Source organism: Moraxella sp. K127, assembly GCF_015223095.1.
Lineage (GTDB): Bacteria > Pseudomonadota > Gammaproteobacteria > Pseudomonadales > Moraxellaceae > Moraxella.
The window spans coordinates 1-54665 of record NZ_JADFBZ010000013.1; the positions used below are offsets into that span (position 1 = coordinate 1).

Annotated in this window: 51 protein-coding genes and 1 tRNA gene; 29 read left to right on the plus strand and 23 right to left on the minus strand. The window is 44.6% G+C overall.

Annotated features, from left to right (window positions below; genetic code table 11):
* Positions 1-7: 7 nt before the first annotated feature.
* A tRNA-Ile gene (locus IM753_RS04170) sits at positions 8-84 on the minus strand.
* A gap of 151 nt (positions 85-235) precedes the next feature.
* On the opposite strand from IM753_RS04170, the gene purM reads away from it, so the two are divergent.
* The 4 genes from purM (at position 236) to purN (ending at position 2665) form a co-directional block, all read left to right on the plus strand.
* Positions 236-1279 (plus strand): phosphoribosylformylglycinamidine cyclo-ligase, encoded by a 1044-nt coding sequence (gene purM / locus IM753_RS04175; RefSeq protein ID WP_194108742.1) that lies wholly within the window; start codon positions 236-238, stop codon positions 1277-1279.
* 77 nt (positions 1280-1356) lie between these two features.
* Positions 1357-1626 carry a hypothetical protein gene (locus tag IM753_RS04180; protein ID WP_194108743.1) on the plus strand — a complete coding sequence of 90 codons (270 nt, stop codon included), beginning with the start codon at positions 1357-1359 and terminating at the stop codon, positions 1624-1626.
* A 6-nt stretch (positions 1627-1632) separates the two neighbouring features.
* Positions 1633-2022 (plus strand): type II toxin-antitoxin system VapC family toxin, encoded by a 390-nt coding sequence (locus tag IM753_RS04185; RefSeq protein WP_194108744.1) that lies wholly within the window; start codon positions 1633-1635, stop codon positions 2020-2022.
* Position 2023: 1 nt separating this feature from the next.
* Positions 2024-2665: a phosphoribosylglycinamide formyltransferase gene (purN, locus tag IM753_RS04190; protein ID WP_194108745.1), complete on the plus strand. Its 642-nt coding sequence runs from the start codon at positions 2024-2026 to the stop codon at positions 2663-2665.
* Between the two features lie 136 nt (positions 2666-2801).
* Here the strand turns inward: purN and purB are convergent, their stop codons facing one another.
* From purB to IM753_RS04235, 9 genes are all read right to left on the minus strand, one after another.
* Positions 2802-4199, minus strand: a complete 1398-nt coding sequence (gene purB, locus IM753_RS04195; protein WP_194108746.1) for an adenylosuccinate lyase — start codon at positions 4197-4199, stop codon at positions 2802-2804.
* Positions 4200-4285: 86 nt separating this feature from the next.
* A complete protein-coding gene (locus tag IM753_RS04200) occupies positions 4286-5416 on the minus strand; it encodes a L,D-transpeptidase (RefSeq protein WP_194108747.1) in 1131 nt (376 codons plus the stop codon).
* 109 nt (positions 5417-5525) lie between these two features.
* The gene (locus IM753_RS04205) at positions 5526-6530 is read right to left on the minus strand and encodes a hypothetical protein (protein WP_194108748.1); all 1005 of its coding nucleotides are present in this window, start codon (positions 6528-6530) and stop codon (positions 5526-5528) included.
* Positions 6531-6861: 331 nt separating this feature from the next.
* A complete protein-coding gene (locus tag IM753_RS04210; protein WP_065255503.1) occupies positions 6862-7569 on the minus strand; it encodes a Smr/MutS family protein in 708 nt (235 codons plus the stop codon).
* Between the two features lie 16 nt (positions 7570-7585).
* Positions 7586-8224 carry a DedA family protein gene (locus tag IM753_RS04215; RefSeq protein WP_065255547.1) on the minus strand — a complete coding sequence of 213 codons (639 nt, stop codon included), beginning with the start codon at positions 8222-8224 and terminating at the stop codon, positions 7586-7588.
* A gap of 96 nt (positions 8225-8320) precedes the next feature.
* The gene (locus IM753_RS04220; RefSeq protein WP_194108749.1) at positions 8321-9193 is read right to left on the minus strand and encodes a DMT family transporter; all 873 of its coding nucleotides are present in this window, start codon (positions 9191-9193) and stop codon (positions 8321-8323) included.
* A 49-nt stretch (positions 9194-9242) separates the two neighbouring features.
* Positions 9243-9758 carry an adenine phosphoribosyltransferase gene (locus IM753_RS04225; protein WP_065255502.1) on the minus strand — a complete coding sequence of 172 codons (516 nt, stop codon included), beginning with the start codon at positions 9756-9758 and terminating at the stop codon, positions 9243-9245.
* Positions 9759-9869: 111 nt separating this feature from the next.
* Positions 9870-10217 carry a PilZ domain-containing protein gene (locus IM753_RS04230; RefSeq protein WP_065255501.1) on the minus strand — a complete coding sequence of 116 codons (348 nt, stop codon included), beginning with the start codon at positions 10215-10217 and terminating at the stop codon, positions 9870-9872.
* Between the two features lie 107 nt (positions 10218-10324).
* Positions 10325-11386, minus strand: coding sequence for an outer membrane protein assembly factor BamD (locus IM753_RS04235; RefSeq protein WP_062500242.1), 1062 nt, complete (start codon positions 11384-11386; stop codon positions 10325-10327).
* A 150-nt stretch (positions 11387-11536) separates the two neighbouring features.
* Between IM753_RS04235 and IM753_RS04240 the strand changes: the two genes are divergently transcribed.
* Genes IM753_RS04240 through IM753_RS04250 form a run of 3 tightly spaced genes read left to right on the plus strand, consistent with a single transcriptional unit; the run spans position 11537 to position 14361 of the window.
* Positions 11537-12607 carry an RluA family pseudouridine synthase gene (locus IM753_RS04240; protein ID WP_194108750.1) on the plus strand — a complete coding sequence of 357 codons (1071 nt, stop codon included), beginning with the start codon at positions 11537-11539 and terminating at the stop codon, positions 12605-12607.
* 24 nt (positions 12608-12631) lie between these two features.
* The gene (locus tag IM753_RS04245; protein ID WP_065255499.1) at positions 12632-13429 is read left to right on the plus strand and encodes a polyphenol oxidase family protein; all 798 of its coding nucleotides are present in this window, start codon (positions 12632-12634) and stop codon (positions 13427-13429) included.
* Positions 13426-14361 carry a bestrophin family protein gene (locus IM753_RS04250; protein ID WP_065255498.1) on the plus strand — a complete coding sequence of 312 codons (936 nt, stop codon included), beginning with the start codon at positions 13426-13428 and terminating at the stop codon, positions 14359-14361. The genes IM753_RS04245 and IM753_RS04250 overlap by 4 nt, the downstream gene beginning before the upstream one ends.
* Before the next feature lie 40 nt (positions 14362-14401).
* Here the strand turns inward: IM753_RS04250 and IM753_RS04255 are convergent, their stop codons facing one another.
* Together IM753_RS04255 and IM753_RS04260 are read right to left on the minus strand one after the other, a co-directional pair.
* Positions 14402-15721, minus strand: coding sequence for a hypothetical protein (locus IM753_RS04255; protein WP_194108751.1), 1320 nt, complete (start codon positions 15719-15721; stop codon positions 14402-14404).
* Positions 15722-15855: 134 nt separating this feature from the next.
* On the minus strand, positions 15856-16164 hold the full coding sequence (locus tag IM753_RS04260) for a hypothetical protein (RefSeq protein ID WP_194108752.1): 309 nt from the start codon (positions 16162-16164) through the stop codon (positions 15856-15858).
* Between the two features lie 427 nt (positions 16165-16591).
* On the opposite strand from IM753_RS04260, the gene IM753_RS04265 reads away from it, so the two are divergent.
* Positions 16592-16879, plus strand: a complete 288-nt coding sequence (locus tag IM753_RS04265; RefSeq protein WP_065255495.1) for a YeaC family protein — start codon at positions 16592-16594, stop codon at positions 16877-16879.
* A 70-nt stretch (positions 16880-16949) separates the two neighbouring features.
* Here the strand turns inward: IM753_RS04265 and IM753_RS04270 are convergent, their stop codons facing one another.
* The 4 genes from IM753_RS04270 to lysA all read right to left on the minus strand — a co-directional run bounded on the left by IM753_RS04270 (position 16950) and on the right by lysA (position 22333).
* Positions 16950-18581: an AarF/ABC1/UbiB kinase family protein gene (locus IM753_RS04270; protein ID WP_065255494.1), complete on the minus strand. Its 1632-nt coding sequence runs from the start codon at positions 18579-18581 to the stop codon at positions 16950-16952.
* A gap of 204 nt (positions 18582-18785) precedes the next feature.
* Positions 18786-19679 carry a bifunctional demethylmenaquinone methyltransferase/2-methoxy-6-polyprenyl-1,4-benzoquinol methylase UbiE gene (gene ubiE / locus IM753_RS04275; RefSeq protein ID WP_065255493.1) on the minus strand — a complete coding sequence of 298 codons (894 nt, stop codon included), beginning with the start codon at positions 19677-19679 and terminating at the stop codon, positions 18786-18788.
* 439 nt (positions 19680-20118) lie between these two features.
* Positions 20119-20823: a hypothetical protein gene (locus tag IM753_RS04280; RefSeq protein WP_065256320.1), complete on the minus strand. Its 705-nt coding sequence runs from the start codon at positions 20821-20823 to the stop codon at positions 20119-20121.
* A 193-nt stretch (positions 20824-21016) separates the two neighbouring features.
* A complete protein-coding gene (gene lysA / locus IM753_RS04285; RefSeq protein WP_065256319.1) occupies positions 21017-22333 on the minus strand; it encodes a diaminopimelate decarboxylase in 1317 nt (438 codons plus the stop codon).
* Between the two features lie 394 nt (positions 22334-22727).
* Here lysA and ubiA point away from each other — a divergent pair, with 394 nt between their 5' ends.
* Complete coding sequence (gene ubiA, locus IM753_RS04290; protein ID WP_194108753.1) at positions 22728-23648, plus strand: 4-hydroxybenzoate octaprenyltransferase; 921 nt, start codon at positions 22728-22730, stop codon at positions 23646-23648.
* A gap of 47 nt (positions 23649-23695) precedes the next feature.
* On the opposite strand, the gene mnmA is transcribed toward ubiA, so the two are convergent.
* The gene (gene mnmA / locus IM753_RS04295; RefSeq protein WP_194108754.1) at positions 23696-24874 is read right to left on the minus strand and encodes a tRNA 2-thiouridine(34) synthase MnmA; all 1179 of its coding nucleotides are present in this window, start codon (positions 24872-24874) and stop codon (positions 23696-23698) included.
* A gap of 98 nt (positions 24875-24972) precedes the next feature.
* Between mnmA and ispF the strand changes: the two genes are divergently transcribed.
* The 8 genes from ispF to IM753_RS04335 all read left to right on the plus strand — a co-directional run bounded on the left by ispF (position 24973) and on the right by IM753_RS04335 (position 30334).
* Positions 24973-25461: a 2-C-methyl-D-erythritol 2,4-cyclodiphosphate synthase gene (gene ispF, locus IM753_RS04300; protein ID WP_064622513.1), complete on the plus strand. Its 489-nt coding sequence runs from the start codon at positions 24973-24975 to the stop codon at positions 25459-25461.
* 58 nt (positions 25462-25519) lie between these two features.
* On the plus strand, positions 25520-26086 hold the full coding sequence (locus IM753_RS04305; RefSeq protein ID WP_194108755.1) for a cysteine hydrolase family protein: 567 nt from the start codon (positions 25520-25522) through the stop codon (positions 26084-26086).
* 52 nt (positions 26087-26138) lie between these two features.
* Entirely contained in the window at positions 26139-26474 is a 336-nt protein-coding gene (grxD, locus tag IM753_RS04310) for a Grx4 family monothiol glutaredoxin (protein WP_065248917.1), read from the plus strand.
* Positions 26475-26556: 82 nt separating this feature from the next.
* The gene (locus IM753_RS04315) at positions 26557-26904 is read left to right on the plus strand and encodes a hypothetical protein (protein ID WP_065256311.1); all 348 of its coding nucleotides are present in this window, start codon (positions 26557-26559) and stop codon (positions 26902-26904) included.
* Positions 26901-27221, plus strand: a complete 321-nt coding sequence (locus IM753_RS04320) for a hypothetical protein (RefSeq protein WP_066887327.1) — start codon at positions 26901-26903, stop codon at positions 27219-27221. Before IM753_RS04315 ends, IM753_RS04320 begins: the two co-directional genes overlap by 4 nt.
* Positions 27222-27330: 109 nt before the next feature.
* Entirely contained in the window at positions 27331-29217 is a 1887-nt protein-coding gene (mnmG, locus tag IM753_RS04325; protein WP_194108756.1) for a tRNA uridine-5-carboxymethylaminomethyl(34) synthesis enzyme MnmG, read from the plus strand.
* Entirely contained in the window at positions 29214-29372 is a 159-nt protein-coding gene (locus IM753_RS04330; protein ID WP_172823643.1) for a DNA cytosine methyltransferase, read from the plus strand. The genes mnmG and IM753_RS04330 overlap by 4 nt, the downstream gene beginning before the upstream one ends.
* Before the next feature lie 8 nt (positions 29373-29380).
* Entirely contained in the window at positions 29381-30334 is a 954-nt protein-coding gene (locus tag IM753_RS04335) for an AEC family transporter (protein ID WP_065256308.1), read from the plus strand.
* Here IM753_RS04335 and IM753_RS04340 read toward each other — a convergent pair.
* Together IM753_RS04340 and corA are read right to left on the minus strand one after the other, a co-directional pair.
* The gene (locus tag IM753_RS04340; RefSeq protein ID WP_194108757.1) at positions 30331-32514 is read right to left on the minus strand and encodes a DNA primase; all 2184 of its coding nucleotides are present in this window, start codon (positions 32512-32514) and stop codon (positions 30331-30333) included. The genes IM753_RS04335 and IM753_RS04340 overlap by 4 nt on opposite strands.
* Positions 32515-32529: 15 nt before the next feature.
* Positions 32530-33750, minus strand: coding sequence for a magnesium/cobalt transporter CorA (gene corA, locus IM753_RS04345; RefSeq protein ID WP_194108758.1), 1221 nt, complete (start codon positions 33748-33750; stop codon positions 32530-32532).
* 182 nt (positions 33751-33932) lie between these two features.
* Here corA and IM753_RS04350 point away from each other — a divergent pair, with 182 nt between their 5' ends.
* From IM753_RS04350 to pyrF, 9 genes are all read left to right on the plus strand, one after another.
* Entirely contained in the window at positions 33933-34889 is a 957-nt protein-coding gene (locus IM753_RS04350) for an RDD family protein (RefSeq protein WP_194108759.1), read from the plus strand.
* 178 nt (positions 34890-35067) lie between these two features.
* Positions 35068-35787: a uracil-DNA glycosylase gene (gene ung / locus IM753_RS04355; RefSeq protein ID WP_156623404.1), complete on the plus strand. Its 720-nt coding sequence runs from the start codon at positions 35068-35070 to the stop codon at positions 35785-35787.
* 17 nt (positions 35788-35804) lie between these two features.
* The gene (gene tadA / locus IM753_RS04360) at positions 35805-36341 is read left to right on the plus strand and encodes a tRNA adenosine(34) deaminase TadA (RefSeq protein ID WP_066888153.1); all 537 of its coding nucleotides are present in this window, start codon (positions 35805-35807) and stop codon (positions 36339-36341) included.
* 97 nt (positions 36342-36438) lie between these two features.
* Positions 36439-37158 carry a (d)CMP kinase gene (cmk, locus tag IM753_RS04365; protein ID WP_067009193.1) on the plus strand — a complete coding sequence of 240 codons (720 nt, stop codon included), beginning with the start codon at positions 36439-36441 and terminating at the stop codon, positions 37156-37158.
* Positions 37155-37628, plus strand: a complete 474-nt coding sequence (locus tag IM753_RS04370) for a GNAT family N-acetyltransferase (protein WP_194108760.1) — start codon at positions 37155-37157, stop codon at positions 37626-37628. The genes cmk and IM753_RS04370 overlap by 4 nt, the downstream gene beginning before the upstream one ends.
* A 144-nt stretch (positions 37629-37772) precedes the next feature.
* Entirely contained in the window at positions 37773-39446 is a 1674-nt protein-coding gene (rpsA, locus tag IM753_RS04375; protein WP_156065151.1) for a 30S ribosomal protein S1, read from the plus strand.
* Positions 39447-39629: 183 nt separating this feature from the next.
* A complete protein-coding gene (locus IM753_RS04380; RefSeq protein WP_167346510.1) occupies positions 39630-39968 on the plus strand; it encodes an integration host factor subunit beta in 339 nt (112 codons plus the stop codon).
* A gap of 8 nt (positions 39969-39976) precedes the next feature.
* A complete protein-coding gene (locus IM753_RS04385) occupies positions 39977-40375 on the plus strand; it encodes a LapA family protein (protein ID WP_065256302.1) in 399 nt (132 codons plus the stop codon).
* A 24-nt stretch (positions 40376-40399) separates the two neighbouring features.
* Positions 40400-41110 (plus strand): orotidine-5'-phosphate decarboxylase, encoded by a 711-nt coding sequence (pyrF, locus tag IM753_RS04390; protein WP_065256301.1) that lies wholly within the window; start codon positions 40400-40402, stop codon positions 41108-41110.
* A 297-nt stretch (positions 41111-41407) separates the two neighbouring features.
* Here the strand turns inward: pyrF and ffh are convergent, their stop codons facing one another.
* A complete protein-coding gene (ffh, locus tag IM753_RS04395; RefSeq protein WP_065256300.1) occupies positions 41408-42961 on the minus strand; it encodes a signal recognition particle protein in 1554 nt (517 codons plus the stop codon).
* 111 nt (positions 42962-43072) lie between these two features.
* Between ffh and IM753_RS04400 the strand changes: the two genes are divergently transcribed.
* On the plus strand, positions 43073-43867 hold the full coding sequence (locus IM753_RS04400) for an inner membrane protein YpjD (protein WP_194092707.1): 795 nt from the start codon (positions 43073-43075) through the stop codon (positions 43865-43867).
* A 359-nt stretch (positions 43868-44226) separates the two neighbouring features.
* Complete coding sequence (locus tag IM753_RS04405) at positions 44227-46083, plus strand: WG repeat-containing protein (protein ID WP_065256298.1); 1857 nt, start codon at positions 44227-44229, stop codon at positions 46081-46083.
* A gap of 50 nt (positions 46084-46133) precedes the next feature.
* On the opposite strand, the gene dusA is transcribed toward IM753_RS04405, so the two are convergent.
* The 3 genes from dusA to IM753_RS04420 form a co-directional block, all read right to left on the minus strand.
* Positions 46134-47105, minus strand: a complete 972-nt coding sequence (gene dusA / locus IM753_RS04410; RefSeq protein WP_194108761.1) for a tRNA dihydrouridine(20/20a) synthase DusA — start codon at positions 47103-47105, stop codon at positions 46134-46136.
* 62 nt (positions 47106-47167) lie between these two features.
* Positions 47168-47743 (minus strand): GNAT family N-acetyltransferase, encoded by a 576-nt coding sequence (locus IM753_RS04415; RefSeq protein ID WP_065256296.1) that lies wholly within the window; start codon positions 47741-47743, stop codon positions 47168-47170.
* A gap of 49 nt (positions 47744-47792) precedes the next feature.
* Positions 47793-49187: a DUF3482 domain-containing protein gene (locus IM753_RS04420; RefSeq protein WP_065256295.1), complete on the minus strand. Its 1395-nt coding sequence runs from the start codon at positions 49185-49187 to the stop codon at positions 47793-47795.
* Positions 49188-49755: 568 nt separating this feature from the next.
* Between IM753_RS04420 and IM753_RS04425 the strand changes: the two genes are divergently transcribed.
* On the plus strand, positions 49756-54570 hold the full coding sequence (locus tag IM753_RS04425; protein WP_194108762.1) for an Ig-like domain-containing protein: 4815 nt from the start codon (positions 49756-49758) through the stop codon (positions 54568-54570).
* Positions 54571-54665 lie beyond the last annotated feature (95 nt).

Here is a 54665-nt window from a genome sequence, read left to right on the forward strand (position 1 = left end):
TTTAATATGGTAGGCCCAGCAGGACTTGAACCTGCGACCAAAGGATTATGAGTCCTCTGCTCTAACCAACTGAGCTATAGGCCCGAAAAACAGCGATGATTATACTTGATAAAGTACGTTTAGTAAAGTGCTTTTTTACATTTTTATAAAAATCACAAATATCGCCCGAAAGGCTATCATCTGCCCCAATTTTTGCTATAATAAGACAATTTATTTTGACTCAATAGGAACCCTCATGACTTCTCGTTCTCTAAGCTACAAAGACGCAGGCGTGGATATTGACGCAGGTGAAGCCCTTGTCCAACGCATCAAATCTGTCGCCAAAGCCACGACACGCCCCGAAGTGGTGGGCGGTCTTGGTGGGTTTGGGGCGTTGTGCCGTATCCCACAAGGTTACAAATCACCCTTACTTGTCTCTGGCACGGACGGTGTTGGCACCAAATTAAAGCTCGCCTTAGACCTAAATCGCCATGAAACCATCGGTCAAGACCTTGTGGCAATGTGTGTCAATGATTTACTTGTGTGCGGTGCTGAGCCATTATTTTTCTTGGATTATTATGCCACAGGTAAACTTGATGTGGATGTTGCCGAGATGGTCATTAAGGGTATTGGCGATGGTTGTAAACTGTCAAATTGTGCTTTAATCGGTGGTGAGACCGCCGAAATGCCTGGTATGTATCAAGACGAAGATTATGACCTGGCAGGCTTTTGTGTGGGTGTGGTTGAAGAAGATGAAGTCATCACAGGGGCAAACGTCCAAAAAGGTGATGTGCTGATTGCTCTGGCAAGCTCTGGCGTGCATTCTAACGGTTATTCACTGGTGCGAAAAGTGATTGATGTGTCGGGTGTGGACATTAGTACTCACACGCTGGGCGATGGCGAGACTTTGGCGGATGCTCTGATGAAACCCACTTGCATTTATGTCAAGTCGGTACATGCCCTGCAAAAACAGCTTGGCAATGCAAACATTCACGCCATGGCACACATCACAGGTGGCGGTCTGACTGAAAACTTACCCCGTGTGTTGCCCGATGATTTATCTGCCGAGATTAATCTCGCCACTTGGGAGTTTCCTGCCGTTTTTAACTGGCTACAACAAGCAGGCAACATCACCCAAAGTGAGATGGTGCGTACCTTTAATTGTGGCGTAGGTTTTGTGATTGTTGTCTCTGATGACAAAAAAGATGAAACTTTGGCATTCTTGAATGCACAAGGTGAGCGTGCTTGGCAAATTGGGCAAATTGTAGAGCGTACTGATAAAGCGGTGGTTTATATTTAAAGGTTAAATTTATTTTTAAATGATTGGTAAATTGGGTTTATTGCTTAAAGATAAACCCAATTTAAAAAGGATACTTTATGCAAACTTCTAACACAGCATTATCGCCAAAAGTGCAAGCGATATTACCTGCTTTGGAAAATCTAAAAGCAGATGACTATTCTTTTTTGTTGGAATTTTTACAAAATAAAATCGTTAAAATAGATAAGCAAGAAATGCTATTGAGCCGTCAAGAAATTGCTAAAAAGCGTTTGGGGTTTTTTAAGGACGGTATGGTAATGAGTGATGATTTTGATGATTATTTGGGCGATGACTTTTGGTTTCCAGATGACGATATTTTATATAAGTGAATGGTGATGAATAAATATCTGTTGGATACGCATATTTTTATTTGGGCAGGTTGTTATCCTGAGAAATTGCCCAAGCATATTGCCAGTTTACTTCAAAATCCCAGTGATGTATTTTATATCAGCATGGCAACATTTTGGGAGATGCAAATAAAATATCAATTGGGTAAATTGTTTTTACCAAGAACGCTTGATGAGTTAATTAAAGAAATCAAAAAATATCATTATTATGAAATCCTGCCAATTACCCAAACGCATATTCTAAACCTACAAACCCTTGAATTTCATCATAAAGACCCCTTTGACCGTATGATTATCAGCCAAGCCATGTGCGAGCATTTAACGGTATTGACGGTGGATAGTGAAATTATGAAATATCCCATTGAATGTATTAGCTAATATGAGAACATTAAAAATCGCCGTCCTAGTCTCTGGCAATGGCTCAAACTTACAAGTTTTAATTGAGCATATGCAATCGGGTAAGTTGCCCATCAAGATAGTCGCTGTCATCAGCAACAAGGCGGATGCTTATGCCTTAGTCCGTGCCAAAAATGCCAATATTGCTACCTTTGTCATTGATAAAAACGAACAGGGTAAAACCTACAAACGAGCCCAATTTGAACAGCTTGCCCTTCATGTATTAAAGCCGTTGGGTGTGGATTTGGTGGTACTGGCAGGGTTTATGAAAATCTTAACGCCACTATTTATTAATGGTGTAAAAGATGGATTAAATGCCTCCATGATAAATTTGCATCCGTCTTTACTTCCCAGTTATAAAGGGTTGGACACGCACGCACGAGTGTTACAATCAGGCGAGCGGTATCATGGCTGTTCGGTACATTTGGTAACAGCAGAGCTTGATGCAGGACAACTGCTTAGCCAAGCGGTGCTAGATGTCCACGCCAATGACACGCCTGCTACGCTACAAAACAGAGTTCATGCCCTAGAACATATGCTCCTACCACGCACGATAGATTTTATCGCCCATGGCGTGATAGATGTGGAGAATGTGGGCGATGCTTATCGCTTTTGGGGGCAGTAAACCGAGACCAATAATTAGGCTGGCATTTATGACGATGACCTTGATTGTTATGATAAACAATATAAATGGACGTGTTCTGATAAAAATGGGCATGATAAAATCATATCATGCCTATCTGTTTTGTCAAAACAAAAGATTATTTTAAATAATCCTTCAACACTTTCGCCTGCTTATCAGCATTACCAATATAGGTGGCAGGGGTTAGTTCGGTCAGGCGTTCACGTGTATTGGCAGGAACAGCAGACAGTTCATCGCTGTTTACAAAGTCTGTCATCATCTCACGAGTCATCATCTGACCACGAGTGAGGGCTTTTAATTTTTCGTATGGTTTTTCAATATTGTAGCGTCTCATCACAGTCTGAATGGGTTCAGCCAGCACTTCTTGGGCGTGATCTAGGTCATCGCTTAGGCGTTGTTCGTTGATTTGTAGTTTGCCAATGCCTTTTAAACATGCTTCAAAAGCAATAAGGCTTTGGGCAAAGCCTACGCCCATGTTGCGAAGAACGGTTGAATCGGTCAAATCTCGTTGCCAGCGTGAGATGGGCAGTTTTTCACCAAGATGAGACAATACCGCATTTGCCAGACCAAGGTTGCCTTCTGAATTTTCAAAATCAATGGGATTTACCTTGTGAGGCATGGTTGATGAGCCTACTTCGCCATCTTTGAGCTTTTGCTTAAAATAACCCAGCGAGATATAGCCCCACACATCACGGTTAAAGTCAATCAAAATCGTGTTAAAACGGCGTAATGCGTCAAAAAGCTCCGCCATATAGTCATGTGGTTCAATCTGCGTGGTATAAGGGTTGAAGGTCAAATCCAAACTCTCTACAAAATTTTGTGAATGCTTTATCCAGTCAAGGGTTGGATAAGCAGACAAATGGGCGTTGTAGTTACCAACAGCACCGTTGATTTTGCCAAGAAGTTCTACATTTTTAAACTGCTTTAATTGGCGATGCAAGCGATAAGCGACATTTGCCATCTCTTTGCCAAGCGTGGTAGGACTTGCGGTTTGTCCATGTGTGCGAGAGAGCATGGGCGTGCTGGCATGGTTATCGGCAAGTTTGGCAATCTCATCGATGATGGTTTGCATGGATATTATTAGAACATCACGACCTGATTTTAGCATGAGAGCGTGTGATAAATTGTTAATGTCCTCGGAGGTGCAAGCAAAGTGGATGAACTCACCTGCATTTTTTAGCTCATCAATGTCGCAAATTTTCTCTTTTAAAAAGTACTCTACTGCCTTGACATCATGGTTGGTGGTGCGTTCTATCTCTTTGATTCGTAAGGCATCCTTTTCGCTAAAATTGCTAATTATGGCATCTAGTTTGTCATCGGTCTCTTTGCTAAATGGCATGATTTCACCAATATCAGGGTGCTTTGCCAAAGCTTGCAACCAGCGAATCTCAACGGTAACACGGGCGTGAATGAGCCCAAATTCGGACAGATATGGACGCAGAGCATCGCATTTGGACGCATAACGACCGTCAAGGGGAGATAGGGCGGTCAAGGCAGAAAAAGACGGCTTGGACATGGAGTTTTCCTTTAATGGTGAAAATGAATGGGTTTGGTGGGGTTTGGATTTGGTGGTAAAAGCCTATAAATCACACATGAATGATGTCATTTAATCTCAACCGTTACGCCCTCTTGGACGTTGGCATACAGCTCTAACACGTCCCAGTTGGACAAACCGATAGAGCCAATCGGGGTAGGCTGTCCGAGTATCTCAGGATTACTCACGCCATGAATGCCATAACCTGCTTTATCCAGACTCATCCACACCACACCAACAGGGCTGTTGGCACCGGGAGGCAGGATGAAGGTCTGTTTGGTGTCATCTTTGGTAACGGTGGCACGATAATGGGGCATTTTCACCTTGCTGTTTAGGGTGTATGTGCCTTGTTCGGCAGATTTTTTGCTGCTGCCAATTGTGGCAGGGTAACTTGCCATGAGCATACCACCTTGATAGGCGGTAACGGTGTTTGTGGTGGTATTGGCGATAATTTTGTCAAAACCATCTTCAAAAGCATCTTTGGTATTGACCACGGTAATGCTCTCACCTGCCATGAATTTTTTGTTGGGGTTGATTTTGGTCAGGTAGTCAATACGCATGTGAAAGCGTTCGGCAAGTTTTTCTTGAATGCTCTCATAGCCTAGGTCGCTAAGTTTGGAGCGGGCTTCGACACTGCTTGGTAATTTGCCAAATTTGGTGATGTCGTCTTTGGTGATGGTGTAGCTGACCAGTACGTCATCCGCCCCCACGCTTAGAGCGTCCCATGTTTCTTGGTTCATCTTGCCAGTGGCGGGTAGGTTTTTCATGCGTTGGAAGTTGGCAAGGGCGTTTTTGCTGTTATTGCCCCAACCGCCATCAATCGCCCCAACGGACGCATGGTGTTGGTCTAGCAGTGCCTGAATCTTGACCGTCATGGCACTATTGACTTTCATGTTGGGCGACCATGTGGATTCGTTTACGGTCTTGGCATATTCGGATAAATCCACTTTGGTGTAGCGTTTGCCTGACTTTTCAAGGCTTTTGATGGTGGCGGTGTCGCTACTGGTTTTTTTGGTGTCAATCTGACTGGCAGTGTCGCTGTCGTCAGTGGTCAGTAACGTGGGGTCAAAGGTGTTTTTTGCCCCCGATTGACTGACTTGAACATCAAGCTGGGCAAAGGCAGTCGTGCCACAGATGGCAAGCATGGACAGTGCTAATGTGGTGAGTTTTTTAGAACAGGACTTTTTAAAATAAAACATGGCAAATCTCATTTTATAAACAAAAAACACCGCTTATTATGCGTGAAAATGGCACAAATGACAAGGGTGGACAAGTAGGGTTGTTGTAAATTTTGTGTCGCCAATCCGCCTAAAACACCATTTCTAGGCGGTTAAACACCCCCAAATGATGATCACGGTCTTGGTTTTTGTCATTATAATAACTGATGTCCGTCTGCACAAACAGCCATTTTCGCCATACAGGTTGGCGATAGCTGACATAAGGACCATAAATGTCAAGTTCAAACTTCTTGTCCACGACATCGCCCCCTGTATAAATGCCATAGCTAAACGCCCGTGTGCCGTGCTTGCCGTCTAGGTAGTGCTGTTGGTACAGGCTGTTGCTCCATGCGGTCTCTTCGGTGTCTTTGTGGGCGTAGGATAGGTGCGTGCGATTGACGAGCGTGCGGTGCTTGGACTGGGGTTGGCTAAATTCAAGCGTGGATAGGGCATAATGCTCGCTCTTGGTGCCGTAGCGATACATCTGTTCAAAGCGGGCGTTAATGCGGTGGTCAAGCTCCCATTTTTTCTCGGCTCGCAGTTTTAGATATAAATCACTAGACCGCAGGCCGATGTCAGCATCCGTCTCTATGCCGATGTCGTCTTGGAACTTTGACCAACGCAGAGCGAGCGATGTGTTGTCTTCACGACTTTGACGGCGGTCAAAGGTGCTGTCGCCATAAGTCACGGCACGTCCATCATTATAGATACCGCCCCCTTGTTCTAAGTCCAAATCATCATCACCAATCATCACGCTTAGGCGATTTTCAAGTGTTGGTAGTTTGATGCGTCCACGAATACGGGGTTTGACGGTCGTGCCATCATATTCATTATAATGCGTGTCAAGCATTACACGGATGGACGCACGAGCGGGTTCGTCAGGGTTGGTCTCACCAAACCAGCTGTCCATGTGTCGTGCGGTGCGATTGAGCCAACCTTTGGTGTCGTCTCGGGTGTCATCAAGCCATGTGTTGTTTTCAGGTTCTAGGTTGGGGCTGTCCGTGTCTGATGTCATGGTGTCATTGACATGAGCAAAGGCAGGCAGGGCAAGACAGGTCAGCAAGCACAAAGTGGGGCGAGAGATGATGGGTAACATAAAGACACCAAGCTGTCAAAATTTATCCAAATCATATCATATTATTACTAGGGCGTGTTAAACATTGATAACATTTATTAAAATTTTATAAAAACTTTATAATTTTAAATCTATTTTTATGTGAAAAAATGGCTATCCGACTACTTAATTTAAAAAGTTAAGTAAAATTCTTAAATTTACCCAGTTAAGTGTTCGGATTGTTTTTCATAATAAAAACTTGCTTGATAGAAAACTCACAACCTTTGTTTTTTCTTGAAAAACGTGCGTTCCCCCTGCTTTTTTAAACAGGTATTTTTCATTGCAAATACCAACGGCAGGCACACCCTAGAATTTAGCCTATTTTCTTTTTCTTAATCAGCACCAACACCGCTCCATTACCGCCATCATTGGCAGGGGCGGAAACAAACGCTAAGACATCAGGGATTTGGCGTAACCAGCCATTCACACAGGTTTTGATGATGGCATCTGTGCCTTTGCCGTGGACGATTTTGACCACGGTTTCGCCATGTTTGACCGCATTGGCGATGATGGTTTGGACGGCATCTCTGGCTTCATCAATGCTTGATCCGTGCAAATCCACCGCATCATACCAACGCAGTTTGCCTTGTCTTAGCTGTTCAAAGACTTTGTTTTGCAGGGTGGGGTGTTTGTAACTCAAAAATGCTTCGCCCGCCACAGGGTTTAGCAGGGCTTGCATGTCGGATAAACTGGCTTGGGTGAGCTCATCAGTCCCTTCGGCATTGGCACGGCGAAATAGGGCAGTGGGGTCTTTGGGGTTGGTTTTTTGGGTGTGATTGACCGACTTTTCGTGTTTTAGGGGGCGGACACCGCTCATCGCTTGCATGAACAGGACTTTGTCGTCATCGATGAGTTCACTGCCAAAGCGTTTGACGTGCTGGGCGACTTCTTTTTTGCCCATGACATTGGCACTGGTGGGTTTGCCGTTGCTGTCGGTCTCGGGTTTGGTGGATGATTTACCGCCCATTTCTTTGAGCTGGGTTTGGGCGTCTTTGGAGAGTAAGTCTTTAAATGTAGTCATGATGATACCTTGTTAGTTAATTGGTGGCTTTTTGGTTTAATTTTTGCTTAATAAACGTAATAACAATCGGCAACACGCTAAACCCGATAATCCCAAAAATCACATAAGTAAAATTATCCTTGATGACGGGTTGATTGCCAAAAAAATAGCCGAGTAGAATAAAAGATGCAATCCACAAAAATCCGCCAATGACATTATAACTGATAAACCGCTTATAATTCATGCTCCCTGCCCCTGCCACAAATGGGGCAAAAGTGCGAGCAAAGGGCAAAAAGCGGGCAAAAATCACGGTTTTTCCGCCGTGCTTTTCAAAAAAGGCTTGGGTTTTGAACAGATATTCTTTGTTGATAAAGCGGTAATTTTTCTCAAAAACCTTTGGGCCGATGTATTTACCGATATGATAGTTGAGCGTATCGCCAAGCACTGCCGCCACAAACAACAGAGCGATAAGCAGGGCGGGGTTTAGCTCGCCTGTAAATGCCGCCAACGCCCCCACCGCAAACAACAAACTATCCCCTGGTAAAAATGGCATGACCACCAAGCCTGTCTCGACAAAGATAATCAAAAACAAAATGCCATAAATCCACAAGCCATAATCCGCCAAAAATACGGCTAAATGCTCATCAATATGTAAAATAAAATCAAAAAGTTGCAGAATAATGTCCATGGCGGTCAAGTTGTGATAAATGGGTGCAAATTATAACAAACTTTGGTGGGTAGTTGGCAGGTTTTGTGTGAATTTTGTGTGAAATTACTTCTTCGCCCCCAAAATCCCACTTGCCACAATCACGCCAATGCCAACAAGGCTTAATGCGTCCAACCGTTCGCCAAACAGCACCGCCCCAAAGACAATGGCAAATACCACGCCAAGATAGGACAAGGTTGCCACGACAAATTTTTGTCCGACTTGATATGCATAAGTCATAAGTAATTGCCCCAAAAGAGCGGTAACGCCAATGCCAACAATATAAGGCAAACTTGCCAAACTCACAGGCGTAAAGCCAAAATACCACGCCAAAACGCCCGATGTCAGCGTGGATAATAACGAAAAATAAAACACAATCCGCCACGCAGGTTCGCCAAGCAAGGACAGCTCACGCACTTGCAAATACGCATAACCGCTAATTGCCCCACTGCCCAGTCCCACGAGCATGGCAAAGGTGTCGCCCCCACCACTCGGTCTTAGCAAAATAAGCACGCCAACAAAGCCCAAAGCAAGCGATAGCCAGTTAATGAGCGTGGGTTTTTGTTTTAAAATAACAATGGATAACAAACCCAAAAATAGAGCAGATGTATTTTGTAGGGTGCTGGCGGTGGCAAGGGGCAGATGTAGCACCACATAAAAATTCATGAGCAGGGCAACCGAACCTGCCAGCGACCGCCAAAAATGCTCCTTGGGATAAGCCGTGCGAAAATCTCTCCCCTTAATCCACGAGAACCCACCAAGCACAATCAGTGAAAACAGCACTCGCCAAAAGGTCAGCTCATAGGTGTGCATGGCAAACTTTTGCCCTGCAAATTTGATACAAATCAGCATAATGGCAAATGACAGGCACGCCAGTACCATATAAAAAGAGCCAAAGAACGAGCCTTGATTGGGGTTGGTGGGGGTGGGGTTTGACATGATGGCTGTGTTTAAAATGATTGGGGTGTGCCCTTCTTTTTTGTCGCCATCAGTCTGTGTCAGCCATGACCGCATAAGTATCCATGCCGATATCGCCATGTAAATTTGGCAAATCAAGCAGTACCAATGCCCCAAGCACGTCATGCCCTGCTTGCTCGCACAGAAGTTTGCTCGCCTTTAACGTTCCGCCGGTAGCAAGCACGTCATCAACCAGTAGTACCTTGGATTTGGGGGCATCCGCTTTGATTTCTAGGGTGTCGGTGCCGTATTCTAGGTCATAGCTTTGGCGATGGACTGGGGGTGGTAGTTTGCCAGCTTTACGAATGAGTAAGAGTGGTTTGCCAGTACGTCCTGATAGCAGACTGCCGATGACAAAACCCCGTGCTTCGGTGGTGGCAAAGCATTCCACTTCATCAATCATGCCATCGGGCAGGGCGTTTAAAAGCTCGTTAATGAGTTCATCAACATGCCACAGCAGGGGCGTGATGTCATAAAAATCAATGTCCGCTTTGGGGAAATTGGGAACGGTGCGAATGATTTGCCAAAAAGGGTGTGAGTGCTTCATAAGTTTTCTTTAAAAATTATCTTAAAATTTGCCATAAAAAAGCACGAATAAAAATCCGTGCCCTATAATTATAACAAATAATCGTGTAATTAACAATCTTGCCTACAACACTTACATGGTATAAGTGGGTCTAGTCGCCTCAACCTCACCGGCAAGCAGTCGCTCGATTTCGTTTTTGAGTTTTAGGCTGTTGGGGTCGGTGCCAAACTGCATGCCAAAACCAGCAGGCTTACTGGGTGTGCCTTTTTCATTAATCCACACGATTTTGCCGTTGAGTGGGTAACGCTCGGTAGAGCCGGGTAGGGTAAATGCCACAAACACGTCTTCGCCAAGGTTGTGCTTTCTGGCACTCGGCACAAAAATACCGCCATGAGTGACAAAAGAGAGATAACTGCTGTATAGGGTTTGGGTGTCGGCGATATTACAAGTTAAGATACCGCCACGAATAGGCATTGCCATAGCTTTTCCTAAAAATCAAAAAAATAAAACCAATTTTATCATCAACACCATGATTTGGCAAAACTGACCGCCAAAAGGTAGGTTTTTGGCTGTCAAATGCGATGATATTAGGGGGTTTGGTTGATGTTGCCCGCTTCGGCTTCGTCAGCGGGCAGACCCAAGCCGATGTGACGGGCGTTGCGTGTGTCGGCTGTTGGTGGAGCGGTTACTTCGGTTGTGGTCTCAGGCAGAGCAAGAGCTTGGGCGGAAGTGATGATTTGTGTGCGTGTCGCACCATCATACTGACCGCCTTGATAGGTGGGGGTATCTTTGGCACGCCCAAATCTACCAAAACTCACCGATGATAAGGCTTTTTTGGTAAAAGATTGGCTTTTGCCGATATTGACCTGTCCATTTGCCCCAAGGTATTGGGGGTAGTTGATTTGGAGTAGGGTCTTGTATTGGTTGGCGGTGTCAGTCAGTCCCAACTGCTCATTGCTGTGTGCTAAGATGGCGATGGCTTCTGGCACGCCTGTTGATTGGGGGAAGTACTGAAACACCCATTTGGCACGGTTGGCGGCGGCAACATGGGCATCACGCTTGACATACCAACGAGCGGCGACCAGTTCATGCTCGGCAAAGTCATTATAAATCGCTCTCATACGCTGGGCGGCGTCAGGAGCGTAGGCACTGTTTGGGAAGTGCTTGATGAGATTGGAGAAATCTTGAAATGCCAAACGTAGGTAGGATACATCACGTTGGGATTGGTCAAGATTAAATAGGCGAGACGACTTAGGAGCACCGCCCATGTTGGTTACGCCTTGGACATATAGGGCATAATCGACATGGCGACTGGTTGGGTAGGAGCGGATAAATTCGGCAGTGCTTTTGGTTACCGCTTCAAAGTCGTTGGCACGATATTGAGCATAAATCAAATCCAGCAACGCCTGCTCGGCATACTGTCCTGTCGGATAAAACGTGCGTAAGCTATTTAACGCACTCATCGCTTCGTTATAGCGGTTTCTATCTAGGGCGTTTTGGGCGGTTTGATAATAACCAATCTCGGACTGCTCGGCACTTTGTACAACTTCACTGTCTTTTTTGCCAATGCCTTTTAGGGTGGAGCAACCAGAAAGTAGCACGGCGGATGTCATGATGGCGGTCAGGGTAAGTTTGGCGGTTTTGTTCATTTTTTGTCCAAATCACAATAAAAATTTGAAATAGTTTACCACAAAATTTTAAGAATGAACAACACCAAAATAAAATCGGCTATTTTTAACAAAAAATGCTAAAATGGCTTATTTTCAAAGTAATTTTAAAAAAGCAATTTAAATATCGCCATGACAGAACATTCTTTACATTCTTTACATTCTTTTAGTCAGACCGCCAGTAATGATGACTTAGCTGATTTGCCCAATTTATCCAGTTTAAATGATAATGATGATGAATTTGCCGAGACAGACTCGCCAAATCCGCTCACCCAAAGCTACATCGTGGGCGAATCCGACATCGGCACACGCCTAGACAAAATCGCCACAGACGTGTTTGACGGCTTTTCCCGAGTGCAGATACAGGGCTTTATTGATGATGAGAGCTTGCTTGTCAATGACACGCCCCAAAAAAGCAAATACCGTGTCAAACTGGGCGATGTTTTGACCCTATCCGCCACGCTTGACAATCACAGCGAAGATTTGCCCGAAAATATCCCCCTTGACGTGGTCTATGCCGATGATGACGTGATTGTGATAAATAAGCCTGTCGGTCTGGTCGTCCACCCTGGGGCGGGCAATCGCACAGGCACGCTCGTCAATGCCTTGCTATATCATTATCCTGATAACGCCCACCTGCCACGGGCAGGGCTGGTTCATCGCATTGATAAGGACACATCGGGGCTACTCATTGTCGCTCGCACCAAATCCGCCCAGCTTGATTTGACCGAACAACTAAAAGACAAATCGGTCTATCGGGAATACCAATGTATCGCCACAGGTGTGCCAAGCGACATCTTACGCCATGCCACGATAGACGCACCGATAGGGCGACACCGCATTCATCGCACCAAGATGACGGTAACGGACGGCGGTAAACCTGCCACCACGCACATCATATCCGCCACGCCACTGGGTACGCATTATAGCTTGCTCCATGTTCGCTTGGAGACGGGGCGTACCCACCAAATCCGTGTACACCTGTCCCATATCGGTCATGCCTTGCTTGGCGATAAGGTTTATGGCGGACTGCCAAAATCGGGTCTTGCTCCTGCCACTCGCCAAGCGGTGATAGATTTTCCCCGTCAAGCCTTGCACGCCCATAAGCTCGGCTTTATCCACCCGACCACGGGCAAGGCGTTGGTATTTAGCCGTGATATGCCGTCTGATATGGCGGTGATGATTGGGATTTTGCAAGAATAATTTTATAAAATTAACAGGATTATCATGTTTGATATATTATACCAAAATGACCATGTGCTTATCGTCCAGACCCACGCAGGCGAGTTTGACAAATGGGGCAATGATTTATATGGCTCGTTTAACATGGGGTTACACGTTGGCGATGACAGCGAGCAAGTTCTTACCAACCGCATGGCGTTGTTAGATAGGTTAAACGGACTTACAAATGATAACGTGAGCCAAATCCACTGGTTAAACCAAATCCACAGCGACATCGTGGCACACGCCAAATCCGCCATAGTCCCCCAAGACGCAGACGCACTCATCACTGATAAGGCAGGCGTGGCACTGTCTATCATGACCGCCGACTGCGTGCCGATTGCTCTTTTTAATGATGATTGTGCAGATAATGAGAATGGCCAAATCGCCTGTATTCATGCAGGTTGGCAAGGGCTCACCAAAGGTATCATTAAAAATACTTATGAGAATTTTCATGATAAAAACAACATCAAAGCCGTCATCGGGGCGTGTATCAGCCATGATAATTATGAGATTAACAAAACCTTAGCTCATGACATCATCAGCCAAGTGAGTGATAAAAACCTAGTGGCATTGACATTTGATGAGTTATATCAACAGATTATCACGGATAAAGACGATGATAAGTGCTTGATTGATATTGTAAAATTAACCAAATTACAACTGTCCCATTTAGACATCACGGTCATAAACGATACTGTTCCGTGCAGTTATGCTAACCCAAAATACTACTCATACCGCCAGCAAACCCATGCCAAAAAGTCCGCCACAGGACGTATGGCGACTGTGATTGTTAAGTTATGATAGTCCGTGATAAACACAACAGCCTAAAACTGCTGTTCATGTGGCATGGCACGATACTGCCCAAAGTGCTACCGATGATAATCCTGCTCATGGCGGTGTCTATGATAGCGTGGGGCTTGTCGCATTATCAGCTCTACACCGTCAAAAACGTCCCTGCGGTCGGTTTTACGGTGTTTGGCGTGGTGCTATCTATCTTTTTGGGATTTAGGAATAATGCTTGCTATGACAGGTGGTGGGAAGGGCGTAAACTGTGGGGTTCGCTCATTGCTAATACTCGTCATTTTAGTAGGGATACGCATTTTTTGAATGCGGACGACAGACGGGCGGTGCTGGTGGATATGCTGATTTTTGTCAATTTATTTAGAGACCGCCTACGTCATCAAAAACTGCCCGTAGAGAGATTTGCCGATTATCTGGGCATTGATGATAAAGACAAAGATGAGCTAAATACGCTCATTCGTCAGCACATCAACGCTCCGCAGGTGGTGTTAGAGCGAATGCAACACCGCCTTATCCATGCCGTCAAATCAGGACAAATCAGTGACATCATCTACACCAGTATCCAACGCCACATCATCGAAATGGGTAACATTCAGGCAGGGTGCGACCGTATCAGTAGCACGCCCTTGCCACTGGTGTATTCGGTGCTGCTGCATCGGGCGGTGTTTTGTTTTTGTTGGATGTTGCCGTTTGGCATTGAGTCGGTACTGGGGATTTGGACGCCGTTTTTGGTGGGACTGCTTGCCTACATGTTTTTGGGGCTGGACGAGCTAAGCAGTCAGTTGGAAGAGCCGTTTGGCGTGGCACAAAATGATTTGCCCCTAGATACGATTACACGGCTGATAGAGCGTGAGACCTTGGCACTCATGGGCGTGGCAACGGATGATTTGCCACAGGCGATGGGTGATGATGGGCGGTTTAATTTTTTGTGAAAAGAAAAGGGCAAACATCACGTTCGCCCTTGTTGGTGCTTTATACGTTATAAATTTGGTCAAAAATTTCCCAGTATACATCGTCTTTTAGTGCCTCTAATGAGAACGTCTCACGGTCTTCTGGTAGGGCGATGATATAGGGCAGGCGTGCCAAGCCATAACTTTCGTTAGCGATGGCATAGTGGCGATAATCCTCATTAATCTCAAAGTCGGTTTCGTATTCCACATACACAATTGCTTGTTTATGTTTTTTGGCAAGGCGTACAATTTCTACAAAAAACTCTTCATTTAGCTCTTGTTTCGCCTCTCTTAGTTCTTCCATTGTGTATTTGGGTTTGCCAAAGCCTAATTTGGCAAAAAATCCACCGGAGGCTTTTTTGTCATCGTAAGCTTTGGTATTGGCGATAAGCTCTTCTATCTCCGCCATGTTGTTAAGCCCTTCTTCGTAACTCTCACGAATGTCGTTCATTGCTTCACCGAGCTTTTCTCTTAGCTCTTCGGTGCTAATGGTGGGGTCAAAAATCGCCCCCCTGTTTTTTTGTATTAACACATCAAGTGCTAATACACGCAACTGCAAATGCTGGGCGACAAAGGCGTGGCGAGCCAGTGGGTGCATTCTAAAATTCTTAATCAAAATGAGTAGTTCATTAAAAAAGCCATTTAAACGATGAAACAAAAATTCTTGGTCAAATTCAGAATTTTTGGCAATGCTAATCATGGTAGGCAGTTGTCGTAATACTGAACTGGTCAGTAGTTCTTCAAATTTAATAATCCGTCTGGCAATGGTTTTTTCCGCACTACTACCGTCTGCGGTAAATTTACTATCCAGTAAGATGGGAGTGAATTGCTCTTTGACCATTTTTCGAATGTGAATGGCATATTTTTTGAGTTCATCAGAGATGTTGCGGTCAAGGCTAAAAATACGATTGACAAATTTTAGCATGACTTCTTGCACTTCTGGTTTGTCACATAAGGATTTGGTAAGCGCTAAGCCATTAAAATAAGCAAACCCACCTGTGATATCTTCGGCTAAAAATCGTCTTAGTGAGAATGGGTTACTGCCCAAGGTTTCGGACGGAGATACGATAAACCAAATGTGCTTAGTCTCAACGATGAGCAATTTGCGGTTGCTGGCTTCTTTTTGGATAAATGCTGGAAAATGGGTAACGCCATACAGATCCAAATCCACCGCTTCTAGGTAGCGAAAATCTCGTCCTTGAATGAGTGATTTAATTCCTTGAATGAGTGATTTAATAAAGACTTCTTTGGTAAAAATCTTAAAAATGCGTTCATTGATTTGGCGTACACTTTTGGGCATTTCCAGTTTGATGGTGTCAAGCCAATCAGAAAATTCATACAAAAAGGCGGTTCTGATGGCAGTACGTTGTTTATGTTCATTCCTATCGGGACTGATTGGAACTTTATCAAGATTAGGTTAGGGCAGCTTCTAATTCGTCGATAAGTAAGTGCACATCATAGGATTGAGTTTCGTTATCAGGGGGGGGCAGTCTGATAAACGTCCTGCAAGATTTGGGCAGCTTTGATGAGCTGTTTATTTTGCAAAGGAAGTGATTGTAAAGTCTGGGCAAGCGTGGCAGGTTTTTTGGCGAAATACTTCCCTGTGGTCTTGCTATAAATGATACCTTTAGGGGCTAAAACAGTGCTTGCAACGACCGTTTGCGACTCTTCGTCGAGCTGTGGTATAATGCCATCTAAAATCTCTTGCCAGTCGGGGTTTAGAACGGGGTCGATGCCTGCTAACTGATTGACGACATTTATGTCTAAATTGTAAATATCTTGCATGAAACTGTTTCCTTTACTAACAAAACAAACTTATTGTAACATATATTTTATAAAAATTAACCATTATTTTATAAAATATGCTTCAAGTGTTCACAAAAACAGATGGAAAGTGCTAGGGCGTGCCTGCCTTTGGTGTTTACAATGAAAAATGAGAAAAATCGCACGTTTTTCAAGGAAAAAACAAAGGCTGTAAGTTTTCTGTCGGACAAGTTTTTATTATGAAAAACAATCCGACCACTTAATTTTAAAATTAAGTAAAAATCTTAAAATCGCACAGTTAAGTGGTCGGATAGCTATTTTCATGCAAAAATTGATTGAAATTGTCAAATTTTCATCTTATTTTATAAAATATTATCAATGTTCAACATGCCCTAAGCGCATCTTAAAATCAACAATCATTGTCAAATAATAAATTAAAAGGTCAAACATGAACAAACAAGACATCCTAAACAGCCTAACCCCCGAAATCGTCGCTAAATTCCGCACCGCCATTGAGATTGGCAAATGGGATAACGGCGTTCGCCTAACAGACGAACAACGCCAAACCTGTATGCAAGCGGTCATGGTGTGGGAGCATGAGTATTTGCCCGTAGAAGAACGCACGGGCTATATTGAAAAGCCCAAAGATGACAAAGGCAATACCGTGGGCGAGGACTGTGATGTGGAACATGAACATCATTATCCCAATGCTGAGCGACCTGTGAAGTTTAAGTGATTAAAAAGCAAAAAGGCGAGTCATGTCGCCTTTTTCATGTCCAAAGTTTTTTAAGTCTAAAATTCGGCTATTAGGCTAAAATCCGCCACACCACAAACCCCAACGCCAGCACATGAAACACCACGCCCACCCACCAAATCGGCACGGTCAGCCCAATGGCGATAAAGGTCAAAAATCCACCCAAGGCTATCCAATCATGGCGTTTTTGGTTTAAAAAGTCGGCTCGTAGGGCTTGGATTTCTCTTAGTTGTTTGTCCTGTCGTCCACCAAGCGTGGCAAGCGATTGAATGCTTTGGGTGGCAAGTTTAGGCAGGTCAGTGGCGGACAGTAGATGTTCGGGCAATTTGTCATAAAAATCATTCAAAAAACGTGTGGGGTCAAGCTGTGATTTTACCCAATCAGTCAAAATCGGCTTGGCAAGCGACCAAATATCAAGGTCAGGGTATAGCTCACGCCCAAGCCCTTCCACATGGACGAGCGTTTTTAGGAGGAGCATAAGCTGTGGCGGTATACTCATCTGATGACGGCGAGCGATGTTTAAAATCTCAAACAATATCCCTGCAAAATCAAGCTCACTCATGGGCTTAGACACCATGGGGCTTACCGTGCGAGCCATGTCGGCGATGAGTGCGTGTTTGTCGGCGGACGGTGGTATCCAACCTGCGTGACTGATGATGTCCACCAGCGTGGTGTAGTTGCCATTCATGACCGATAGGAGCATACGAGCGACAACGAGCTGGTCATCGGGGGCAAGTTGCCCCATAATCGCACAATCTAGCCCTAGATAGCGTGGATTTGCCACTGCTTGACCGTCTGGCATGGTCTCCACAAAGATGTTACCGGGGTGCATGTCGGCATGAAAAAAGTTATCCCGAAACACTTGGGTAAAAAATATCGTCAAGCCATTTTTGGCAAGGACGGCACGGTCATAGCCCAATGCGTCAAATTCATCTGTCTGTGAAATCGGCACGCCAAAAATCCGCTCCGAGACCATGACGGACTTGTTTGCCATATAGACTTCGGGGACGTAGATGAGTGGCGAGTTTGTGAAATTGTTTCTCATGCGAGTGGCGTTGGCGGACTCCAAGGTCAAATCAAGCTCGTTTAGCATGATTTGACGGTAGTCTTCCACGATACTCACGATATGCACCGCCCGAGCCGACTCCATGCGAGCCGATAGGAAGCCCGCAAGCTCCCGAAGTAGCTCAAAATCCTTGATAATAACAGGGCGAATGTCGGGGCGGACGACTTTAACGACCACTTCCCGACCGTCAGGCAAGCAAGCGGTATGCACTTGGGCGATACTGGCGGCGGCGAGTGGCTTGTCATCAAATCGGCTAAATATCTCACCAATTGGCTTACCCAGCCCTGTTTTGGGGTGTTCTATTTCATGTTTTAAAACTTCAACGTCAAACGGGGCAACTTTGTCTTGTAGTAGCGATAATTGGGCGATGATGTCGGGGGGCAGTAGGTCAGAGCGGGTGGAGAGCAGTTGCCCGAGCTTTAAAAAGAGCGTTCCCATCTCTTCTAGGGCGAGCTTGACTCCTAGCGGGTTATGCGATTTGCCAATGCTTGCAGGGTGCATTTTGATAAGCCGTGCCAAGGGGACAAGCTCTGGCACGTCCGCAAAATGGGTGTCAAGGCGGTATTTGGCACAAATGCGATATAGGTCAAACAGGCGGTTTTTATAAGAGATGAGCATGGTTAGGTAAAATGGGGTTTGATAAAAGGAGTTTTAAAAAGACAAAAGGTAAATGGGTAAAATTTACCTTTTGGCAGGTATTTAAAATCTTTATTTTAAATGGATTGTAGGGGTAAATCAATTTACCCATAATTTTAAAAATGCTTTTGTAGGGGCGTGCTTTCCATGCCCCGAGTATATTTGAAGTTAAATGAATATAAACAATCAACGAGCCTTAAAGCCACGATGTACCGCCACGATACCGCCCGTTAGGTTGTGATAATCACAATTAACAAACCCTGCTTGCTCCATCATGGCTTTTAGGGTGGCTTGGTCTGGGTGCATACGGATACTCTCCGCCAGATATTGATAGCTTTCGCTGTCGCCTGCGACCACTTTACCCATGAGTGGTAGGGCGGTAAAAGAGTACAAATCATACGCCTTTGATAGTGGCTCAAACACAGGTTTGCTAAATTCTAGCACGAGCAGTCGCCCACCTGGTTTTAGCACACGCCACATGGCTTCTAGGGCTTTTTGTTTGTCGGTAACGTTACGCAGTCCAAAGCTAATGGTAACTAGGTCAAACGAGTTATCAGCGAAGGGTTCTAAGGTTTCGGCATTGGCAAGCACAAAATCCACGTTGTTGCACCCTGCATTGATAAGGCGTGTGCGACCCACTTCCAGCATGGCTTCGTTGATGTCGGATAAGACCACACGTCCCGAGCGACCGACTTCTTTACTGAACACTTTTGCCAAGTCGCCCGTACCGCCTGCGATGTCAAGGACGTGCTGCCCTGCACGCACGCCACTCATCTTAATGGCAAAACGCTTCCAAAGCCTGTGAATGCCAAAGCTCATCAAGTCGTTCATGATGTCGTATTTGGTGGCAACCGATGTAAACACTTGTCCGACTTTGGCTTCTTTTTCACGAGCATTGACGGTTTGGTAGCCAAAATGGGTGGTCTCGCCAATGTTTTCAGAATAGCGGTTGTCCAAATTGTCATCAGTTTGGCTGTTGGCTTGGACTTGCTCGCCATTGGCAGGGGTTTGCATGGCGGATTGTCCTTGGGGCTTACCTGTGGGTAGGATGTTGGGATTGGTAAAGTCGTTGTCGGTCATGGCTATTTTTCCAAATTTTAAAAACACGCCCTTATTATACGCTAATTTGGGCAAGAATGGGCGTGTTTTGGGAAAATTAAAAGAATTCGGTATTGTTAATTTACCATGTCTTTGGGTGGACTTGTAGGGGAAAATTACATTTACCCTGTGATAAAGTATTGATTTTTGGGTGTTGTGTTCGCCCTTACACGTCCAAATTTTAAAATATATCTTAATTGAGTAGGGCGTGTTGAACTTTGGTATTTGCAATGAAAAATGAGAAAAATCGCACGTTTTTCAAGGAAAAAACTTGAGGCTGATAGTCATTCTATCAGACAGGTTTTTGACGATGAAAAACAAGATTTAGCCATTTTTCATGCAAAAATTGATTGAAACGTTAAATTTTCATCTTATTTTATAAAAATGTTATCAATGTTCAACACGCCCTAGTACCAAAAATTCATTCATGAATTTCATGAATCACGACAAGCTCATTTGCCACAAACGGCACGGTAAAATCATCAATGCGTTTTAGGGGTTTCATGGCGACCAGTCCGTCCCCGATGAAGTCATACAGGGGCTGATAGCCGTTGTCGTATGCCATGCCTTTGGCAAGTTTAAAGGCGTTTTGCAGGATAAAGGAATTAAAATATTTATAAGACTGCTCGCACACGTCTTTGATGGTGTGGATTTGGGCGATACGTTCGTCTTTGGCATTGACGTGCCGATACACGTCATGCATGAGCGTGTCATCAATACCCCCATTGGTGTAACGCTCGCCAAAGTCAGCCAGTAGGGACGTTGCCAATGTTAAATCAAGACTGATGGCATGAACTGCCGACTGCACGCCAAGCACGCCTGCCCCTAGGGCGTTGGTGGGGATGAGCTTTTCTAGTTTGCCCGAGCCATTTAGGGCGTTCGTCCCTGCGGTTAACAGCTGGTCGGCAAGCACGTCAAAATCATCATCGCCATAAATCCGCTCAATGAGATAATTGGCAAGTGGGGCGGTTTTGTCATCGGCAAATAGAGCGTGATTGGTGCGTTTGATACGAGCCTTTTGCCATGCTTGTACATCGCTAAGTGCCTGTTTTAGGGCAGGATTGGTGTGATGGGGTAGGGCTTGATAGGCTTTTAGCATATCGACTAGGGTTTGGATTTGGGACATGGCGTTAATTTTGTTGGTGGGTTAAAGTGGGGTTAAAATGAGTCAAGGTTGGGTTAAAGGTCGGATTTGTAAGTTTGACGGAATTGTTTTTTATAAGGCGTGCAGAGTCAATCCCTGCACTCCTATTTTATTTAAAATCATGGCGATTTAAATGGTTGTGTTACCATAAAACATACCAACTGGTCGGTTTGAATCAAACGCTCTCGCCACGCCACAAATCGTCCAAACTCTCACGCTCACGCACGACTCGATGAGAGCCGTCATCACACATAATCTCGGCAGGTCTGGGGCGGGTGTTGTAGTTGCTTGCCATGACAAAGCCATAAGCTCCTGCTCCTGTGATAGCAAGGGTGTCGCCCACGTTTAGGGCAAGCGTGCGATTTTTTGCCAAAAAGTCGGACGACTCACATACCGAGCCGACAATGTCCCACACTTGGGGGGTGGTCGTGGCGGTCAAATCGGCAGGAATAACCGCCATGACCGAGCCATAAAGGGCAGGTCGCATGAGTTCGCACATGGACGCATCCACGATGGCAAAGTTTTTGTGTTCGGTGGGTTTTAGTACGTCCACATTTGTGAGTAGCACCCCTGCATTGGCGGAGATGTTTCGCCCTGGTTCTAAGTGTAGCCCTAGACCATATTTTTCTTGTAAATCAAGCAGTTTGGGCAGTAGGGCGTTGGCGTATTCGCTCACGCTGGCAGGGGTCTCATCGGTATAACGCACGCCCAAGCCCCCGCCCAAATCCACATGGCGTAAGCTAATGCCCTGTGCGTGTAGCTCGTCAATGAGCTCAATGACTTTATCCAAAGCGTCCACAAAAGGCTGGGTGTCGGTGAGCTGTGAACCGATGTGGCAGTCTATGCCGATGATGTCAAGGTTTGGCAAGGATTTGGCAAAACAATAAGCATCTAGGGCGTTATCATGGCTGATACCAAATTTGTTGTCCTTTAAGCCTGTGGAGATGTAAGGGTGCGTTTTGGCATCTACATCGGGGTTGATACGCAGGGCAATGGGGGCGGTTTTGCCAAGCTCGCTTGCCACTTGGCTGATGAGTTCAATCTCACTCACCGCTTCGACATTAAAGCACCCAACCCCTGCATTTAGGGCGGTGGCGATGTCGCTTTTGGTTTTGCCCACGCCCGAATAGACGACTTTGTCCGCCTGTCCGCCTGCTTTTAATACACGGGCAAGCTCGCCTGCTGACACGATGTCAAAGCCTGCCCCTGCATGGGCAAGCGTGGCAAGGACGGCAAGGTTTGAGTTGGATTTGACCGCATAGCAAATCTGCACGTCTGACAAGGGGGCGAAACTCTCCACATAGGCACGGTAATTGGCAAGTAGGGCGTTTTTGCTGTACACATAAAGCGGTGTGCCATAGGTCTGGGCTAGGGTTTTGGTGCTGACGTTGTCAATAAATAGTGTGTCGTCTTGGTAGTCGATAAAAGGCAAATCCGCCACGTGCGTGCGTGGGTCTATGGTTAGGATTGAGTGTTCGGTGCTGTCTGCCATGGTTTTTCCGTTAAAAAAGTATTTGGGGGTTTATTTTAACAAAAAATTTTGGTTTGTCATTTTTTATTTTAAAAATAATTGGGGTTTGGGCAGAATATATAGGGCGTGTTGAACATTGATAACATTTTTATAAAGTAAGGCAAAAACTTAACACTCTAAATCAATTTTTGCATGAAAAATGGCTAAATCTTGTTTTTCTTCGTCAAAATCCTTGTTGATATTTCAATATCAACTTCGGACTTTTCCTTGAAAAACGTGCGATTTTTCTCATTTTTCATTGCAAATACCAAAGTTCAACACGCCCTAACGATTTTTTTTAAATATAAACCATTTTTCATTGTTATATAAAAAAGGCTTTATGATAAAATACCCCAAAAATTAACCATTTGACATCATGACTGCAACCACTTACACCTTTAAAGACAAACTCATCGCATGGCTACAACTGACCCGTTTTGATAAACCTGTGGGGACGGAGCTACTTTTGTATCCGACTTTGTGGGCGTTGTTTTTGGCAAATGCAGGCGTGGGGCGATTGCCGAGCATGGCTCACATCGTTATTTTTACGCTTGGGGCGGTGCTTATGCGAGCATCGGGCTGTGCTATCAATGACTTTGCCGACCGCAAGGTGGACGGACAAGTCAAACGCACCAAAGACCGCCCTTTGGCAGACGGGCGACTGTCTGCCAAAACTGCCGTTTTGACCTTTGTGGGCTTGTCGGGACTGTCAGCGTGTTTACTCTTTTTTTTGCCGATACAGGTGTTTTATTGGTCGCTGGTGGCGGTATTTCTTGCGTTTATCTATCCGTTTATGAAACGCTACACGCACCTGCCCCAAGTGGTACTTGCAATGGCGTTTGGTTGGGCGGTGCCGATGGCGTTTGTGGCGGTGCGTAGTGAGCAGGGACAAAGCGGTGTTGGGCTGACAGGCTGGCTTGTCTTTGTTGCCTATATGTGCTGGACGGTGGCGTATGATACGATGTACGCCATGTGCGACAAGGACGATGATGTCAAGATTGGGGTAAAATCCACCGCCATTTTGTTTGAAAAATGGTTTGGCGACAAAGACATTTATTTTATCATGGCGTTAAATGGCGTGTTTTTGGTCATCATGATAGCATTGGTGCATCGCTTTTTTGGGGTGTGGTCTGCGTGTGGTTTGGCGGTCGGTTTGGCAGGGCTGTTTGCCATGCAATATGACAAAATCAAAACTCGTGAACGCCTAAATTGCTTTACCGCCTTTTGTCAAAATGCGTGGGTAGGACGGTATGTGTTTTTGTATGTGGCATTGCTGTCGCTTATGATGTATGGTTAGCTTGCAGATAAAATCAGATAAAATAAGGCAAAAAGACTGGGTGTCTGTTACCCAATCTTTGCATTTGTCCCATCAATCACCCCACCCCCTAAGCAAATGTCGCCATCATAAAACACAACCGATTGCCCTTGTGTTACCGCACGCTGGGCATCATCAAACACCACTTTGACTTTATCGCCTGTCTCATCAAGGGCAAACACCGTACAATCTTGGTCACTCTGGCGATAGCGGGTTTTGGCGGTGCATCTAAAACCTTGCTTGCCAAAAATCTGAACAGGCGGAGCAATTCCCCAATCAAGTTTATAAGCAGTGAGTTCGGTGGATTGTAACATGGCGTGGTCATGCCCCTGTCCGACGATGAGACGGTTATTTGTCAGGTCTTTGTGTAACACAAACCACGGCTCTTCAGGGCGATTTGCCACACCGCCGATGCCAATACCGCCACGCTGTCCGATGGTGTAATACATCAAGCCATCATGTGTGCCGATTTTTATGCCATCATCGGTGTAGATATCGCCTTTTTGGGCGGGCAAATACTGTTGTAAAAAATCCTTAAACTTGCGTTCACCAATAAAGCAAATCCCTGTGGAGTCCTTTTTGTTGGCGGTGATAAGGTCATATTTTTGGGCAATGGCTCGCACTTGTGGCTTTTCAAGCTCACCGATGGGAAAAAGTGTCTTAGCGATTTTGTCGCCCCCCACAGCGTGTAAAAAATAACTTTGGTCTTTATTGGTGTCCAAACCACGCAGCAACTGGGCCCTACCATCTTGGTTAAAACCACGGCGTGCATAATGTCCTGTGGCGATAAAATCTGCCCCAAGTCCAAATTGTCGCCCAGACGCATAATCCAAAAAGGCTTTAAATTTAATTTCTTTGTTGCATAAAATATCAGGGTTTGGCGTGCGTCCTGCTTGATATTCTGCCAAAAAATGTTCAAAAACATTGTCCCAATATTCCATGGCAAAATTAGCGGTGTGTAATTTGATGCCGATTTTATCCGCCACCGCTTGGGCGTCGGCAAGGTCAGTCATGGCGGTGCAGTATTCACTGCCATCATCTTCTTCCCAGTTTTTCATAAACAAGCCTTCAACATGAAAGCCTGCTTGTTGTAACAAAACAGCCGATACCGAGCTGTCCACACCACCAGACATGCCAACGATGACTTTAATGTCTTTGGGGGCTTTGCCATAAAATTGGGCAATATCAGATAGACGGTAGGCGTTCATGGTTGTCTCTTTTTATCAAATTGTGGTAAAATTGTGCTATTATATAGGGCTTGCCAGTCATTTTACAAGCCTTGTCCACAATAAATCAAAAAGGCTTGATGATGATAAAAATCGGTCAAGGCATAGATGTGCATTCATTCACACAGGGTGATTTTGTGATGCTTGGCGGTGTACGCATTCCCCACAGCCATGGCATAAAGGCTCATTCAGATGGCGATGTACTGCTACATGCTTTATCAGATGCCCTTTTGGGAGCGTTGGCTTTGGGCGATATTGGACAGCATTTTCCTGATACAGATGATGCTTATCAAGGTGCTGATAGCAAAGTTTTGCTAAAACATGTTTATGCGTTGGTGCAAGCACAAGGCTACACGCTTGGTAACGCTGACATGACGGTCATTTGTGAATTACCGAAGCTATCACCGCACAACTTTACCATGCGTGAGTGCATTGCAGGCGTGTTGGGCGTCAGTGTAGACTGTGTGAGTATCAAGGCCACCACCAACGAAAAAATGGGCTGGATAGGGCGTGGTGAGGGCATTTGGGCAAGTGCAACGGTGCTGCTTATTAAAAACCATGCCTATTAAAAACAGTGGTGTGTTTGTTTGGTTTATTTTTGTCATTGACAATAAATATGGAGTCTAAATGATTGCTAAAAATACCGCTTTATTGCTCATTGACTTACAACAAGGCTTTTATGATGAAGCCTACTGGGGCGGTCATCGCAATAACCCACATTGCGAGCAGGTTTGTTTTGAACTACTTAGCCATTGGCGAGAGCAAGATTTGCCCATTTTTCACATTCGTCATTCATCAACCACGCCCCAATCACGCTTACACCCCACACATCAAGGTTTTAATTGGATTGAACTGACTAAGCCCCAAGCTCATGAAACTGTCATTACAAAACATGTCAATAGCGGTTTTATTGGCACAGATTTACAGCAGCAACTGACCAAAGCGGGCATTGATACGCTTGTTCTTGTTGGGCTGACAACCAACCACTGTGTATCCACAACCGCACGCATGGCAGCTAATTTGGGCTTTACCACTTTTGTGGTATCCGATGGCACAGCGACTTTTGATAGAATGGGAGCAACTGGCGAGCAATTTGACAGTCAGCTTGTCCATGAAATCAGTCTTGCCAATTTGCATGGTGAATTTGCCACTGTACTTACAAGTGCTGAACTTTTACATAAATACACCTTGTAAAAATTGCCATTTGCCCCCATAATAACCCAAATTTCTCAAATCGGAGCGAACCATGACCGACATCAACCCAGAAACCAAAACCTTAATTGAAAACCAAATCAAAGACCATGCTGTCCTACTGTATATGAAAGGCACGCCCCAGTTTCCCCAATGTGGATTTTCAGCGCGTGCAGTAGAGGTGCTGACCCAAATTGGCAGACCCTTTGCTTTTGTCAATATCCTAGAAAATCCAGAAATTCGCAGTACTCTACCACTCATCGCCAATTGGCCAACCTTTCCACAGCTTTGGGTTAATGGTGAGTTAATCGGTGGTAGTGATATCATTTTACAAATGTACCAATCAGGTGAGCTAAAACCACTCATTGAAGAGCATAGCCCAGAGGTCTGATGGCGACAATCGGTTATTTTAGATAACCGATTTTTATTGATAACCATGATAAGCACTAAATAATAAGCACTAAGGTGATGTGATGCTTGATGAAGGTTTTATTCATAAAAACAGTCAACAAATTGTAGAGTTGTGCCAAACACCTGACACAGCATTGACCGCATTGGCATATTGGATAAAATACGAAAATGTTGAACAAGATGCCATCTGTGCTATTTACAAGCGAATTTGTGCAGACATGGATGTGCAATCGGCTTATTATTTGGTGCGAATCATACAGGCCATATCAGAGCCAAATTGTCCCATAGACATACAGCCGTTAATAAAGATGGTCAGTGAATTTGGGGGTGAACTTAACAATTCATTATCCATGCTGGTCAATCAAGAGATGTTAGAACAAATCCGACAAGAAAGCGGTGTATTTTCATGAACATGCCAAACATTTCTGAGCAAATCATCAGCCTTTGCCAAAAGCCAAATACCGCTTTGAGAGCGATTCATTGGCTGATTGCCAATAATGGAGCAAGTGAATCCGCCTTTTGTGCGGTGTATGATAGAGTTATGATGGATAATGATGTGAATGGGGCGTATTATTTGGCGGTCTTTGCCCAAAAAGTGGATGATTTGCCTTTTGATGGTGTGCCACTTATTGACATGGTAATAAATGGCGCGGATAAGCAGATGAAGTTATCTTTGATTGACAAAATGCCAAAAGAGATGCAATTAAAGTATTTGGATAAAATCTGATTAAATTCTGATAAAGTATAAGGGCGTTGATACGCTCTTTTTAATGTTTAATATGATTAATGATTAAAATTATGCTAAAATAATCGGCTTTTTTAAAGAATGTATACTTATGAGCTTTTTAACCAAAACATTTGATGTCATCGTCATCGGTGGCGGACACGCAGGCACAGAGGCCGCTCTTGCGTCCGCTCGCATGGGGGTAGATACCCTACTTATCACGCATAACATTGAGACACTCGGACAGATGAGCTGTAATCCTGCCATTGGCGGTATTGGCAAATCGCATTTGGTGCGTGAGGTGGATGCGCTTGGTGGGGCGATGGCACTCGCAACCGATAAGGCAGGCATTCAGTTTCGGGTGCTAAACAGCCGTAAAGGGGCAGCAGTGCGAGCCACACGTGCCCAAGCTGACCGTATTTTATATAAGGCAGCCATTCGCCACACGCTTGAAAATCAGCCAAACCTTACAATTTTTCAGCAATCTGTGGATGATATCATTGTTGAAAATACTCGTGCGGTGGCGGTGGTAACAGCCACAGGCATTCGTCTAAATACTCGTGCGGTGGTGCTGACATCAGGGACATTTTTGGGTGGGGTGATTCATGTGGGCTTAGACCATCAAAGTGGTGGCAGAGCAGGCGACATGCCCGCCATTCGTCTTGCTGACCGTTTGCGTGAATTAAAACTGCCTGTTGGACGCCTAAAAACAGGCACACCTGCTCGCATTGATGCTCGTACGGTGGATTTCTCCGTGATGACCGTGCAGTCAGGCGATACACCTTTGCCTGTCATGAGTTATATGGGTGATGTTGCCATGCACCCACGCCAAATCAACTGTTATATCACCCACACCAACGCACGCACGCATGACATTATCCGTGCCAATCTTGACCGCTCCCCCATGTTTAGTGGTAAGATTGAGGGGGTTGGGCCACGCTATTGCCCGAGTATTGAAGATAAGATTCATCGTTTTGCTGACAAAGACAGCCATCAGATTTTTATTGAACCTGAGGGGCTAACAACCCATGAATTATATCCCAATGGCATCTCAACAAGCCTGCCTTTTGATGTTCAGCTTGAATTCATCCATAGCATGAAAGGGCTTGAAAACGCCCACATTACCCGTCCAGGTTATGCCATTGAATACGACTATTTTGACCCACAAAATCTAAAACCCACGCTAGAAACCAAATCCATTGACGGTTTGTATTTTGCAGGGCAAATCAATGGCACAACAGGCTATGAAGAGGCGGCGGCACAGGGGTTATTGGCAGGGCTAAATGCAGGACGCATGGCACTTGGCAAGGCATCGTGGACACCACAAAGACACGAGGCTTATCTGGGTGTGCTTGTTGATGACTTGATTACCCATGGCACCAAAGAGCCGTACCGTATGTTCACAAGCCGTGCCGAGCATCGCCTGATTTTGCGTGAGGACAATGCTGATGCACGCTTGACCGCCATCGGACGAGAGCTTGGGTTGGTGGACGATGAACGCTGGGCGAGATTTAGTCAAAAAATGGAGTCTATCGCCAGTGAAACTGCCCGCCTAAAAGACATTTGGGCGACCCCAAATAATGCCATTGGTCAAGATTTTATGGCAAACACAGGTGAGATTTTGACCAAAGAAAATTCGTTACTGGATTTATTAAAACGCCCAAATATCACCTTTGATGACATTGCCAAAGTGTCAGACAGCACAGTGAGTGCTAAGGTGGGTGAACAGATTGAGATAAGTGTTAAATATCAAGGTTATATTGAGCGTCAAAATGATGAGATTGAGCAAATGAAGCGTCTTGAAAATACGCTCTTACCGCTTGATTTTGATTATGCCAGTGTGTCTGGTTTATCCAATGAGATTGTCCAAAAATTAAGCCAAATCCGCCCGACAACGCTTGGGCAGGCAAGTCGCATCAGTGGCGTTACCCCTGCGGCGGTCAGTCTTTTGGCGATGACGATAAAGAAACTTAAAAAAACACAAGCAGTGATGACATGATTGAGCGTGATATGAAGCAAATATCTTTTGAGTTTGGACAAAATCACCCCCAAATTTACTTAAAAGCCATTGATTTATTTGCAGGCATTGGTGGTATTCGTTTGGGCTTTGAGCAGGTATTAAGTTTGGGTTTGCTACATAAGTTGGCAGATTAAGGAATGTGATGTTAGATGCCATAAGCTTTGCCTTGATGATTGTCTCTCCAAACCTAGCCTTGATGGGGCTGGGTTTTTATCTACAAAAAATGGGCAAAATCAACACTCATTTTATTGACACAGCGTCCAACATTGTCTTTAATTTTGCTCTGCCATGTCTGCTGTTTTTTAGTGTGATAAAAAATAATGTGGATTATGATGAGCAGTTGGCACTCATCATGGCAGGGGTTGTTACAACTTTTGTGCTGTTTTTTGGGGCAGAAGCGTATGCCAAAATATTCATCAAGCAGGCGCGTGATAAGGGCGTATTTGTGCAGGGAGTGTTTCGCTCTAACATGGCGATTATCTCGCTGTCAGTGGCAACCAATGCTTATGGGGTGGCAGGAACAAGCGTGGGGGCGGTGTATGTGGGGGTCATCACCATTTTATGTAATGTTTTGGCGGTCATCACTTTATCACGCACGAGCAGTATTAAAGGATTGTCGGTTCAAAGTTGGGACATTCTCATCAAGATTGTTAAAAATCCACTCATCATTGCATTGGTGTCTGCCTTTATTTATAAAGCACTTGGTTTGCCCTTACCACCTGCACCGATTGCTAAAACAGGTGAGCTGATGGCAAACATTGCCCTACCGCTTGCCTTGATATGTGCAGGGGCGACGCTGGATGTGAAATCCATGCTGGGACTGTCTGGTGTGTCCATGCAGGCAAGCATTGGGCGTATTGTCATTGCACCACTTTTGGCGGTGGGTGTGGGTGTGGCATTTGCCTTAGAACCTTTACAATTTGGTGTGTTATTTTTAATGGTATCAGGCCCAGCAGCTGCCGCAAGCTATGTGATGGCAAAGGCGATGGGCGGTAATGATGTACTGGCAGCAAATATTTTGGGGTTTACGGCAGTCTTTGGGATGATTGGCATGGCGGTGGGCATGGCGTGGCTTAGAGGTTTGGGATGGGTTTAGACTCTTTTTTCTATCAATGTTGCCACATCTGCCTTGGTGTGCTGACTGTCCCATGCGATGAGTGTGTGTAGGCGGCGTTTATAAATCTCGGATAAGACGATATTTTTGGCATTTTCGCCTTGTTTTTTTAGTACATTTTGGAGGCGTTGGCACATAAGTTCGTTAAATAGCAGTGCCATTTGTTCCAAATAATGGTGCTGATTGAGATAAAAAAAATCACGCCATAGCCTGCTAAGATGGTGTTGTAGCTTGGCATTGGGTAGGCTTGCCATGATAAGATGAGCTTTACCATCAATGGCGGCGGCTGATTTGTCATGTAGGTCAAACTGGGTGATTGCTCCTGTGTCCGCCATGTTTAAAATCATCTCAATGGTACGCACCAACTCCGCCAAATCCGCATCAATGTCTTGCCAGTTGGGCAGGGCAGGCACAGACAACTCTTGACGTTTTAGGTGATTTAGATATGGCTTGTGTGCATCCGCCACGCCAGAGCTGGTCAGTAGGGTGCTTAGGAGGTTGTTTTTGACGATGTGGGGAGCGTAGAGTAAGCACAGATACAGCTGAGTGTTACTGTCCATCTCTTGGTGATAGTTGGCGGTGTCATGAGTGGCTTTTTTATTTTTACCGCTTAATCTTGTCCAAAAATCGTTATTTAGCCACCATCTAAAACTTGACCCCTTGGGCAGTTTGGTGGTCAACTCTTTTAGCTCAGCGACCGCACGAGCCTTGTTCTCAGGCAAGGATAAATCATGACGGTTTTGTAGCACACCATGAATGTAGTCTGCCATACTCTGGGCATGCGTGATTTGTGCACGCATGGCATCTGTCCCATGGGTCTTGATGTAGGTATCAGGGTCATGTCCATCGGGTAGGGTTAGAAATTGTAAGGTTTTGCCATCAGGCAGTACTGGCATGGCAACCTCCAAAGTTCGCCACGCCGCCCGTTGTCCTGCCCCATCACCATCAAAACACAGTGTTAGGGTGTCGTTGTATTTTAACAGCTCTGCAATTTGTTTGTCATTGGCCGCTGTTCCCATGGGAGCGACCGCCCCATCAATCCCTGCTTGGTGCAAGGCGATGACGTCCATGTAACCTTCTACCATAAGATAATTTGTTGCTTTTGCTTGACGTGCTTCATACAGCCCATACAAAATGTGTTGTTTACTAAATACAGGTGATTCTGATGAATTGATGTATTTGGGCATCTCATCGCCCAGTGACCGTCCTGCAAAACCAACCACTCGCCCCTGTCTGTCCTTGATGGGGAAAATCACACGGTCTCGAAGCAGGTCAAAATCTCGCCCCTTTTGGGATGTTCTTATCAACCCTAAAATGCGTAAGCCTTCAATGTCGTGGGGAAAAGCCTGCTCCAAATGTTGCCAACCGCTCGGGGCATAGCCCAAACCAAATGTGGTCATCGTCTCATCACTTAAACCACGTGAGACAAAATAAGCCTTTGCCACAGGGTGTTGATGGAGCATGTTTTGATAAAATTGAGCGATGGCAAAGAGTAAGGTGTACAAATCACCTTCACCATTTTGGGGGTCATTGATGGGGGCGTTAGTCATGTGTTGATGATTGCTATGGTGATAAATGTGGTTGTTATCATCAGTAAAGTTATCATCAAAGCCAACATTTAAAGTTGTATCAAGATTGTTATTAAAGCCAGTGCTAAAATTCTCATCAAAGCCACCATCAAAACCACCATTAAAATCTTGATGAGTACCATAAGATGATACATCAGTATTATCATGATGGGATGGTTGATGGGTTGCGTGGGTGTTTGTATTACCTGTTTTGTTTTGATTTGTTTTTGTGGATATTTGGGCGTTTTTGGGGGTTGGGGTTTTGTTTTTGGTGTAGCGGATTTTTTGAACAAAGTTGTCGTCTTTGGGCAATTCTATGCCTGTTTGTTCAGATAAATAATCCACCGCTTCTTTAAAACTCATGCGTTCAAATTCACGCAAAAAGGTAATGGGATTGCCTTTGACGCCACAGCCAAAACAGTAGTACAGATTGGTCTGTGGATTGACATAAAATGATGGTGTTTTTTCGCCATGAAACGGACAGCATCCTTTGAACTCACGCCCAGCAGGTTTTAGGGTGGTGTGTTTTTTAATGATGGTAACCAAATCGGCAGATGAATTTAGTCGTTCAAGTGTGGTGTCGGGGATTTTCATGTGGTATGTCAAATATTATAACCAGCCTGCTTTTCTAAATTTATAATATAAAAATAAGCACACCGCCAAGACCGTACCAATTACCATAAAATAACCGTATTTCCAATGAAGTTCAGGCATGTGGTCAAAGTTCATGCCATACACCCCAGCCACAGCAGTGGGTACGGCGGCGATGCCTGCCCATGCGGCAAGTTTTCGCACCACGTCGTTTTGCCCCATGGTAACCATCGCCATATAAGTATCCATGGCAACCGACAGCATCTCGTTTAGTCCATTGACCGCATCAATAGAACGAAGCAGATGGTCATTGACATCACGAAAATAGGGTTTGGCGGCAGCAGGAAAGGCAGAGACTAACTCGTTTTTTTGATGATTGATGAAAAAATTGCACACATCTTGGACGGGCAGAATCACCGCACGCATATGCACCAGTTGTGATTTGAGTTCGTACAGACTTTTTAGGGTGGATTTGCTAAATTCATACGAGAAAATGTTACGTTCTTGTTCACGCAAATAGTTGCCCAAACGGTCAGTAATCGGCAAGTAGTTATCAACAATGAAGTCTAAAATGGCGTGCAAAACAAAAATTGGCCCTAGGCGAAGTTTTTCAGGACGGCGATGGCAGTGTTCACGCACGGGGGTGTAAGAGTTGGATGCCCCACGCCTTACGCTGATGATGAAGTTTTTGCCCATAAAAATCGCAGTTGTGCCATAGCGAATGTAGTTATCTTCAAGTTTGGCAGTACGCACAACCACAAAAATGGTGTCATTGCCATAATTTTCAACTTTGGGGCGTTGATGGTCGGCAAAGGCGTCTTCTAGGGCAAGTTCGTGCAAGTCAAAGGCATCTTGAACCTCTTTGACGGTCTCAAAACTGGGGTCATGCAGCCCAAGCCAAATGAATTGACTGTTGTTGGTCAGTTGGCGACTGACCTCATCAATGCCCAATGTGGCGACAGGCTCGCCTGTTTTACGAGAGTAGGCATGGCAGACGACTGTTTCATTATCGCCTGAGTTTTCTTCTAAGTCTTCAAAACGGTCAGCATCTGGGTCATAGACCGTCATGGTTTCAATGGTATCTTCATCGCTGGCATCAGCGTCGCCGTAGATGTAACTGTCCTCTTCGTCGTGAAGATTTAGGTCATCATTAGGTTCGTCGGTCAACTCAGCAGATTCAAACAGCTCTTCTTGTAGGGGCGTGGTGTGTGTTTTTGTTGCAGGCGTGGTATTTGGCATGCCGTCCCCCAAATGACTAAAATAAGATGACTAAAATAAAAACGAATGGATAAACATGATATTATACCAATATTTGTTTTATTGTGGCAAAAAATTTATTGGCCGATATGAACCAATTTTTATGGTTTTAATGGATGGCTAAAAGTGGTAGAATAAGCCAAATTCTAACTTAACACCATCGCATGAAAATCTACCTAGCAAGAAATAACGTTCAAGCAGGTCCTTACACCTTAGACGAATTAAATCGCATGCTTATATTGGGCGAGGTTGCCCTAACTGACTTGATGTGGCACACGGGCATGAGCGAGTGGCAGACGGTCGGGCAGATGACAGGTGGGGTCTATACTTATCAGCCGTCTGTGCAAACACCGCCCAGCCCAACACCTCCAACTGCCAAGCCCGAACAGCGGGGCTTTGGTGATAATGTAGATATGGTCAAAGATGAATCCAAACCAAAGCGGATATCTGTTGCCGAACTCTATGGGCGTAAACCCATACAAGACCCCAACGCCAGTCAGAATGACGAGCCAAACCGAACTGAGTCAAATGCCCGTCCGACCAAAGAGCGGATGGCAAGCCTGCCAAAAGATGATGGCACAATAGAGTATGCCAGTATTTTGGCTCGCTTTTCGGCATTTGCCATTAACGTGGGGCTGTACATACTGGCATTGTTACCGCTTATCATGGCGTTCATGCAGGTGGTGGATGTCAATGAGATAGCACGCCATGCTCAGGACTATCAAGCCTTGCAAGTATATAGCCAAAGTTTGGTGGATAAGGTGTCAAAGACTACAATCATGATAAGCAATCTTATGCTTTTGGCACTGCTTGGCATTCAATCGCTACTGATTATCATGCGTGGGCAATCATTTGGCAAACTTGTCATGGGCATTCGTGTTGTGGATATAAAAACAGGCAAATTACCCAGTTTTGGCACGCTTGTTTTTATGCGGACGCTGTTTTTGATTGTACTTTATGTCATCGGGGCAAGTGTGATGTCAGGATTGCCTGCGATGATAATGCTTGGGGCAAATTATATCATGGCAAAAGGCAATGACAAAAAACAAGGCTGGCATGACAAAATGACCAAAACATTAACGGTAAAAGCCAAACCCTCACAACTGGATAAGACCAAATAATGATTATTTATTTAAACAATACTTGCCATTTAAAATATTTGCCATTTAAATGGATAAAGTCACAGCATTTAATGATGGATTTGTTTTTAATTAATTTTCAAATCCATTAAAATAAAATCAGTCATGCTATTTTTAATCCATTATTAATCTCTTAAATATGCAAAAGTTAAATATGCAAATGAATGCCAGTCTTAACACTGACCAATTAACCGCCTTACAAAAAGTACAACTGCCTGATGATTGGAAGTTTGCCTTAGCCGATATATTATTATCGCCCATCATGGATAACTTGCGTACTTTTTTACAAAATCAATACATTCAGGGCAAGACAATTTATCCGCCCAAGTCTTTGATTTTTAACGCCCTAAATACCACGCCCTTATCCTCTGTTAAAGTTGTGATACTCGGACAAGACCCCTACCATGGAGCAGGGCAAGCGATGGGGTTGTCGTTTAGCGTGCCAAAAATCATTCCCAAACCGCCAAGCCTTAGCAATATTTTAAAAGAGCTTGCAACTGATTTGGGCATTTTTATCTCAACGCATGGCGATTTGACTCACTGGGCAAATCAGGGCGTGCTTTTGCTTAATGCCACATTGACGGTAGAAGATGGGCGTGCAGGTTCTCATCAAGGTAAGGGCTGGGAGGAATTTACAGATGCGGTGATTGATGTTATTAACCATCAAACCGACCGCACGGTTTTTATCTTATGGGGCAGTTATGCCAAGAAAAAAGGGCGTTTTATTGACACCTCTCGCCATTTGGTATTGGCTGCCAACCATCCATCTCCTTTATCAGCAAATCGTGGCGGATTTTTTGGTTCTCGTCCATTTTCCAAAACCAATGATTATCTTATCAGACATGGCAAGAAAGCGATTGATTGGGCGTTGCCACAATGATGGGGTGTTCTGATGGGATGGCTGTTTTGCCAAAGTTTGACTCATTAAAATTTTGGTCACCGACTGATGTTGCTATGATGACCCATGCCCTAATCCTTGCCAAACATGGGGCAGGGTGTGGTGAGATACCTGTGGGGGCAGTGGTGGTACATGATGGGCAGATTTTAGGCGAGGGTTTTAATTGCCCAATCAGCACGCATGACCCTACGCATCACGCTGAGATTGTTGCCCTTCGCCAAGCATGTCAAGGTTTGCAAAATTACCGCTTACCAATTGATACGACACTGTATGTAACGCTTGAACCTTGCACCATGTGTTTTGGTTCACTCATTCACGCTCGTGTCAGTCGTGTGGTGTTTGGAGCGTATGAACCCAAAGCGGGGGCGGTGGTCAGCCAGTTAAACCTTGCCAAAGAGCTTTTTTACAATCATCTAATTGCCATCCAAGGCGGACTGTTGGCACATGAAAGTTCGCTCATGTTAAGCCAATTTTTTAAACAAAGACGAGAGGACAAGAAAAGACAAAAATTAAAGATTTGTCAAAATAAAGTTTGACATATTGTTTAACATATTAATGGTAAATTAAATATCAAATTATCTCAACCAAAATCATCATTTGACCTAAATTTATTTATATTAAAAGAGAATCCCCATGACAATCCCAAAAATCATCACCATAGACGGCCCAAGCGGTGCAGGTAAAGGCACGGTGGCTTATCGCCTTGCCGAACATTTTGGTTTTGAGCTGTTAGACAGCGGTGCGTTGTATCGCATTGTTGGACTGATGGCGTTTAAACATGGTTTACTTGATGGTACAAATGACCAGGGACAAAATACTGCTGAGCAAAAAATAAATGAGCAAAAAATTGCTGATTTGACCAGGTCTTTAAATCTGTCTTTTCATCCGAGCACTTCCACAAAAACAGTGGAGATTTTGATGAATGGCACACCTCTAACAGATGACATTCGCACCGAGTCGGTGGGTAAATATGCCTCCAAAGTGGCCGTATTGCCAAGCGTACGGACGGCTTTATTTGATTTGCAAAAAAATATGGCAACAGACAAAAGGGGGCTTGTGGCGGATGGGCGAGACATGGGAACGGTGATTTTCCCCAATGCCCCTGTCAAGGTATTTTTGACCGCAAGCAGTAAGGCTCGTGCCAACAGACGACTCTTACAACTACAAACAGCGGGCAAGGTGGCAGATTATGAGGCGATTTTGGCGGACATCATCGCCCGAGATGAACGGGATGAGAATCGCAATGTTGCTCCAAGTCGCCCTGCTGTGGACGCTCTGGTCATTGACAGCTCCGACAAATCAGCAGATGACGTTTTTGATGAGATTTTGACGTTTGCACAGGATAAATTATGATCACGCTTATCCCACTTAGCACCACACATCAAGATGAGTTGTCTTATGTGCTAGATGATGAACAAATGCAGTTCACTGCTTTGCCACAAGATTGGCTTAATGATGAGCGTGCGGATGCTTATAAGGTAGTGATTTTGGATGATGAGTTACATCGGGTGGTGGGATTTTTTGTGCTGGATTTTGGACAGGATAAATACCGCTACACCGACAATCCCAAAGCCGTCCTGCTTCGCTCTATGTCCATAAATCCTGCCTGTCAAGGCAAAGGCTATGCCAAAAATGCACTGAATTTCAAATACTTACAAGAGTTTTGTAAAACGTATATCCCACTTTGCGATGAGATTGTGCTTGGGGTAAATCATGCCAATGTCTCCGCCCAAAGACTCTATGAAAAAACAGGCTTTATCAAGCAAGCACGAACCGTTATGGGGCAAAAGGGTGAGCAGTGGGTGTATGCGTTAAATTTGTGAAATAAATCTGTTTATTTTTCTGATTTTGTGTTATAATCGTAAAGATTTTTTTGTGGCTTGTTAAGCCAAAACTAGCATCTCTTAACAACCCACCTAACTTGAACCGTACTGGCTAGACAGGCTACGGCTATTTTTAAGGTATACATAATGGTATCATTTGCTGAACTGTTTGAACAAAGCAATGCAAACGAAGTAAAAGTTGAAATTGGTGCAGTTATCCAAGGTCAAGTTGTTGCAATTGACAACGACTGGATTACCGTGGACACAGGTCTGAAATCAGAAGGCATCATCGAGCGTGGCGAGTTTCTAAACGAAGCAGGCGAGCTTGAAGTTGCTGTTGGCGACACTGTGGACGTGGTTATCGAAAAAGTTGATAACGGCATGGGTCAAACAGTGCTTTCTCGTGAAAAAGCAAAACGTGAAGAAAGCTGGCGTGCACTTGAACAACTTCATGAGAATGACGAAATTGTTACTGGTCTTATCTCATCTAAGGTTAAAGGTGGCTTTACGGTTGAGATTGGTTCTGTGCGTGCGTTCCTACCAGGTTCTTTGGTTGATGTACGTCCTATCCGTGAGACCACTCACCTAGAAGGCAAAGAGCTAGAATTTAAAGTCATCAAGATTGACAAAGTTCGTAACAACATCGTGGTATCTCGCCGTGCCGTTATGGAAGCTGAAAATAGTGCTGAGCGTGATGAACTGCTTGCCAAACTAGAAGAAGGCATGGAAGTTCAAGGTATCGTTAAGAACCTAACTGATTATGGTGCGTTTGTTGATTTGGGCGGTATCGACGGTCTACTACACATCACTGACATGGCGTGGAAGCGTATCAAGCACCCATCAGAAGCGGTAGAAGTGGGTCAAGAGCTTAAAGTTAAAGTATTGAAGTTCGACCGTGAGCGTAACCGCGTTAGCCTAGGTCTAAAACAGCTTGGTTCTGACCCATGGGGCGAAGTTGAGCAAACTTACCCAGTTGGCACCATCACCAAAGCTCGCGTAACTAACCTAACTGATTATGGCTGTTTTGCTGAGATTGCCGAAGGTATTGAAGGTTTGGTACACGTTTCTGAAATGGATCACACCAACAAAAACATTCACCCATCAAAAGTTGTCCAAGTGGGCGATGAAGTGAATGTGATGGTTCTTGAAATCGATGGCGAGCGTCGTCGTATCAGCCTAGGTATCAAGCAAACCATGCCAAACCCATGGGAAGAGTTTGATAAGAAATACTCAAAAGGCGATAAAATCACTGGCACCATCAAATCAATCACTGACTTCGGTCTGTTCATTGGTCTAGAAGGTGGTATTGATGGTTTGGTTCACTTGTCTGACATCTCTTGGAATGAGTCTGGCGAAGAAGCCATCCGTAGCTACACCAAAGGCGACACCGTAGAAGCCCAAGTGCTACAAGTGGATGCCGAAGGTAACCGTATCAGCCTAGGCATTAAACAACTTAACTCTGACACATTTAACGAATACCTATCTGCCAATGAGCGTGGTGCCATCGTTAAAGGTACAGTTAAAGAAGTAGATGCCAAAGGTGCAGTTATCGCCCTAGCGGATGACGTAGAAGGCTACCTAGCCGCTGCCGACATCGCTCGTGAGCGTACCGAAGACGCATCAAAAGTACTAAACGTGGGCGACGAAGTAGAAGCCAAAATCGTTCGTGCTGACCGTAAAGCTCGCAACATCACTTTGTCCATCAAAGCCAAAGACGAAGCCGATGAGCGTCAAGCACTAAAAGAGCTGTCAAATGCAGCCACTGAAAATCAGCCAAAAACTTTGGGCGACATCTTTGCCGACCAACTAAAAGGCTAATCGCTGATTTATCAAAGACCTTGAAGTAATTCAAGGTCTTTTTTTGGATTAAATATTTGAAAATTAACAAAAAATTGATTTTATTTTTGGTAAAATTGCGGTATGATTACACTTTAACTTGAACCTTGCTCATTGGTAATTTTGTTGTGAATTTGAGTAAGGTGTGGTTCAAAAGGTGAAAAAATGCAAGAAATCAAGCAAGAGAACAAGTCTAGCCATAACAGCGAAGATGTGATGAAAAAGTCAGATTTGATTGCAAATGTGGCATCTAAATGTGATAATTTAGAAGAGATGGCAGTTGATGAAGCGGTGCGTGAGATTTTGGACATGATGACGTATAGCATAGCCAAAGACGAGCGAGTAGAAGTTCGTGGTTTTGGTAGTTTTTGTTTGCATCATCGTGATGCCCGCAGAGCTCGCAACCCCAGAACGGGCGAATATGTGGATGTAGAAGCCAAAGCCGTGCCACACTTTAAACCCGGTAAAGCACTGCGTGAGCTCGTAGATATCCATAACAGATAAGGTGGCTTATGTCTTTATTTATCATTGTTTTGTTGGTGCTGTTTTTTGGGTATGCCATCGCCTTGGTGCTTGCCAATAACAGCGAAATTGCGGTCAATCTGCTGTTCTCGCAGGTGCCAACCACCAATTTAGGGTTATTGCTTGTCCTAACCATTGCTTTGGGGGTGTTCATCGGTATCTTGTTGTCGGTGCTGTTATTTAGGGTGCTACAAAACAAATTAGAAATCCGCCGTTTGTACAAAGAAAAAGCAGAGCTACAAGCTAAACTGAACGAAGCCAATGTCGTGATTGAGCATTCTCGCCAGTCGCATATCTTAGCAGACGAAACTAAAGTTACCGTCCCTGAGCAGACCGTCACAACCATAGAATCCGACACTCGCCCCCTGTCTGATACTCGTTCTTTATAATCATTACTTTTAAGACGAATAACCATGCAAATAAATACACGCCCCCCAATTACATCCCCCATCATCGTTGCGGTGGACAAGCATGATTTACCATCGGCTTTGGCACTTGCGGACAGCTTAGACCCGAGTTTATGTCGTTTAAAGGTGGGCAAAGAGCTGTTTACTGCCTGTGGCAGAGATGTGGTGGATGCGTTTCATGAGCGTGGATTTCAAGTTTTTTTGGATTTAAAGTTCCATGATATTCCTAACACCACAGCTCAGGCGGTCTTGGCGGCTGCCGACATGGGTGTGTGGATGGTGAATGTGCATGCATCTATCGGCTCTGATGCGATGGCACTGTGTAAGACTCGCCTAAATGACGGTGGTTATGATACCCTGCTCATCACAGTGACGGTGCTAACATCCATGACGCAAGACGTACTCGGTGAGCTTGGGGTGCAAGGCACGCTAGATGAGCATGTCATGCGACTGGCGGGTCTGACTCATCGTGCAGGGCTTGATGGGGTGGTCTGCTCCGCCAAAGAAGCATCGCTTTTAAAATCTACGTTCGGGCAGGCGTTTAAACTCATTACCCCTGGTATTCGCCTGCCTGACGATGGCAAGGACGACCAAAAACGCATTTGTGCGCCCAAAGAAGCCTTGGACAATGGTTCGGATTATTTGGTGATTGGGCGTTCCATTACTCAAGCTGATGAGCCAAGACAGAAATTGGCTAAGATTTTACAGATGATTTAAGGCTGTTTATCAATACTTTGGTGTTGTTAATTATATCTAATGAACTTGATATTTGCCACGGGTTTTTTAGGGCTGAGCAAACCCTTTGATGGTGTTGTTTTTATAAGGCGTGCACAGCACGCCCCTACAATCCACATATCATTGCGTTTGTGGTAATTTTAAAGTTTTTAGGTGTAAAACACATCATTTCAATATTTTGTATTTGATGATTAAGCTTATTTATTTTAACTTTATCAATTTAACTTTGCCAATAAAAAACACCGCTCATGGCGGTGTTTTTGTGTGTACTAGGCAAGATTAAAAACGCTTTTTAAACTTACCGCCCATTGCATTACTGGCATTTTGTAGTTCGTTCATTTTTTGGCGAACTTGCTCTTCACTCATGCCCAGATTGATGGTGCTGGGGTCTACGCCCATGTCATGAATGTCACTGGTCATTTTGGCAAACTCTTGTTGTTTGTTGCCACCAAACAAAGGACCGCCACCACTGCCAGACATGCCACGAGTCAGCCCCTGCACGGCTTTCATCATTTTCTCGATACCATCGGGGCGACTAATCATTTTCATCATTTTTGCCATCTGCTTGTGCTGTTTTAGCAGGGCATTGACGTCTTGGATTTGTTTGCCCGAACCTGCGGCGATACGACGTTTACGGCTTGGGGTGATTTTGTCGGGGTTTTGGCGTTCAAAGGGCGTCATGGAATGAATGAGTGCTTCCATTTCTTTGACTTTCTCTTCGGGTTTGGCTTGGGCGAGTGCGTCTTGGATGTTTGCTCCGCTCATGCCCGGCATTTTGTCCAAAAATCCTGCCATGCCCCCCATGTTTTTCATCTGTTGGAACTGGGTCAATAAGTCTTCTAAGTCAAACTCACCGCCTTTTTGGATTTTTTTCGCCATGCGTTCGGCTTTGTCACGGTCGATTTTGTTTTCAACTTCTTCGACCAATGACAACACGTCCCCCATGCCAAGAATACGCTGGGCGATACGCTCGGGGTGGAACAGCTCCAAGGCTTCTAGTTTTTCACCACGACCCAAAAATTTAATGGGCTTGCCAGTAATCACACGCACGGACAGAGCGGCACCACCACGAGCGTCACCATCTGTCTTGGTCAAAATCACGCCTGTTAGTGGCAGGGCGTCATTAAAGGCTTTGGCGGTATTGGCAGCGTCTTGACCAGTCATTGAGTCTACGACAAACAAAGTCTCGGTAGGATTGACAGCAGCGGTCAACTCTTTGATTTCGGTCATCATCGCTTCATCGATGGCAAGGCGACCTGCGGTGTCGATGATGAGAATGTCAGCAAACTGGATTTTGGCTTGTTCGATGGCACGATGAGCGATGTCAATCGGATTCTCGTTTACGCTCGATGGTACGAACATCGCCCCCACTTGCCCTGCGACAAATTCAAGCTGATTAATCGCGGCAGGGCGATACACGTCTGCCGACACGAGCATGACTTTTTTCTTTTGTTTGTCTTGTAGGAACTTGGCAAGTTTACCTGCGGTGGTGGTCTTACCTACCCCTTGCAAGCCTGCCAACAGATAGACCACAGGCGGTTTGCCTGTCATCTCTAAGCCTTGGTTTGCCGAACCCATCATCTCGGTCAGCTCGTCATAGACGATTTTGACAAAGGCTTGACCAGGGGCGAGTTCTTTTAGCACTTCTTGCCCAAGGGCTTGTTCTTTGACTTTGGCGACAAAATCACGAGCCACAGGCAGTGCCACGTCCGCTTCTAGGAGTGCCATACGCACTTCACGCAAGGTGTCTTTGATGTTGTCTTCGGTTAGGGTGCTTTGACCTGCCAGTTTATGAAGTGTGCCAGAGAGTCGTTCGGTTAAGGTGTCAAACATGATGAGTTCCAAAAAATTAATAGAAAAATTTGGGTTATTTTATGCTAAATTTAAAAATTATGCTATTATTATTGCATATTTTATACCAATTTTTATGATAAAGGGGTGGTTGTGTTCGTTTTATACCTGATTGGCGTGATGATTTATGCAGGGGTGGGGCTTCATCTGTATCACGCTTTGGTTAAAAATAAGCCAATTTTTAAGACCGCCACGTTATCCGCCCTAACCATCGCCATCATCTTGCATGGCGTGATACTCGCCCCACAAATCATCACGCTCTACGGGCTTAATTTTAACATTTTTAACGTCCTTAGTCTAACAGGGCTGTTTTGCCTTATCTTTTTTGTGCTGTTTAGTCTGTATCGCCCCATTCTGAGCCTAGGCGTGCTTGCCGTGCCGACCGCCATTATTGGCATGAGTTTTGGTGAGTTTGGGCAAGCCCCATATCAGCCGATTACTGACATGAACATGGGACTACAAACGCACATCCTGCTGTCGTTTGGAGCGTACTGCGTGCTACTGATGGCGTGCGTGCAAGCGGTGATTTTGCGACTACAAATCCGTGAATTAAAGCACCAGACGATACACCGCTTTTGGGTTGCCAAATTGCCGTCTTTGCAGAGCATGGAGAGCCTGCTGTTTGATATGATACTCATGGGCTTTGTGATTTTAAGTGTTGCCATTGGGCTTGGGCTGGCGACCACTTATGACATCATGGCTCAGCATGTGGCACATAAGCTTGTGTTTAGTGTGCTGTCGTGGCTCGTGTTCGGGGTGTTTATTGCGGGGCATTACCGTTTTGGCTGGCGGGGTAAAAAAGCGTCCAATTTTGCCATTTATGGCTTTATCCTGCTTGCCATCGGGTTTGTGGGGTCAAAGGTGGTGTTGGAGCTGATTTTAAAATAAATTGGGTTATATAGGGTAATTATTTGCACAAAAATCAATCTTTTATCACAGAGTAAATTACAATTTGTCCCTGCAAGCCTATTTAAAGATATAACTAGGGTTTACCTGCCCTTAATAACACCATTTATAATTCAAAAGGCTTTGTAAACAAATCAACCGTTTTTGCATGAAAAATGGCTATCTAACCACTTAACTTAAAAAAGCTAAATGCAAATCTTAAAACTTATATGATTAAGTGGTCGGATTGTTTTTCATAATAAAAACTTGCTTGATAGAATGATTGTCAAACTTCATCTCTTCCTTGAAAAATGTGCAATACCCCTGTTTTTAAATAAATATTATACCAAAAAGGACAAATCATGATAAAAAAATCACTCTGTATCATCATTGGCTTATGTATGGCAATGTTCGCCCATGCTCACTGCATTTATGAAAAGCCCTTGGATGAACCCATAACCGATTTTCGCTGTGTTGGCAATCTGATAGAACGCAATCACGATTATGAATATTATAGCGTCGTAGATAAGCAGGGTAATGTTTTATTTGCCAAGGTGGATTTATTATATGAATATGGCAGAGGGATTGACATGGTCGTGAATGGTAAAACAGGATTAATTGATGAAGACGGTCGCATAAAACTGCCTTTTAAGTATGAACATATCGGTATCTTTGAAAAAGATGACAATCTTATCTTAGCCAAATCAAATGGTAAATTTGGCTATATCAATCGACAAGGCGAAACGGTCATTGATTTTATCTATGATGATGCTTGGAGGTTTTCAGAAGGTTTGGCTTGGGTTGTACAAAAAAGAGCGGATGGCAAAGGTCGTGATTATTATTTTATTGATGAAAAAGGCAATAAGGTATTTGATGTGCCAAAAGACATCTCATCAATGGGGATGAGTTTTAATGATGGGCTTTTTATGGTTAAAAAGAATGGCAAGTTTGGCTATATCAATAAAGAAGGAGAGTTTGCCATTGATTATCAGTATTATGATTTTGTTGAGGGTTTTGAACATGGGCTAAATATTGTCACTAAAAATGATAAAGAAGGTGCGATTGACCGCATGGGTAATGTCGTCATTCCCATAAAATACGATAATATCGAATATGTGGATGAGCATTATTTAATATTAACCTTGGATGATGATTCTTTTATTGCAAATTTTAATGGCGATATTTTAAAAAAGGACATGAGATTACACCTTCCAAGCAACCTTTATGATAATAACAACCGTCCTATATACATCGCAACTTTGTTAAATGAAGAAGGTTATCCAACGGCATTGGTTAATCACGAATTAAAAGAAATCGTCCCTTTTCATCGCTTTGATGACATATTTGTATTAAACGATAAATATTTTACAGTAAAAAATAAGCGTTTAAATCAAGATGAAACCATGCCAGCAGATGATGATAGATATGGTATTATTGACAATCAAGGCAAGCTGATATTTGAGCTTGATTATCAAATTGATAAAACTTTTCATGGTGGGGTTATGACGGAGGATTATTATATTTTAAAAAATAAACATCATGCAGGCGTGGTTGATAAAAACATGAATTTGCTATTGCCTTTTGATTTTGATGATATTTATTCGCCTGACATGTCATTTTTTATTGTCAAAAAAGATGATAAAGTGGCATTGTATCAATATGACAAAGCCATGACGGGATTTGATTATCAAAAGATTGAATTTATCACGCCAACCCTATGGGCAGTTCAAAAAAATGATAAATGGGCGTTAATCAATGAACAAAATAAGCCTTTGACCAAATTCATATATGATGACATGGATGAGTTAAAATATGGCATGATACCTGTTTTAAGACAAGGTAAATGGGGCTTGCTTGATGAGCATTACCAAGAAATCATTGCTCCTGTACATGAAGGTTTATGGATTTTGGATAATGGGGCGATTGGCGTGAGCAAATCAAGCGATGGTGATAATAAGTATGGCTTGGTGGATAAAAAAGGCGTGGCATTGACTCAGATGGAGTTTGATGACTTGTCAAGTTTTGGGGCGACAACAATAAGGGTGGCAAAGCAAATCGGTGATAAGCAGTACTATGGACTGCTTGATATCACGGGTAAGGAGATTTTCCCTGTCAAATATGACTTCATCACGCAGTCATATGGGGCGACCGAAGAGATGTATCTTGGTGATGAGACCATTACCATAAATAAGGCAGGCAAGATATTGGCAAATAGATAAGACGGGTAATGGCTAAGCAATTATTGGGTAATGACTGGGCAATGACTTCATCAAATCCCATTTTGGCTAAGCACGCTCTCGCCTGCTCGCCTGATGTCGTCCACGCTGAGATTTCGCTTACCGCTCAAATCTTGTCGCCATTTTCTCGCCCCTGTCAAGCCTTGAAATAGCCCTAGATAATGCCGTGTCAAGGTTGCCAAATTCGCCCCTTGCTCGGCTCGTTTTTCAAGATAAGGGTAGAGATTTTCTAGGATTTCACGGTGCGTTGGGATAGGCTCGCCCCAAAACTCATTGCACGCCCCCATCAGCATGGGATTATGATAAAACGCTCGTCCTATCATCACGCCGTCCACATGGGTTAGGTGGGTTTTGATGCCATCAAGATTGTCCACACCGCCATTGATTTCTATAAAAAGATGGGGAAATTCTGTTTTTAGGCGGTAAATATCATCGTAGCGTAGGGGCGGGATTTCTCGGTTTTCTTTGGGAGATAAGCCGTTGAGCCATGCGATACGAGCATGGGCAATAAAGTGCGTACACCCAGCATCCGCCACAGTCCCCACAAAATCACGCATAAACTCATAGCTATCAAACGTGTCAATACCAATGCGGTGCTTGACGGTAACGGGCTTGTCGGTCTCGCCTTTCATCGCACGCACCATACCCGCCACGATGTTTGGCTCTGCCATAAGGCACGCCCCGATTTTGTTATGCTGAACACGGTCGGACGGACAACCAACATTGATATTAAATTCATCATAGCCCATCTTGTCAGCAATCTGTACGCAGTGTGCCATCTCTGTCGGATTTGACCCACCAAGCTGTAACACCACAGGGTGTTCGCTGTCATCATATCGCAAAATATACTCAGTGTCGCCCTTTAAAATGGCACTCGTGCTTATCATCTCGGTGTACAGATGTATATGACGGTTAAAGAGCCGTGCAAAATAGCGAAAATCGGCTGTCGTCCAGCCAATCATAGGGGCAAGGCTGATACGTTTATTTTCTTTAAAATCAATCATTTGGTAAAATCTTGTGGTTGTATTAGGCAGATGGTTCACGGCTGTTTTATTCGCTCATGATTTTAGGGCATGGGTTTGAATAACCAATGCAACGCCAAATCATCTCGCTTGGGCTTGCCATTATTGCCGTCATCAGGAAAAGGCATGCTCTCGCCCGTGAGCTGATAACCACGCCGTTCGTAGTAGGCGAGCAGTTCGGGGCGGTGCGATAGGATGGACATGGCACAGCCGTCTAGGGCGTGGCGTGTGGCATGTCGCCCTGCGAAGGTCTCGACCGCTGTCAGTAGGGTGTTGCCCACGCCTTTGCCTTGGAGTTCGGGCGAGACGGCAAAGGTGCCGATGTAGGCGACATTTTTGTCGTGCATGGTGGTAAACTGCACTCCGATACATGCTAAGATTTGCTTGTTGCCATCAATCTCTGGCTCAAACACAAAGACATACGACCCATCGGCAGTGATGGTCTTTTCTATCTCGGCTAAGGTGGTGCGAATACCACCGATGAGCTGACTTTCGTTTGTCCAGCCTTCATCGTTGCGGTAACAGCGGTCTAGGAGTGCGACCAGAGCTTGAGCGTCGCTAATGTCAGCTTGGCGTAGGCGGATGTCATCGGGGCGGATGGTTGGGGCGGATGTGGTCATGATGTGTCCTTGATTTGTGGTGGGTGTTGCCGATAGGGCAGGCGTGGCGTTAGCGTGATTTTTCCATGTTGTCCAGATGGGTTAGTAGGGTGTCACTTAGCTTGTCCGACAGCTCGGAGCGGACGGCTTTTTTGTCATCATAACGCCCGTCCAGACTGCTATAATGCGGATAGGCACGAGCTTTTTTAAGTGGTGCGGCGAGCTTGCCTGCTTGCCACACCAACGTGTCATGATGATGAGTGCTAATGATGTCAAGGCTGGCATGTCCTAAGTGGCGTAGGGTGTAGTGTAGGTTTTGGCTTTGGATGGCGAGCAGGGCAAGTGTCTCATCGTTGATGGTCAGGGTCTTAACGCCCATGGCTTTATCCTTGATGGTACCGCTGTTAGGTAGCAGTCCACCAAGCACGCCCCCAATGGCAGTACCTAGCCCCAGACTTGCCCCAAGGGTCGCCACATCAATGCCTGCCCCGACTATCATGCCTGCCATGCTACCACTGGCGGTGCGAATGCCATAACGGGCAAGCAGTTCACTGTCGAAAATATCCTGCTCGGCACCTGTGACGGCAAATTCGCCATGCTCGGTCTGCACATGATAAAATTTATACAAATCCAACAGCTTTTGTTGCATGATATCAAAGGCTTGACGGGTGGCGTGTTGCATGGTGGTGAGTGTGGGTGCGGGGTCGTCATCTTCCCCGATTTTTTTGTGAAAACTTGCCACATTAACCAGAAAATCAGCAATCACCAAACTGCCTGTCTCCGCCATGTCCTGCCACAACTCGGTGCGTTCGTGCTTTAAGGTAGCAAAGACAGGATGATGGGTGAGCGTGCCTAGGTTGTCCCATAACGCCATCTCGCTGGCAAAGTCAAAAGCGATGGTATCAAAAGGCTGATAAGCATGCAACGCCCGTCGTGATAAAGTCTCACGCCAGTCATCGAAGTTCGCTCGCTCATCTTTGATGAAGTTAAACACAGGCAGTACAGGCACGCCCGAGCTTGCCAAAATCGCCAGTTCGTCCTTGTATTTGGACAGCACAGGCTCACGCACGTCCACGACATAAATGGCGACATCGGCAGAGAGTAGGGCGTTGATGACTTTGGCTTCTTGACTATAATCATCGCCCAGTTTGGGGTCACTGCTTGCGACCGCCCTTAAAAAGGCTTGCAAACGTTCCACACCATCGGCTCGCCCATCGGTGTGTTCATGCAAAAAATCCATCACACCCGAGCCGTCTTCTAGTCCGGGGGTGTCATGCAGGGCAATCAAAGGCTTGCCATCGTTGGCGTAGAGCGTGACGGCTTCGACATGGCGGGTGGTGGCGGACGCATTTTTGACTTCGCCAAATTCGCCATCTCGGAGCAAGGTTCGCATGAGTGATGTTTTGCCGACATTGGTGTGTCCGATGACGATGAGTTTGATGGGCGTGGCAGGTTGGTGTGACATAATGAACGGTCGTGATAAATTGGCTTTATTATAAAATAAATGGAAAAAGAATGATAGAGATGATGAGTTTTTGATAAAAATTAGTTGTCAGCTTGTGGTAAATCATCAAAAACGTGAGAATGGCTTTTTAAATGATGAAAAGCTGATTTGAAATCAGTTTGGGGAATGTGACTTTTCTTTTGTTTTTACCATTTCTAATATCATTTTAAGAGATTTGATGTATGCTTGTGCATGTATTTGTTATCTTATAACAGATATCCATGAGCGTGCCTACCATCATATCATCGCACTTGGTGGGCAAGCATGGTTGATTTTAATAGGCTTCCTACAAAACTGATGAGCAACAATCCGATTATCCGTATTGAAAGCTTTTGTGAGAAATATGAATTTAATAAAATTAGGGTTTTTCAGAAAGTTTAATGCTACAATTGTATTTTATTTTTGATAGAAATGTAGCTTGATATTCATTGATTTAAATAAAATAAAGTGAAATTTTAAAAATATCAAAAAATATTGGCATAAAACTTGCTATAATACAACTCATCCATCATTAGTTTTAGGTATTTTTATGAAAACGTTACTTGTCAAAACCCCCACCCAAACATCAGCCATCGCCATATCTCAGAGTCGGACTGTTAAAATGTTGGTCGATGCCGATGCACAGTATCAACTGATAGACAAACAAAATCGTCCCATCCAAAAACCAAAGACTAAGCGAGTAGGAGATGATTTGTGGGTGCTTGATGAGTCGGGCGAGACAGTCGAGCTTGTGCTTGAAGGGTATTATAATGAGTATCCTGTGGAGGATTTGGGGTATTTGACTGATATGGGCAATACCTTTGCAACCACCAATGCCGAATTTGGGGGTGTGCCAGTTGTGGGCGAGGCAGTTGGCGTGGCAAGTACGCCTTGGTATGCAAGTGCAGGGGCGAAGCTTGCGATGATTGGCGGAGGTGTGGTCACGGTGGCAGGCATTGCTGGGTCGGATGATAAGCATCCATTAGATACTGACCTGCTATCAACCCTTGTGCCCATCTCGCCCGCCCCCTTGACGGCAACCGTTGCCATCAATGACGTGGACACCGTTACCCAAAAAAGCTTGGATAAAGACATTGTCTTGTCTGGCACATTTGAAGTCTCAGACCCAACAGCGACCGCCCAAATCACTTTGACAATCAACGACACGCCCCACCAAGCAAGCATTCAAGGCACGACCTGGGCATTAGCATTGGATGGGCAAACGTTGGCATATGCCCAAGGCACGCACACCATCACCGTTGCCATCACTGCCACCACGACAGACCAAACAACTACCGCTACCGCCCAAACAGCTTATCTTGTAGATACGCATGTGGATAAACCTGCCATTAGCTTTGACCTAATTGCCCAAGATGATATCATCAACTTAGCAGAAAGCCAAGACCCAACTACGCTTATTATGGGGTCAGTTCAGAATGTGAACGATGGCGAGATTCTGACATTGACGATTGGTAAAGCGGTTGCAACCACTAAAATTGTTGATGGTAAATTTAGTGCATTTGTTGATACTGTTGCCCTTATTAATCACAAAACAATCCGTGCAACCATCACCTCCCATGATGAGCATGATAATACCGCCACTGCCACATTTTCTAAGAATGTGAGCGTGCAAACTAAGATTGCCACGCCAACCATTGCCCTTGACGATATTGCAGGGGATAATATTATAAATAAGTCAGAAAGCAAGCAGGATACCATCACCATTAGTGGGAAGGTAACGGACGTGCCTGTAGGGCAAAATGTGCTTGTGGCGTGTTCTTGTAGTACCTGTGCTAGTACAGATTGGAAAGAGATTTATGCCAAAGTTCAAGCAAATGGCGAGTTCTCGGTAAATTTTCCGACCATCGATTTGGTAAGAGCGGGCAATAACACCATCAAAACTACCGTAACTGTTGTGGATAATGCTAAAAATACCGCCACTGCCAGTACCGAAAAGACATACAGTGTGGATATGGATGCACCCACTCCTACGATACAGATTGATAACATTACCGATGATAATATTATCAATCAAAACGATATTACCCAAAATAGCGCCGTGTTGTCGGTTGTAGTGAATGATTTGGGGGCAGATGAGATGGTTATCTCTGTTGTCTTGATGGTGAATGGTATACCCTATACCGCCATAAAGACAGGCAATTTAAATACCTATACTGCCAATGTCTCCATGGCAGATTTGGTTAAGGAAACACAGGTTATCGCTCAGGTTACTGTCCAAGATAGGGCGGGTAATGTGGCAACTGTGAGCCATCAAAAGAGTTATGATGTCAACCTAACTACTCCACAGGTTGCCATTAAACTTGATCCGATTGCCAATGATGGTATCATTGACGAAACAGAACGTACAGGCGACAGTAATGGTAATATCATCATTACAGGTCGTGCAGTGGGCGACTACAATGGTCAAGATGATGTGGTGATAAGTATTGGTAATAGCACCTACCCTACCAAACTAAATGCCCAAGGCATATTTTTGGTTGCCGTACCTGCTGACATTTTAGCCAAAGACAGCACCAAGTCTTTGACCGCTACCCTTAATATTAAAAATCGTGTGGGTAATACCGCCACCGTAAGCGATACCGTTAGCTATACGGTACAATCCAAGGAGCTAGCAATTACCCTTGATCCCATCACCACCGACAACCTCATCAATGAAAGCGAAGTTGCAGGTGAGGTTGTTATTACAGGTAAAGTTACAGGGGTGGATAGACTGCCTGGTCAGCCTGTTACTCTAAGCATTGGTGGGCAAAAATTTGAGACAACCACCAATGCCGATGGTGTATTTAAATTGCCCATACTGGCAAGTGTGCTAAAAGATGTGCCAACTTACACTATTTGGGCCACTACCACAGGACAAAACAACGCCAAAGCAAGAGCTGATTTGACATACAAGGTAAGTGCCAATGTCGCTGCCAAAATTGACATTACCAATATTGATGACGATTTTGGGCTAAATGTTGCCCAAGAAGAGTCAATTGTTAGAATTGGCGGACAATTTGAATTTACAGGACACTTTGGCATGGGCATGAATCACTTGGCGGTACGTCATGTGAGCGTCAAAATTGGTGATAAAACTTATTATTCTGGACTAAAAGAAGGTAGGTTTTACTTTGATGTGCCTTTTGATGAATTGCAACATCTAAATGGACAGGTGTTGGATTATGAATTTGTCTATGACCCCAGATTCTATCAATTAACTGATTTTGACATGGGGCGGTTTATGGTGGGTGAACAAATCACCACGACAATTACCAAACAATTTACCAAACCATCTGATGTTGTCAAAAGCGTGAATATTGATAGTCCTTATTTGAGCAAAAATGCAGATGGTGATTATCGTGTAGCGATATCTGGCGAGCCGATGTCTATGATTAGTGGCGTGGTGTCAGGCAATATTAAGCCCAATGATGTGGTAAGTATTGATGTGGCAGGAGTTAAGTATACAGCCGTTGTAGGAATGGACAAAGGCTTTAAGACGATGGTAAAAACCTCAGATTTGGACAAAGATGATGATAATCTTGTCGTTGCAAGTTTGACCACACAAGACCTAGCAGGTAATGCCATTACGGTGCAAGATACCGAACGCTTTATTAATACCAAGCGTGCCCTAAAAAATTTTACCATAAAAAAACCACCAATCACAGAACCTGCCAGTACTGACCACACCGACCCAAATTTTGAGATGCCTTATTTTGTTCGTTATCTAAGCACTAATGGCATGAATTCAAAGGCATTTGGTATTGATGTGGGTGGTTATGATAATAGCGAAAAACCTGTAATTAAATACCATTTTGCCACACCAGAGGATTTTGAAAAATTAAAAAGCAAAAATGGCGGAGTGCAGGGCGAAAACTTCGCCAAAGTAAATACACTAAAAGCATACAATGAGCACATGAAAGCCATTGTCCGTAAGGCGTATGGTGAGTATGCCAAATACGCCAATGTTGAATTTATGGAAGTGGATGATGCTTTTGAAGCCAATACCAATCTGTTTTCGGCTGATTTAGCAGGCAATTATGCCAACAGTTCAGCATTTGCCTATCACAGTGGCAATATTTGGTGGTCAAATCGTTATACTGATGTCCAAAGTGAACACAACCCCTTTAATTATTATATTGCCTTGCATGAGATTGGACATACGCTTAATATGAGACACACTCATGATAACTTTAAGGGCGACTATCTGCCAGAGGATGGTTTGGAATTTTCGGTGATGTCTTATAATGTCTCTATGAACCATAATATGCACATAAATTTGGGTGGTCTTAGAATGTATGATTTGGCACACATTCACCGCCAATTTGGGGTTAATAGAAATGCACGCTCAGGTGATGATGTCTATACCTTTAAAAATTATAACACCGTACTAAGTGATGGTGACCGTTATATTTGGGATGGTGATGGTGTGGACACCTTTGATGCATCCAAAGAAACCCAAGGCGTGAATGTTAATCTTACTCCTGGTTCGTGGATTTATGTGGGCGATAAATTGCATCGCAATTTTGCCATTGCTGGCAAAAAAAGCTTTACCATAGCAGATTATTTTGGGCTTGGGGCAAACGATACGATTGTCTATGGCCTCAAAAAGACCGACAAGACCAAAGAATTTAACAACTACACCCAAGGTCAGGCTTTTATTGGCTATGGCACACAGATTGAGAACTTGATTGGCTCGGAATATGCCGACACATTGACAGGCAACGATGCGGACAATCACATCTTTGGCGGAGCAGGGGGCGATACCATTCGTGGCGGGCTTGGCAATGATGTGCTAGATGGCGGGCTTGGCAATGATACGCTCATCGGCGGGGTCGGGGACGACACTTACATCATCGACAGCACAGGCGATAGCATTACCGAGCTTGCAGGCGAAGGGGTGGACAGCGTGTTTAGTCATGTTGATTTTGACCTAAATGGGCAGGAGCTTGAAAACCTGACTTTGATTGGTATTACCGCCAAAACCGCCACAGGCAACGAGCTTGACAACGTACTGACCGCCAACAACATGGGCAATACCCTAATTGGCAAGGCAGGGAACGATACCTTAATTGGCGGTTTGGGGGCGGACATTTTGACAGGGGGCGATGGCGATGATATTTTTGTGTTTAGTACCCTGCTAAATGGCACGATGGATACCATTACCGACTTTGAGACGGGCGACAAAATCAAACTTGACAAAGCGGTCTTTGATGTGGACGCAAGCACCCTAACCGAGCGTATCACTTACAACAAAGACACCAAAGTCCTATCCTATGACGCCGATGGCGAAGGTGGTGCAGATGCCATTGATTTTGCCAAGGTGGAAGGGGTGTTTGAAGTTAAGCTTGATAACTTTATTTTATAAGGTTTGATGGGCGGTTTTTTATAAGGGCAAAGAAAGTGAACCGCACCCCAGAAGTTAGACACACTAACCTTTGGGGTGCTTTTTATGGCAAAATA

Excerpts from the sequence above, each read along its gene's own strand:
- purM (WP_194108742.1), top strand. The coding sequence starts at position 236 with ATGACTTCTCGTTCTCTAAGCTACAAAGACGCAGGCGTGGATATTGAC.
- IM753_RS04180 (WP_194108743.1), top strand. The coding sequence starts at position 1,357 with ATGCAAACTTCTAACACAGCATTATCGCCAAAAGTGCAAGCGATATTA.
- IM753_RS04185 (WP_194108744.1), top strand. The coding sequence starts at position 1,633 with ATGAATAAATATCTGTTGGATACGCATATTTTTATTTGGGCAGGTTGT.
- purN (WP_194108745.1), top strand. The coding sequence starts at position 2,024 with ATGAGAACATTAAAAATCGCCGTCCTAGTCTCTGGCAATGGCTCAAAC.
- purB (WP_194108746.1), bottom strand. The coding sequence starts at position 4,199 with ATGTCCAAGCCGTCTTTTTCTGCCTTGACCGCCCTATCTCCCCTTGAC.
- IM753_RS04200 (WP_194108747.1), bottom strand. The coding sequence starts at position 5,416 with ATGTTTTATTTTAAAAAGTCCTGTTCTAAAAAACTCACCACATTAGCA.
- IM753_RS04205 (WP_194108748.1), bottom strand. The coding sequence starts at position 6,530 with ATGTTACCCATCATCTCTCGCCCCACTTTGTGCTTGCTGACCTGTCTT.
- IM753_RS04210 (WP_065255503.1), bottom strand. The coding sequence starts at position 7,569 with ATGACTACATTTAAAGACTTACTCTCCAAAGACGCCCAAACCCAGCTC.
- IM753_RS04220 (WP_194108749.1), bottom strand. The coding sequence starts at position 9,193 with ATGTCAAACCCCACCCCCACCAACCCCAATCAAGGCTCGTTCTTTGGC.
- IM753_RS04225 (WP_065255502.1), bottom strand. The coding sequence starts at position 9,758 with ATGAAGCACTCACACCCTTTTTGGCAAATCATTCGCACCGTTCCCAAT.
- IM753_RS04230 (WP_065255501.1), bottom strand. The coding sequence starts at position 10,217 with ATGGCAATGCCTATTCGTGGCGGTATCTTAACTTGTAATATCGCCGAC.
- IM753_RS04235 (WP_062500242.1), bottom strand. The coding sequence starts at position 11,386 with ATGAACAAAACCGCCAAACTTACCCTGACCGCCATCATGACATCCGCC.
- IM753_RS04240 (WP_194108750.1), top strand. The coding sequence starts at position 11,537 with ATGACAGAACATTCTTTACATTCTTTACATTCTTTTAGTCAGACCGCC.
- IM753_RS04245 (WP_065255499.1), top strand. The coding sequence starts at position 12,632 with ATGTTTGATATATTATACCAAAATGACCATGTGCTTATCGTCCAGACC.
- IM753_RS04250 (WP_065255498.1), top strand. The coding sequence starts at position 13,426 with ATGATAGTCCGTGATAAACACAACAGCCTAAAACTGCTGTTCATGTGG.
- IM753_RS04260 (WP_194108752.1), bottom strand. The coding sequence starts at position 16,164 with ATGCAAGATATTTACAATTTAGACATAAATGTCGTCAATCAGTTAGCA.
- IM753_RS04265 (WP_065255495.1), top strand. The coding sequence starts at position 16,592 with ATGAACAAACAAGACATCCTAAACAGCCTAACCCCCGAAATCGTCGCT.
- IM753_RS04270 (WP_065255494.1), bottom strand. The coding sequence starts at position 18,581 with ATGCTCATCTCTTATAAAAACCGCCTGTTTGACCTATATCGCATTTGT.
- ubiE (WP_065255493.1), bottom strand. The coding sequence starts at position 19,679 with ATGACCGACAACGACTTTACCAATCCCAACATCCTACCCACAGGTAAG.
- IM753_RS04280 (WP_065256320.1), bottom strand. The coding sequence starts at position 20,823 with ATGTCCCAAATCCAAACCCTAGTCGATATGCTAAAAGCCTATCAAGCC.
- lysA (WP_065256319.1), bottom strand. The coding sequence starts at position 22,333 with ATGGCAGACAGCACCGAACACTCAATCCTAACCATAGACCCACGCACG.
- ubiA (WP_194108753.1), top strand. The coding sequence starts at position 22,728 with ATGACTGCAACCACTTACACCTTTAAAGACAAACTCATCGCATGGCTA.
- mnmA (WP_194108754.1), bottom strand. The coding sequence starts at position 24,874 with ATGAACGCCTACCGTCTATCTGATATTGCCCAATTTTATGGCAAAGCC.
- ispF (WP_064622513.1), top strand. The coding sequence starts at position 24,973 with ATGATGATAAAAATCGGTCAAGGCATAGATGTGCATTCATTCACACAG.
- IM753_RS04305 (WP_194108755.1), top strand. The coding sequence starts at position 25,520 with ATGATTGCTAAAAATACCGCTTTATTGCTCATTGACTTACAACAAGGC.
- grxD (WP_065248917.1), top strand. The coding sequence starts at position 26,139 with ATGACCGACATCAACCCAGAAACCAAAACCTTAATTGAAAACCAAATC.
- IM753_RS04315 (WP_065256311.1), top strand. The coding sequence starts at position 26,557 with ATGCTTGATGAAGGTTTTATTCATAAAAACAGTCAACAAATTGTAGAG.
- IM753_RS04320 (WP_066887327.1), top strand. The coding sequence starts at position 26,901 with ATGAACATGCCAAACATTTCTGAGCAAATCATCAGCCTTTGCCAAAAG.
- mnmG (WP_194108756.1), top strand. The coding sequence starts at position 27,331 with ATGAGCTTTTTAACCAAAACATTTGATGTCATCGTCATCGGTGGCGGA.
- IM753_RS04330 (WP_172823643.1), top strand. The coding sequence starts at position 29,214 with ATGATTGAGCGTGATATGAAGCAAATATCTTTTGAGTTTGGACAAAAT.
- IM753_RS04335 (WP_065256308.1), top strand. The coding sequence starts at position 29,381 with ATGTTAGATGCCATAAGCTTTGCCTTGATGATTGTCTCTCCAAACCTA.
- IM753_RS04340 (WP_194108757.1), bottom strand. The coding sequence starts at position 32,514 with ATGAAAATCCCCGACACCACACTTGAACGACTAAATTCATCTGCCGAT.
- corA (WP_194108758.1), bottom strand. The coding sequence starts at position 33,750 with ATGCCAAATACCACGCCTGCAACAAAAACACACACCACGCCCCTACAA.
- IM753_RS04350 (WP_194108759.1), top strand. The coding sequence starts at position 33,933 with ATGAAAATCTACCTAGCAAGAAATAACGTTCAAGCAGGTCCTTACACC.
- ung (WP_156623404.1), top strand. The coding sequence starts at position 35,068 with ATGAATGCCAGTCTTAACACTGACCAATTAACCGCCTTACAAAAAGTA.
- tadA (WP_066888153.1), top strand. The coding sequence starts at position 35,805 with ATGGCTGTTTTGCCAAAGTTTGACTCATTAAAATTTTGGTCACCGACT.
- cmk (WP_067009193.1), top strand. The coding sequence starts at position 36,439 with ATGACAATCCCAAAAATCATCACCATAGACGGCCCAAGCGGTGCAGGT.
- IM753_RS04370 (WP_194108760.1), top strand. The coding sequence starts at position 37,155 with ATGATCACGCTTATCCCACTTAGCACCACACATCAAGATGAGTTGTCT.
- IM753_RS04380 (WP_167346510.1), top strand. The coding sequence starts at position 39,630 with ATGCAAGAAATCAAGCAAGAGAACAAGTCTAGCCATAACAGCGAAGAT.
- IM753_RS04385 (WP_065256302.1), top strand. The coding sequence starts at position 39,977 with ATGTCTTTATTTATCATTGTTTTGTTGGTGCTGTTTTTTGGGTATGCC.
- pyrF (WP_065256301.1), top strand. The coding sequence starts at position 40,400 with ATGCAAATAAATACACGCCCCCCAATTACATCCCCCATCATCGTTGCG.
- ffh (WP_065256300.1), bottom strand. The coding sequence starts at position 42,961 with ATGTTTGACACCTTAACCGAACGACTCTCTGGCACACTTCATAAACTG.
- IM753_RS04405 (WP_065256298.1), top strand. The coding sequence starts at position 44,227 with ATGATAAAAAAATCACTCTGTATCATCATTGGCTTATGTATGGCAATG.
- dusA (WP_194108761.1), bottom strand. The coding sequence starts at position 47,105 with ATGATTGATTTTAAAGAAAATAAACGTATCAGCCTTGCCCCTATGATT.
- IM753_RS04415 (WP_065256296.1), bottom strand. The coding sequence starts at position 47,743 with ATGACCACATCCGCCCCAACCATCCGCCCCGATGACATCCGCCTACGC.
- IM753_RS04420 (WP_065256295.1), bottom strand. The coding sequence starts at position 49,187 with ATGTCACACCAACCTGCCACGCCCATCAAACTCATCGTCATCGGACAC.
- IM753_RS04425 (WP_194108762.1), top strand. The coding sequence starts at position 49,756 with ATGAAAACGTTACTTGTCAAAACCCCCACCCAAACATCAGCCATCGCC.